The organism is Kitasatospora sp. NPDC023176, from assembly GCF_055560495.1.
The window spans coordinates 1-57,671 of the sequence record NZ_JBVHIP010000029.1 but is presented as its reverse complement, the minus strand read 5'-3'; the positions used below and the strand labels follow the sequence as shown (position 1 = coordinate 57,671).

The window sequence follows — 57,671 nt, the reverse complement described above, 5'->3', positions numbered from 1 at the left end:
GCCGGGCGACGCGGCGCCGGACCGGGCTTGGGGATCAGGCGCGGCGAGCCCGGGCGGTCGGCACGCGGCGGTGCCGGTCGCGGCGGCGCCGAACGCGGGCCGGGCACCGGGAGCGGCGCGACGGCGGTCGTGGTGGGGGCGGTGGCGGGCGCGCCGCCGTTGGCAGGCGCGTGGAGGGCTTGTGCGTCCGACTCGCGGGGGAAGGGAACGCCGGGGCCCGGGAGGCTCTCGTGAATCTCCGGCTCCTCGGGGAAGACAGGCATACCCGGATATCTATCAAATGCCGGTCGAACGCGCACGGGCGGCCCACCCATTGACCCCTCGACACCCCTCACCCCACCCGGGGCAATTCAAGACGGACCGTCAGAAACCGAGCGTCAACTGTTCGTCGGCGGATCCCTGGCCGGCGCCCGCGACGTCCCGACCGCGCTTCAGATGACGCCACTCGGGCAGTGCGTCCAAGTACGCCCAGGAGAGCCGGTGGTGCTCGGTGGGACCGAACTCCTCCAGCGCGGCGCGGTGCACCGGGGACGGATAGCCGGCATTGTCCGCGAAGCCGTATTCCGGGCGCGCCTCGCCGAGTTCGGCCATCAGCCCGTCACGGTGGACCTTGGCGAGCACCGAGGCGGCGGAGACGCAGATGCAGGACTGGTCGCCCTTGATCACCGTGCGAACCCGCCAGGGGCCACCAAGGTAGTCGTGCTTGCCGTCCAGGATCACCGCGTCGGGCTCGACCGGCAGTGCCTCCAGCGCACGGACGGCCGCCAGCCGCAGGGCCGCCGTCATGCCGAGTTCGTCGCACTCCTGCGGCGAGGCGTGACCGAGCGCGTACGCGGTGACCCAGCCGGCGAGCACCGGCGCGAGGGCCTCGCGGCGCAGCACGGTGAGCAGCTTGGAGTCGGTGAGCCCCTCCGGCGGCTTGCGCAGGCCGGTGACGGCCGCGCCGACGGTGACCGGTCCGGCCCAGGCGCCGCGACCCACCTCGTCCAGCCCGACCACGACCTTGGCACCGGCCCGGCGGAGCGAGCGTTCGACGGAGTGCGTCGGCGGGACGATGGGCATGACGGACTCCGTTCGGCAAAGCAGCCCCGTCGGGCGGAACAGCCCGGTCGGGCGAGGCGGCCCACTCCGATGGGGGCAGCCTCCAGCCTAAGCCAGCTCACGGGCACGCCGGTCCCGCCCGGCGCGGGCCACCTCGGGACCGCCCGACGGCCGCCTGGAAGCGCCACGAGGCCGACCGATCGCCGCCCCGCGGCGCCCCGGCGTCCACCCGCAACCGCCTACGGCTGCCGGACCATCGGCACCAACACGTCGTCCACCAGCCGGGCCGCGAAGTCGGGGGCGAGTCCGCGGTCGAAGACCTTCACCTGGAACATCAGCATCGCCGGGACGACGTCGGCGACCAGCGGGGTGACCGCGTCGGGGCGGACGTCGCCGCGCTCGACGCCGCGACGGAGGATGTCCAGGACGGTGTCCTTGGTCGGCCCGATCACCCGCTGCACGATGAAGTCCTTGAACACCTCGGCCTGCTGTTGGGAGAGTTCGGCCATCAGCGCGTGCAGGGCGGCGCCCGCGCGGGAGCAGATCGCATCCGCGAACACCTCGATGAGCTGCAGCAACTCGGCCCGGGCGGACCCGAGATCGGGAATGCCGTAAGGGCGTGGGAGAGTGGAGTCCAGGGCGTCGATGACGAGTTCGACCTTGGACGCCCAGCGCCGGTAGAGCGCGGCCTTACCGGTCCGCGCCGCAGCGGCGACGCCCTCCATCGTCAGTCGCGCGTAACCGCCGGAGGTGAGCTGGTCGAGCGCGGCCTCGAAGATCGCGTTCTCCAACTCCTTCCCCCGACGCCGTACCGGCCTCGCCAGTGCCTCCCGGGCGACCCGCATCGGGCAGCAGGGTTCGGGCCCGGCCTCCGGTGCCGCCGGGAGCGCGCCGGGCTCCACCATGCCGACGGAGCCCCCAGGGCCCCCCGCCCCGCCAGGGCCCCCGGCCACCCCGGGTTCCACCGGCGCCGACGGCGGCGGACTCCCGTCCTCCGCCGCCCGGGCTGCCGTCCGGCCGGGCTTCCGGTCCGACGACAGGCGCCGTATCAACCGATCCATCGCCACCATCCTTAAGGAACGCTTGCGTTCACTATTGACCCAGGATATCGTCCAGCTTAGTGAACGGCACCGTTCCTTCCCAGTCTGCGCCCTCGCGCAGCAGCACGTTCGGGCCGGCGGATCCGCGACATCCCCGGACGCCCGAGACTCCAAGCTCCAGACACCCAAGCACCCAAGCTCCGGACACCCAAGCACCGAGCACGTAGCCAGCAGGGGGCACATTCGTGGCTATTTCCGACACGCTCAGCAAGAACTCACCACCGACAGGCGACCAGAGCCGCGGGAAGGGCATCACCCTGGCCGTCATCGCGGCCACCCAGCTCATGGTGGTGCTCGACGCGACCATCGTGAACATCGCGCTGCCGGGCATCAAGGACGCGCTGAACTTCTCCACCACCGACCTGTCCTGGGTCATCAACGCCTACACCCTGACCTTCGGCGGGCTGCTGCTGCTCGGCGGTCGCGCGGGTGACATCCTCGGCCGCCGCCGGGTGTTCATCTTCGGCACCCTGCTGTTCGGCCTGGCCTCGCTGCTGGGCGGCTTCGCCCAGGACAGCGGCCTGTTGCTGGCCGCCCGCGCGCTCCAGGGCATCGGTGGCGCGATCTGTTCACCGACCGCCTTCGCCCTGATCGCGACCAACTTCGAGGAGGGGCCGGAACGCAACAAGGCGTTCGGCGTCTTCTCGGCGGTGGCCGGCTCGGGCGCCGCGATCGGCCTGCTGGCGGGCGGCCTGCTCACCGAGTACCTGAACTGGCGCTGGGTGTTCTTCGTCAACGTGCCGATCGCCATCCTGATCGCGATCGCCGCGCCGCGCTACATCACCGAGTCCGAGCGCCACCCGGGCCGTTTCGACATACCCGGCGCGCTCGCCTCGACCCTCGGTCTGGTCAGCCTGGTGTACGGGTTCATCCGGGCCGCCTCGGACGGCTGGTCGGACGGTCTGACGCTCGGTTCCTTCGCGGCCGGCGTGATCCTGCTGGCCGCGTTCGTCGTGATCGAGCGGCGCACCGACCAGCCGATCACCCCGCTGCACCTGTTCGCCGAGCGCAACCGCACCGGCGGCCTGGTGATGATGCTCTGCCTGGCCGCGGCCATGTTCGGCATCTTCTTCTACGTGGTCCTGTTCGTGCAGGGACCGCTCGGTTACAGCCCGCTCAAGGCAGGCGTGTCCTTCCTGCCGATCAGTGTGTCGATCATCATCGCCGCGCAGATCGCCTCGGCCTTCCAGGCCAAGTACGGCCCGAAGCCGTTCATGGCGGGCGGCGCGCTGCTGGTCACCATCGGCCTCACCTGGCTGACCCAGATCCACAAGGACAGCGGTTACCTGGACGGCGTGCTCGCCCCCACGGTGATCTTCGGCTTCGGCATGGGTCTGATCTTCGTCCCGGTGATGCTGCTCTCCGTCGCCGGTGTCCCCGGCGAGGAGACCGGCGCCGCGTCCGGCCTGCTCAACTCGATGCAGCAGATCGGTGGTTCGCTGGGCCTGTCGATCCTGACCACGGTCTTCGCGCACTACGCCGTGCCCGAGTTCAAGGCGCAGCTGCCCGGCTTCTTGAAGGCCGCCTCGCCGGACCAGCTCGCCTACTTCCAGGAGAAGCACGACTTCCCACCGAGTTCCGACGCCGCCAACTCGGTGCTCGCCCAGGGCATCTCGCACGGCTTCATCGTGGGCGCGGCGCTCGCCGGGGTCGCGCTGCTGGTCGCGCTGTTCGTGATCAAGGCGAAGGCCAGCGACCTGCCGAGCGGCGACAACGCCGGCATCGCGATGCACTGACCCGCACCACAGTCGCCACGGGCCGGCCGGGAGCAGCACGCTCCCGGCCGGCCCGACCGCTTTCCCGGCCCGCCCCCGCCTCCGGCCCCGCGCCCGCCCCGCCCCGCGCCCGGATCCGCCCGCTACCAGCTCCCCGCCGAGACCAGGCCGGCCCATTCGCAGGGCCCCCGCCCCGACTGCGACCCCTCCATCAACGGCCGCTCCCGCAGGGCCTGCCGAGCCCCGGCGACCGAGCCGCCAGCCGCGTACCAGGGGCGGGTGTCCTGGTCCAGATCGCGCCGGATCAGCTGCAGCGCACAGGACCGCTGTGGCTCCGGCAGCCGGTCCAGGGCGGGTACCGCGTCCGCCGAGAGGTCGCGGACGTTGCGCAGGTCGATCTGGAGCGACCGCTCGTACCGGGCCACGTTCTGCTCCGCGACCATCGCGTCCGGTCCCATCAGTCCGTACACCGCGACGGTGAGCATGCCGCTGAGGACGACGGCGCGCGGCAGCCAGCCGGCGCCGCGGGTGAGCCCCGCGGTGATCAGCAGCAGGAAGACGACGCCCAGCCAGATCTCGACCACCAGCACCCACAGCCGCAGCCGGGTGAGGCCGGAGGCGTCCACGTAGAACCACATCCGGCCGAGCGCCGAGGCGACCACGACCAGCGCGAGCAGGCAGAGCAGCCCGAGCAGGATCCGGACCAGCCGGCGGTCGGCCGGTGTGGTGCGCGGGGCCCAGCGCCTGGCGACGGCCACCACGACCAGGGTCAGCACGGTGATCACGCTCAGCTGCCAGAAGCCCTGACGGGCGTACGCGGAGCGGCTCATCCCGGTGTTGCTCAGCACGGCGTCCGCGCCCCCGAGCACCACCACCGCCTGGATCACCGCGAAGGCGCCGAACATCAGGTTGAGCGCGACGAGGGGCAGCGCCCACTCCAGCCGTCGCCGTTCCCGCCCCGGGCGGATCACCAGGCGGTCCCAGCGGCGCGGACCGGCCGCGATGTGCGCGAAGCCCAGCGCGGCGAGCGTCCCGAGTCCGCACAGCAGCCCGCGCAGCGGCAACTGGTGGACGTCGAGGCTGGGGGTGAGCCCGGCCAGCAGGTCCGCCATGGCGGCGTCGGCACTGGCGAACAGCAGGCCGAAGACGGTCAGCAGGACGGCGGCGACCGCGAGCGCCTTGAGCACCGGGACGATCCGGCCGCGGCCGGGCAGTGGCCGGCCCTCCAGGCCTTGCCAGAGCCAGGCCACGCCCGGCATCAGCTGCCAGAGAAGGGCGGGCAGCGCGAACAGCACCCCCGGCCAGCGGCGACCGCCGTGCAGGGCCAGCGAGGCCAGGCCCAGTGCGCAGCCGGCGGCCAGCAGCGCGGGCCAGCCCGCGTCCCACCGGGCCGGGACGGCGAGCAGGGCGAGGGCCAGCAGGCTCCAGACGGCCGTCCAGGGCCGGATCCGGCGGCCGGCCGCCCGGGCGACGAGCCCGGCGGCGACGGCCGTGGCGGCGCCGCAGATCAGCAGGTTGGCACCTATCCCGTCGTACAGCAGCCAGGCCGTCAGCAGACCGGTGAGCAGGGCGAACAGCAGGACCCTGGGGGTGGCCGCCGCCTGCCGCTCGGGGTCGGTGGCGCGCAGCCGGCTCCCGACTGAGGGCACGGGGACGCCGGGCGAGCGGTACGGGCCACCGGGCCGGTACGGGTCGAACGACTCGGGATCGAACGACTCGGGGCCGGACGGCGCCCCCGGATCGAACGACGGTCCCGAACCCGGCGACGGCCCTGGGCCGGGCGCGGGTTGTGGATCGGTCGGGGCAGGCGTGGACGGGCCTGGCATGGCTCCCCCTCGGTGGTCGGCGGGCAGGCGGAAGCCGTCCTCCGGACGGTCCGCGGGCGGGCGGGCTCGACGCCTCTGCCGCTGCCGACTGTAGACCATTCTGAACAAGTTCAAAAGCTACTTCTGAACACGTTCAGAAGCCTCTGGCCACCACCCCCCTCCACGCCGGAGCCGTCCGGACTACCCCTTGACCGACCCGGCCAGCAGCCCCCGCACGAAGTACCGCTGCAGGCTGAAGAAGACGATCAGCGGCACGATGATCGACAGGAACGCCCCGGCCGTGAGCAGCTCCCAGCGACCGCCGAGCGAGCCGGACAACTGCGCCAGCCGGACCGTCATCGGCGCCACCTCCGGCGTGCCGCCGGCGAAGGTGAGCGCGACCAGCAGGTCGTTCCAGACCCACAGGAACTGGAAGATCGCGAACGAGGCCAGCGCCGGGGCGCACAGCGGCAGCACGATCGACCGGAAGATCTTGAAGTGGGAGGCGCCGTCCACCACCGCCGCCTCCATCAGGTCGCGCGGCAGCTGGGCGATGAAGTTGTGCAGCAGGAACACCGCCAGCGGCATCGCGAACATGGTGTGCGCCAGCCAGACCGGTGCATAGCTCCCCTTCAGGTCCACCGCCGGGATCAGCGTCAGCGAGCCCAGGTGCGCACCGCTGGAGAACAGCCGCAGCAACGGGATCAGCGCCATCTGGAGCGGCACCACCTGGAGCGCGAACACCGTGAAGAACACCGTGTCGCTCCCCCGGAACCGCACCCAGGCCAGCGCGTACGCCGCCATCGCCGCGAGCACCAGCGGGAAGAGGGTGGCCGGGATGCTGATCGCCAGCGAGTTCACCAGGAAGGGCATCAGGCCGGTGGAGCCGCCGGAGCCGCCCTCGAACAGCACCGCGTGGTAGTTGCCGAGGCCGAAGTCCGGGTGGAGCAGGGCGTTCCACCAGCCGTCGGCGGTCACGTCCTGCTTGGGACGCAGCGAGGTCACCAGCAGGCCGAGGGTCGGGATCGTCCAGAGCACCGTCATCGCGATCACGAACACCGAGGCCAGCGGGCTGCTGAAGGCCTTCCGCACCGGGCTCCCCTCACCAGGACGGCCACCGACGGCTTTCGCCTCAGGAGTGCTCATCGCACCTCACGCTCCCTGCGCAGCTGAACGATGTTGTAGGCCACCAGTGGCAGCACCGCGAGGAACAGCAGGACCGCCAGGGCGCCGCCGCGCCCGTCGTTGTACTGCCCGAAGGTCTGCGAGTACATCTCGTTGGCCAGTACCTGGGTGCCGAAGTTGCCGCCGGTCATGGTGCGGACGATGTCGAAGGCCTTCAGCGTGATGATCATGACGGTGGTCAGGACGACCATCACGGTGGTGCGGATCATCGGCACGGTGACGTGCCAGAACAGCCGTACCCCGGTCGCGCCGTCCAGCCGGGCCGCCTCCACCACCTCGTCCGGGATCGCCTTGATCGCCGCCGACAGCACCACCATCGCGAAGCCGGTCTGCACCCAGACCATCACGGCCATCAGCAGGAAGGTGTTCAGCGGCTGGCTGAGCAGCCAGTTCGGCGGGTCGGACCAGCCCACCGCGTGGGCGAGCTGGCTGAGCAGGCCGATCTGCGGCTGGTCCTTGCCGCGCGCCTCGTAGACGAACTTGAAGATGATCGAGGCGCCGACCAGCGAGATGGCCATCGGCATGAAGATCAGCGACTTGTACACCGCCTGGCCGCGCATCCGGTCCACCAGCAGCGCCAGCACCAGGCCGAGGCCGGTCGCCACCAGCGGCGCGACCACCAGCCACAGCAGGGTGTTGAGCAGCACCTGCCGCACCGAGTCGGTGGTGAACGCCCAGCCGAAGTTCTCGCCGCCGACGAAGGTGCCGCCGTCCGCGCTGTGCAGGCTGAGGTAGACCGTGCGGATCAGCGGCGCCACCAGGCCGACCGCCAGCAGCAGGACGGCCGGGCCGAGGAACACCAGGACGGCCAGCGGGCGGGCGAGGCGGCCCCGGGCCCGCCCGGCCACCAGGAAGACCACCAGCAGGATGCCGAGGAAGCCCGCGATCGCGCCGAAGCTGTTGCCGAACTTGACCGCCGCGTCGCCCCAGGCGCCGACGGCCAGGGAGTCGGCGGCCGGCGGGGAGCCGGATACGGGCATGGCTGCACGTCCCTTCGGTTCGTCCGGTGCGAAGCGGGAGCGGGGAAGCGGGAGCGGGAGCAGGGAAGCAGGAGCAGGGAAGCGGGAGCCCGGAAGGGGGCGGGCGGTGCGGGTGGGTGGCCCCGCACCGCCCTCGGCGGATGGTCCCCTGGTCCGCCGGGCGGCGGACTACTTCGGCCAGGCGGCGTCGATGTCGCCGGCGACCTTCTGGATCGACTGCCCCTCGGCGAACCAGGCGGTGAGCGACTTCCACTCCTGCCCGGAGCCGACGGCCGCCGGCATCATGTCGGAGGCGTCGAAGCGGAAGGTCGCGCTCGGGTCGGTGAGCGCCTCCGCCGAGAGCTTGTCGATCGGGTCGGTGTACAGGCTCTTGTCCACGCCCTGGTTGGCCGAGACCCAGCCGCTCGCGGTCTTCACCCGGCTGCTCGCCCAGTCCGAGCTGGACAGGTAGTTCTGCACCGCCTGCACCTCGGGCCGGCTGGAGAAGGCCGTCAGGAACTCGCCGCCGCCCTCGACCGGGTTGGCGATCGCCGGGTTGACGGCGGGCAGCCGGAAGGCGAAGACGTCGCCGTCCGGGGCGACCTTGGTGCCCTTGGGCCACTGGGCCTCGTAGAAGGAGGCCTGCTGGAGCATCGCGCACTTGCCGGTGAGGATCGGCGCGCCCGCGTCCTGGAAGGTGGTGGTGGCGATCGACTTGACGTCGCCGTAACCGCCGTTCACCCAGGCCGGGTTGAGCATCCAGTCGGCGACGGTCCGCATCGCCGTGGTGATCTTCTCGTCGGAGAACTTCACCTGGTGGCCGACCCACTGGTCGTAGACCTCGCCGCCGTAGGTGCCCAGCACCGCCTCCTCCAGCCAGTCGGTGGCCGGCCAGCCGGTGGCCGTGCCGGAGGCGATGCCGCCGCACCAGGGCTTGGGGCCGCCCGCCTTGGCGATCTTGTCGCTGAGTGCCATGAGGTCGGCCCAGGTCTTCGGCACCTGGTAGCCGGCCGCTGTGAAGGCCTTCGGCGAGTACCAGACCAGCGACTTCATGTTGGCGCTCATCGGGGCCGCGTAGAAGGTGCCGTCGACCGAGCCGTAGGTCTTCCAGACCGGGCTCCACTTGTCCTGGTTGGCGACGGTCTGGGCCGGCGGCTTGACCACCTTGCCGCTCTTGACCATCTGCGCCAGCAGGCCCGGCTGCGGGATGATCGCGAAGTCCGGGGCGTTGCCGCCGGCCACCCGGACCGGCAGCTGGGACTCGAAGTCGTTGGAGCCCTCGTAGCTGATCTTGATCCCGGTGCACTTGCCGAACTCGGCCCAGGACTTCTCCAGGTTGTCCGACTCCGGGCTGAGGATCGAGGCGAACATCGTCACGGTGGTGCCCGAATGCCCCGCGTACGGCTGGTACTTGGCGCAGTCGCCGGTCAGCGTCTGGGCCGCTCCACCGCCGTCACCCGAACCGCTGGAGCTGTTCGAGCAGGCCGCGGTCAGGGCCAGCGCCGCCAGCAGGGCAGGCGCGGCCACCAGCCTGCGGCGGGAACGCGCGGACGGCGTGGTCGGATTGAGGGTCAATGCGGTCCTCCTCGCCAGGGCGTGCTGCCTGGGGTGGGCTGAACGACATTGCGCTGTACCGGAGATGGGCGTACGGAGATCGCTGGACGAGCGGACGGCCGAACCGATTCGACGACGTTAACGCAGCCGTTCGCCGCCGCCAAGGTCCATGGTCGACCTTCCCGTAGCGGTGCCCCGACCGTGACCTCCGAAACGCCGACCGCGACCGCCGCACAGCACGGCCCCGCCCGGAAACCGGACGGGGCCCCGCGCCCGACGAACCGTCGGAACGACGAACCGTAAAACCGTCGGGACGTCGGGACGTCGGGACGACGAACCGTCGGGACGACGAACCGTCGCAACGTCGGAACGAGCGTCACCAGAGCCGGACGGGCAGCTCCAGCAGACTGTTCACCACCAGCGACGGGCTCGGCCGCAGCTCGCCGTCCGGCACCGTCAACGACAGCCCGGGGAAGCGCTCGAACAGCGCCGGCAGCGCGATCCCCGCCTCCAGCCGGGCCAGCGGCGACCCCGGGCAGACGTGCGGGCCGTGCCCGAAGGACAGGTGCCGGGTCGGGTCCCGGGTGACGTCGAACAGCTCGGCCGTCACCCCGTGCTGCAGCGGGTCCCGGCCGATCGCGTTGTACGAGACCAGCACCGGGTCGCCCGCCGGGATCACCAGCTCGCCGACCTCGATGGACTCGGCGGCGAAGCGGAACAGGAAGTTGCTGGTCGGCGGCGTCCAGCGGAGCGACTCCTCGACCACCGCGTCCCAGGACACCTCGCCCGCCCGCACCAGCTCCAGCTGGTCCGGGTGCGCCAGCAGGGCCCGCACCGCGTTGCCGATCAGGTTGACCGTGGTCTCATGGCCGGCCGCGATGATCACCCGCAGGGTGGCCGCCGCCTCCGCGTCGGTGAGCGCCCCGCCCTCGGTGTCCGCCGCCAGCAGCACGCTCGCCAGGTCGTCGCCCGGCGCCGAACGGCGCTGCGCCACCAGGCCGTTGACGAAGGCGTTCAGCCCGGCGACGGTCGCCTGGATGCCCTCCGGGTCGGGCTTGATGCCGAAGAACCGCTCGTACAGGTCGCGCAGCAGCCCGTGGTCCGACTCCGGGACGCCCAGCAGGGAGCAGATCACCGTCATCGGCAGCGGGAAGGCGAAGGCCGACTTGAGGTCGATCACCGGCTCCCCGGCCGCCAGGGCGTCCAGCAGCGCGTGGGTGATCTCCTCGACCCGCGGGCGCATCAGCTCGACCCGGCGCGGGGTGAAGGCCTGGGCGACCAGCGCCCGCAGCCGGCGGTGCTCGGCGCCGTCCGTGGTCACCATGCTCGGGCCGGGCACCGCCAGGCCGATCAGCGGCCAGGTCTTCGGCACCTCGCCGCGCTGGTAGGCGGCCCAGTGCCGGGCGTCCTTCACCAGCCGGGCGTCGGTGAGCAGGTCACGCGCGGCCGCGTGCCGGCTCACCGCCCAGGCGGCCACCCCGCCGGGCAGCACGACCGGCACCGCCGGACCGGCGGCCCGCAGCAGGGCGCCCTCGGCGGCGTTGTCGCGGGCCAGCGGGTCGAGGGCGATCGGGGCCGGGGCAGCGGTCATCGGCGGCAGCACTCCTTGACGTGGCGAAACTTCGAACGGTTGTGCACGTCCAGTGGATCTTGGCTGGCCCGGCGAAGATCCGCAAGACGCGTTTCAGTGACCGGGGGTGAACGACACCGGCAGCGCCACCAGCCCGCGCACCCAGGCCGAGGGCCGCCACACCAGCGCGTGCTCGGCCACCGCCAGCCGCAGGTCCGGCAGCCGGTCCAACAGCACCTCGATCGCCGTGGTGGCGATCACCTCGGCCGCCTCCTGCGCCGGGAACGGGCAGCCGTGCTCGCCGTACGAGTAGCTCATGTGCGCCCGGTTCCCCTCGGCCGGGCGACCGTCGGGCTGACGCACCGACGGGTCCGCGTTGGCCCCGGCGAAACCGAGCAGCAGCATGTCCCCCTCGGCGATCCGCTGGCCGCCGAGCTGGGTGTCCCGCACCGCCCAGCGGCCGGCGAAGATCTGGGTCGGGGTGTCCTCCCAGAGCGCGTCGTTGAGCGCCTGGCTGATGCTGCGCCGGCCACCGGCCAGCGAGGCCGCGAAGCGCTCGTCGGTGAGCATCAGCCGCAGCGCGTTGGAGATCCAGTACGAACTGGGCTGGTGACCGGCGATCAGCAGCACCCGCAGGTCGCGCATCACCTCGTCATGGGTCAGCCCGGCCGGGTGCTCCAGCATCCGCGAGGCCACGTCGGCCCCCGGGTACTCGGCCTTCTCCTCCACCAGCGCGAGCATCAGCTCCAGCAGCCGCTGGGCGCCGGCCGGGGCGTCCGCGCCGCCGTCCAGCATGGCCAGCAGCGCCGCGATCAGCTGCGGCGCCTGCTCCTCGTCCAGACCGAGCACCCGGCACAGCACCAGCAGCGGCATCCGGTGCGCGTACTCGGCGACCAGGTCGGCCTCTCCGCGCCCGGCGAACTCGTCGATCAGCCCGTCGGCGATCTCCTCGGCGTGCTTGCGCAGCTCGTACGGGTCGATCCCGGCCAGCGCGTCGGTGACCGCCCGGGACCGGCGGATGTGCTCCTCGCCCTCGGCGTACAGGATCGATGGCACCGGAGCCATCATCGGCTTCAGCGGCCAGTCGGCGGGCAGGGTCTCCCACGCGTGCCAACGGCTGGAGTCCCGGCCGAACAGCTGCGGCTGGCCGGTGACCTGCTGCAGCTCCCGGTAGCCGATGACCAGCCAGGCGGGCACCCCGCCGGCCAGCTCGACCGGGGCGACCGGGCCGTGCGCGGCACGCAGTTCGCGGTAGAGCTGGGCCGGGTCGGTCTGGAAGCGCGGCCCGTACAGCGGCGTGGCGCCGGCGTGCGCCGGGCAGCCCGGGGGCGGGGTGACGGCGGGCTCGGTCACGGGGTGCTCTCCTCGTAGATCGCGTCGGGTGCTCCGGCGGGGGCGGTCACGGCGGAGGCGGTCGGCTCGGCGGCAGCGGCCCCGGCCCCGGCCCCGGCCCCGGCCCCGGCAGGGACGGTCGCGGCATCGGCCCCGGCGGGGGCTTCGGACTCCGCCAGCGCGGCCGGGTCGGCCCCGGCCAGCGCGGCCAGGTGGTGGACCAGCGCGATCAGCACCCGCTTGCCGGAGTCGCGGTCGCGGGCGTCGCAGTCCACCAGCGGTACCTCCGGCGGCAGGTCCAGGGCCTCACGGACCTGCTCCAGGGTGTGGCCGGGCTCGCCGAAGTTGTTGCGGGCGACGACGAACGGCGTGCCGTGGTGCTCCAGCCGGTCGATCGCGTACCAGGAGTCCTCCAACCGCCGGGTGTCCACCAGCACCACCGCGCCCAGGGCGCCGCTGAACAGCCGGTCCCAGAGGAACCAGAAGCGCTCCTGGCCGGGCGCCCCGAACAGGTAGAGCACCTGCCGCTCGGACAGGGTGATCCGGCCGAAGTCGAAGGCGACCGTGGTGGAGCGCTTGCCCCAGCTGCCGGCCGGGTCGATGCCCTCCCCCGCCCGGGTCATCACCTCCTCGGTGTTCAGCGGGCGGATCTCGCTGACCGAGCCGACCAGGGTGGTCTTGCCCACCCCGAACCCGCCGACCACGACGATCTTCAGCGCGTTGTCGGCGGTCGCCCGCAGCGGGGTGCGTGCCGCGGACCGGCCGTCCTGGAGGTCAGAGCCGTTGGAGGCCATGCAGCACCTGCTTCAGCGTGTCGAGATCGGGCAGCCGGGCCTTGTTCGGCGCGAACCTGGGGTGGCGGGCGGTGATCGCCCCGGACTCCAGCAGGTCCCCGAGCAGGATCTTCACCACCGAGATCGGCAGCGACAGCTCCGCCGCCACCTCCACGACGGCGGTCGGCGCCTCGCACATCCCGAGGATCCGGACGTGCTCCGACTGCATCCCCGGCGCCGGCTGCCGCTCCGCGACGATCAGGGTGACCAGGTCGAAGGCGTTCTCCGGGGCACGGCTGCGGCCCCCGGTGATGGTGTAGAGGCGGTCCGGGTCGTCGTCCCGGCCCGGCAGCACCGGCCCGGCGTTCATATCCCGGCGCTCTCTTGCCCGGCGGCCCCGTCGGCTTCCGCTTCCGCGTCCCGGGCGGGTGCGCTGAGGTGGATGCCGATCTGCTCGATCAGGCCGTGCATGTTGTGGCCGACCACGCCCACGTCCGCGTCGTCGTCGGTGACCACCGCGAGGTGCGCGCCCTCGCCGGCCGCCACGATGCACAGGATGCCGCCGTGGAACTCGGTCATCGACTGGCGCACGCCGCCGCTGCCGTCGCCGAACTCGATCGAGGCGCCGTGCGCCAGGCTCTGCAGTCCGGAGGCGATCGCGGACAGCTGGTCCGCCTGGTCGGCACTCAGCCCGGCGGTGTGGCAGAGCTTCAGACCGTCGGCGGAGAGCACCAGGGCGTGCCGGGTGCCGGGGGTCGCCGCCAGCAGGTTTTCCAACAGCCAGTCGAGGTCGCGGTCGGTGGCGCTGCTCATCAGGAGTCCTTCTCGGTGACGGGGGAAGCGTCGGGCGTGGTCTCGGTCGCCGCGGCCGGCGTCGGCCCGGGGGCGGGCAGCGCCGGCTGGGCGGCCCGGCGGAAGGCGCCGAACCGGGCGGCGGCGCGCGCCGCGTCGGTCCGTACGGCCTTGGCGGCGGGGGCCGCCGCCGGGGTGGTGGTGGCCAGCGTCTGCCCGCGGCGACGCTGCGGCAGGCCGCTGTCGGTGACCGGGGCGGGCGTGGCCGGGCGCGGGGCGGGGAGGGCGGGTGCCGGAGCCGCCGTGGCGGCGGGGGCGGGGGGCGCGCTCGGCACGGCGGTGGTCACGGAGGCGCCGGGCGCGGAGACGGTGGCCACGGAGGCGCTGGTCACGGAGGTGCTGGGCGCGGGTGGCAGCGAGGTGGGCGCCGGGCGCGCGGGGGTGAGCGCGGGGCGCACGGACTCCACGACGGGCGTGGGCGCCTGGGCGGGCGCCGGAGCCACGTGGGTGACCAACTGCTGCGGGATCAGCATCACCACACCGGTGCCGCCGCGTGCGGACGGCCGGAAGGAGATCTGCAGCCCGTGCTTGCGCGCCAGCACGCCGACCACCGCGAGACCCAGCCGGGTACCGGCGGACAACGTGGCGAGGTCCAGCGGCTCGGCGGAGACGGCGCGTTCGGCCCGGCGCAGCCAACTGTCGCCCAGGCCCAGGCCGCTGTCCTCGACGGTGACCGCCAGACCGGCCGACACCTCCTCGACGTAGACGTGCACCTCGGCCGGCGGGGCGGAGAAGTTGGTGGCGTTGTCCAGCAGTTCGGCCAGCGCGTGCATCACGCCCTCGGCCGCGAAGCCGACCACCGCCGCCGTGCTGGCGTTGTGCAGCCGCACCCGCTGGTAGGCGCCGATCCGGCCGAGCGCGCCGCGCAGCACCGACTCCACCGCGATCGGCTTGGCCCAGCGACGGCCGGAGCGGGCGCCGGTGAGCACCGCGATGCCGTCCGCCATCCGGCCCGCCTGGGCGGTCGAGTGGTCCAGTCGCAGCAGGTCGCCGAGGACCTCCTCGTCGTGCCGGTGCTGCATCTCGCGCAGTTCGGCGTGCATGCTCGTGGCCAGTGCCTGGACCCGGCCGGCGGCGGTCGCGCAGACCGCGAGCGCGGCGGCCCGCAGTCGCTCGCCGCGGCCGATCTCCTCACCGACGGCACGCAGCAGCGCGTACTGGGGGTGCTTGCGGTGCGTGGACAGCGCGCTGTCCACGGACGCGCCCCCACGCAGCTTCTTCACCACCTCGGGCAGCACGCCCTCGGGGATCCGCTCCAGTTCGGCCCGCTCGGCGGCGACCCGCTCCCGCTCCGCCACGGCCTCGGCCCGTTCGGCGTCCAGCTCGGTCCGCAGCCGGGCCAGCTCGGCGCGCACGGCGGTGACGTCGGCCTCCATCCGGACCTGCTCGGCGCGGGCGGCGTCCCGTTCGGTGAGCGCGGCGGCGGCCCGGTCCTGGGCCGCCGTCTCGGCCTGCCGGGCGGTGCCGGCGGCGACCAGCGCGGCCCGGGTCTCCTGGTGCTGGGCGGCCAGGTCCTCGGTCAGCCGGTGGGCGCGCTCGGCGCCGCTCGCGGCCAGGCCGACCACGATCAGCCAGAGCACCGCCACGGCACCCACCGCGACGGCGGTGAGCGGTTGGTGCGCGCCCAGGGCCCGGCCGATGCCGACCGGCGCGGCGACCAGCGCCAGCAGGACGGCGGCCCCGGTCAGGGCGACGGTGCGCGGCGCGGGGCGGCGGCGCGGCCGACCGTCGGGGCTGGTGGCTTCTCTCATCGGTACGGTCCTCGGCAACGTCGGCGGGCGGCGGCGCGGGCGGCTGGTCGGCGACGGTTTGCGGCCGCCGACAGCTGGTCGGGCGCATACCAGACCGCCCGGTGGCGTCGCGAAACGTCCCCGGGCGGCTGATCGGTTCACGCTTTCGGCCGATCATATCGATTCAGACATTGGCCTCAACCCGCTAGTTGACGGTCAATCTCCTTCATTCACGTCGACTACACCGCACGGCGACACCTTCCACCCCAGTGGTCACCCCAGTTCCGCCTCCACCGCCTGTCGCACGGCCCGCACGTCCAGTCCGTGGTCGGCGACCACCCGTACGCCCAGACCCTCCCCCTCGCGCAGCACCCCGAGCAGCAGGTGCCCCACCGCGATCTCCCTCGACTTCAGCCGCAGCGACTCGCGCAGCGACAGCTCCAGCGCCTTCTTCGCCCCGGGACTGAACGGGCTGCGGCCCGGCTTCGACTCCCCCGACCGGAACCAGCCCCGCCGCTCGGGCGCCTCCTCCGCCGGCACGTCCAGGGCGCCCTCGCCGAAGGCCGACTCCACCGCGCCCCGGACGGCCTCCAGGTCGACGCCGATCGAGGCCAGTGCCTCGGCGTCGTCCCCCGGCCCGAGCAGCCGGACCACCTCGCGGTGCGCTGCCTCGGGGTCCAGGCCCATCCCGATCAGGACACCGGCCGCCGGGTCGTCCGGCCCGGCCAGGATCGCCAGCAGCAGGTGCTCCGTGCCGACGTGGCCGTGCCGCAGCCCCTCGCCTCCTGCCGCGCGGCGACCACCACCTGCCGCGCCGCGTCGGCGAACCGCTCGAACATCGTTCAGCCTCCGCCCTCGCCCTTGCCGGGCCCCCGCCGTGCGTGCTTCTTGTGCACCGCCTGCCTGGTCACCCCGAGGCAGACCGCGATGTCCTGCCAGGACCACCCCTGCGACCGGGCGTTGCCCACCTGCAGGGACTCCAGACGGTCCGCCAGATCACGCAGGGCGCGGACCGCCCGGAGCCCCACCGCGGGGTCACGACTGCTCGCGGCGGCCGCGAGCTCTCCGCTCTCGCTCATGCCGTCAACCCTGGTTGACACCTACGGGAATGTCAACCTTGATTGACAGCTTCGGCCGCCCCGGCGCTCACCCGAACCTCCGCGCCAAGGCCTCCTCGAACGTCCCCCGCCCCACCGCCCGCTCCGGTGTCGTCAGCCCGCCCGCCCGCAGGGCCCGGCCGGCCGCCCCGGGGATCCCCAGCGGCAGCAGCACCCGCCGCCGGCCCGCCGCCCGCAGGTACGCCTCGGCCAGCTCCCGGTACGACCGCACCTGCGGCCCGCCCACCTCCGGCGCGAACCCGGCCGGCTCCCGCCCCACCAGCTGCACGACCTGCGCCGCCACCTCCCGGACCTCCACAGGCTGGATCCGGGCACCCTGAACCACCGGGAACACCGGCAGCCTCGCGCTCAGGTCGAACGCCTTGAACAGCAGGTCGTGGAACTGCGTCGCCCGCAGCACCGTCCACCCCAGCCCCGACTCCCGCACCACCCCCTCACAGCCGAGCTTCGCCCGGTAGTACGCGATCGGCACCCGGTCGATCCCCACGATCGACACGTACACCAGGTGCCGCACCCCGGCCTGCCGGGCCTCCGCCACCAGCCGCCCGACCGCCGCCACGTCCTTCTTCCCCTGCGTGGTCGCACAGTCCACCACGGTCTCCACTCCGGCGACCGCCGCCGCGATCCCCGCCCCGGTCACCAGGTCCCCGACCACCCACTCGACCCCGTCACCCGCCACCCGCGCCCGCCGGCTCAACCCCCGCACCGCCACCCCGCGCGCCGCCAACAGCCGCACCACCTCTCGCCCCAGCGTCCCCGTCGCTCCGGTCACCAGCACCGTCCCCATCACCACACCACTCCTCTCCCGAACCACCGACACCCCTTCGGACCGGATAGCGCCCGCATCCGTGACATCGGCTTCTCCCGGAACGCGGAAAAGCGGGGCGAGGACCGTGAAGTCCTCGCCCCGCTTCAGGGATTCACCTCAGGAGGTGAACACCGGGGTCGTCAGCTGCAGCCGCTGGTGGAGCCGCAGCCCTCGCAGAGGTAGCAGCTGCCGGCGCGGCGCATCTTGGTGCCGCAGGAGAAGCAGAGCGGCGCGTCGGCGTTGAGGCCGAGCTGGATCTCCATCAGCTCCGTGGAGTTGTGGGCCTGCTTCGGGGCCGCCTTGGGCGCCTCGACGGCCGGGGCCGGGGCGGGGGCCGGCTTGGCGGCGGCGACCGGGGCAGACTGGGCGAGCGACTCGGTGTCGATCTCCTCGGCCTCCAGCGGCTCGTAGGAGCCCGTCTCCAGGTGGCGGGTGCGCTCCTCGACGGAGTGGATGCCGAGCGCCGAGCGGGTCTCGAACGGCAGGAAGTCCAGCGCCAGGCGGCGGAAGATGTAGTCAACGATCGACTGGGCCATCCGCACGTCCGGGTCGTCGGTCAGGCCGGCCGGCTCGAAGCGCATGTTGGTGAACTTGGAGACGTAGGTCTCCAGCGGCACGCCGTACTGGAGGCCGACCGAGACGGCGATGGAGAAGGCGTCCATCATGCCCGCGAGGGTCGAGCCCTGCTTGGACATCTTCAGGAAGACCTCGCCGAGGCCGTCGTCCGGGTAGGAGTTGGCCGTCATGTAGCCCTCGGCGCCACCGACCGTGAAGGAGGTGGTGATGCCCGGGCGGCCCTTGGGCAGGCGCTTGCGGACGGGGCGGTACTCGACGACCTTCTCGACCACGGCGGCCGGGGTCTCCTCGACCTTGGCCTCGGATTCCTTCTTCTTCGCGGAAAGCGGCTGGCCGACCTTGCAGTTGTCGCGGTAGATGGCCAGTGCCTTCACCCCGAGCTTCCAGGCCTGGAAGTAGATCTCCTCGATCTCCTCCACGGTGGCGCTCTCGGGCATGTTCACGGTCTTGGAGATGGCGCCCGAGATCCACGGCTGGATCGCCGCCATCATCCGCACGTGGCCCATCGCCGAGATGACCCGCTCGCCCATGGCGCAGTCGAACACCTCGTAGTGCTCGGCCTTCAGGCCGGGCGCGTCCACCACGTTGCCGTGCTCGGCGATGTGGGCGACGATCGCCTCGGTCTGCTCGTCCTGGTAGCCGAGGCGCTTGAGGGCGCGCGGGACGGTGCCGTTGACGATCTGCATGGAGCCGCCGCCGACGAGCTTCTTGAACTTGACCAGGGCGAGGTCGGGCTCGACGCCGGTGGTGTCGCAGTCCATCATCAGGCCGATGGTGCCGGTCGGGGCGAGGACCGAGGCCTGGGCGTTGCGGAAGCCGTTCTGCTCACCGAGGCGCAGCACGTCCTGCCAGGACTTGTTGGCCGCGAGCCAGACCGGGGCGTCGAGGTCCTCGAAGGAGACGGCGTCCAGCGAGGCGTCGGCGTGCTGCTTCATGACCTGCTGGTGGGCGGCGGCGTTGCGGGCGTAGCCGTCGTACGGGCCGACGACACCGGCGAGTTCGGCGCCGCGGCGGTAGGCGGTGCCGGTCATCAGCGAGGTGATGGCGCCGGCCAGGGCACGGCCGCCCTCGCTGTCGTAGGCGTGGCCGGTGGCCATCAGCAGGGCGCCGAGGTTGGCGTAGCCGATGCCGAGCTGGCGGAAGGCGCGGGTGGTCTCGCCGATCTTCTCGGTCGGGAAGTCGGCGAAGCAGATGGAGATGTCCATCGCGGTGATGACCAGCTCGACGACCTTGGCGAAGGCGGTGGCGTCGAAGGTGTCGTCGTCGCGCAGGAACTTCATCAGGTTCAGCGAGGCGAGGTTGCAGCTGGAGTTGTCCAGGTGCATGTACTCCGAGCACGGGTTGGACGCGTTGATGCGGCCGGACTCGGGGCAGGTGTGCCAGTGGTTGATGGTGGTGTCGTACTGGATTCCGGGGTCGGCGCAGGCCCAGGCGGCCTCGGCCATCTTGCGGAACAGCTTCTTGGCGTCGACGGTCTCGATGACCTCGCCGGTCATCCGGGCGCGCAGGCCGAATTCGGTGCCGTTCTCGACGGCGGTCATGAATTCGTCGTTGACGCGGACCGAGTTGTTGGCGTTCTGGTACTGGACGGACGTGATGTCGTCGCCGCCGAGGTCCATGTCGAAGCCCGCGTCGCGCAGGGCGCGGATCTTCTCCTCCTCCTTCACCTTGGTCTCGATGAAGGCCTCGACGTCCGGGTGGTCGACGTCGAGCACGACCATCTTGGCCGCGCGGCGGGTGGCGCCACCGGACTTGATGGTGCCGGCCGAGGCGTCGGCGCCGCGCATGAAGGAGACCGGGCCGGAGGCGTTGCCGCCGGAGGACAGCAGTTCCTTGGAGGAGCGGATGCGGGAGAGGTTGAGGCCGGCGCCGGAGCCGCCCTTGAAGATCATGCCCTCTTCCTTGTACCAGTCGAGGATCGAGTCCATGGAGTCGTCGACGGACAGGATGAAGCAGGCGCTGACCTGCTGGGGCTGCTTGGTGCCGACGTTGAACCAGACCGGCGAGTTGAAGCTGAACACCTGGTGGAGGAGGGCGTGGGTCAGCTCGTGCTCGAAGATCTCGGCGTCGTCCTTGGTGGCGAAGTAGCCGTGCTTCTCGCCGGCCGCGCGGTAGGTGAGCACCACGCGGTCGATGATCTGCTTGAGGCTCCACTCGCGCTGGGGGCTGCCGACGGCGCCGCGGAAGTACTTGGACGTGACGATGTTGACGGCGTTGACCGACCAGAAGTCGGGGAACTCGACGCCGCGCTGCTCGAAGTTGATCGAGCCGTCGCGCCAGTTGGTCATGACGACGTCGCGCCGCTCCCAGCGGACCGCGTCGTACGGGTGCACGCCAGGGGTGGTGTAGATGCGCTCCATCCGGAGACCGCCCTTCGGGGCCTTGGCACCCTTGGTCGCGGCCTTGTCGGACTTCGACCCGCGTGCGGAACCGCTCGTGGTGTCTGTCACTTCTCGCTCCTCCTCCTGGGCAAACGCCCGAGGTGCCCTGAAAAGTCCGGGCACCGCTGGTTCGTTCTTCCGGTGTGCGGGCAGGCGGGGACCCCGTCCGCTTACGCACGGTTTGTAGTGTTCCGTGCCCCGTTTTCGGGCACGCGTGGGCCCGCTCGGGGCCGGTGTGGTGCTGACGGCCCACGGGGGGCCTGCGTTGTGGTTCTGGGGGCCGCGGGGGCCCGGCGCGCCTCCTAGGGCGCGGCGGCGGAAACGGGCACGCAGGTGCCGTCCGCCTCGGGGGCGGGCCGCTCGGCGCGGAGTTCCGCGATGGCGGCCTCGAAGTCTTCGAGTCCGTCGTACGCCTGGTACACGCTGGCGAAGCGCAGGAAGGCGACCACGTCGAGTTCCTTGAGCGGGCCGAGTATGGCCAGCCCGACCTCGTGGGTGGTCAGCTCGGCGTTGCCGCTGGCGCGCACGCACTCCTCGACCCGCTGGCCGAGCTGGGCGAGGGCGTCCTCGGTGACCGGGCGGCCCTGGCAGGCCTTCCGGACGCCGGTGATGACCTTCTGCCGGGAGAAGGGCTCGGTGACGCCGCTGCGCTTGATGACCATGAGCGCGGCCGTCTCCACGGTGGTGAAACGGCGACCGCAGTCCGGGCACTGTCGACGACGGCGGATGCAGCTGCCGTCCTCGGTGGTCCGGCTGTCGACAACGCGGCTGTCGGAGTGCCGGCAGAAGGGGCAGTGCACCTGGGGATCCCTCCCTGGCAGAACGTGCGGACCTGTTGAGTCTATGCGATGTGCCCCCGGCCTCGGCAAGCTGATCATGCGGCGCGACCACTAGTACTGGGCACGGAGAGGACTCTAGCCACTACATCTAGGTCTCGGGGGGAGCGACACCCCCGGCGTGTCGGCGCCGATTAGACTTCTGGAGGCGGCATCCGGTCGAACATTTGCTCGATGTACAACAAAGCCTTGATCGAGTCAGCCAACTCCCGAATAATTCACTCGAACGTGTGTTTGGCGCAACCTTTCGATAGGAGGTGCGTTGGGCTGGAAAAGGGGAGAGGAAAGCCGTCGAGAGGGGCCGCCGTGAACACCGTCGAAACCAACACCATCCCGGTGCAGGAACACTCCCAGTTCAAGGTGGGGCAGCGCACCACGAATCAGCAGAGCGTGGACATCAGCATGGACCGTAGCGAAGACCACCGCCTCTCCGGCCCGGCCGTTTCCACCGCGGGCCGCGTCCCCGACCAGCCGATCGAACACGCCCCCGCCATGGAAGAGACCCACACCACCCCCGCCCGCTCGATGCCCGGCCGCCCCCCCGGCATCCGGACCGACGAGGCCGGGCTCACCGAGCGCCAGCGCCGGGTGATCGAGGTCATCCGCGACTCCGTCCAGCGCCGCGGCTACCCGCCGTCCATGCGCGAGATCGGCCAGGCCGTCGGCCTGTCCAGCACCTCCTCGGTCGCCCACCAGCTGATGGCCCTGGAGCGCAAGGGCTTCCTCCGCCGGGACCCGCACCGCCCGCGCGCCTACGAGGTCCGCGGCGTCGAGGTGGCCCGCCCCAACACCGCCGAGACGGCCGGGCGCCCCTCCACCTCCTACGTGCCGCTGGTCGGCCGGATCGCCGCCGGCGGTCCGATCCTGGCCGAGCAGACCGTCGAGGACGTCTTCCCGCTGCCCCGCCAGCTGGTCGGCGAGGGCGAGCTGTTCGCCCTGACCGTGCGCGGCGACTCGATGATCGAGGCGGCCATCTGCGACGGCGACTGGGTCACCGTGCGCCGCCAGCCGGTCGCCGAGAACGGCGACATCGTGGCCGCGATGATCGACGGCGAGGCGACCGTCAAGCGGCTCAAGCGCGAGGACGGCCGGATCTGGCTGATGCCGCACAACCCGGCGTACGAGCCCATCAACGGCGACAACGCCACCATCCTGGGCAAGGTCGTCGCGGTCCTGCGCCGCCTCTGACACCAGCGCGCGGCCGCGCAAACCGCAGCACCCGGCCGCGCAACCGCAACACCCGGCCGCACCACGGGAACACCGACGGGAAGGGGCTCCGCCGCGTCAGCGGGGAGCCCCTCCGTCGTTCACCGGGCCGGCCCTTCAGCCCCGCTTCACCACCGGTCGCACCGGCGCCGCCGAGGCGTCGATCGCCGCCAGCGAGCGGCGCACCTGGTTGCGGTCCGTGGTGTACCAGAACTCCGGCATCGAGGACCGGAAGAAGCCCCCGTACCGCTTGGTCTCCACCCGCGGGTCGAGCACCGCCACCACGCCCCGGTCGTCCGCCGCGCGCACCAGCCGGCCCGCGCCCTGCGCCATCAGCAGCGCCGCGTGCGTCGCCGCGACAGCCATGAAGCCGTTCCCGCCGTGCTGTTCGACGTCCTTCTGACGGGCGCTCATCAGCGGGTCGTCCGGCCGCGGGAAGGGGATCCGGTCCATCACCACCAGCTGGCAGGCCGAACCGGGCACGTCCACGCCCTGCCAGAGCGAGAGCGTGCCGAACAGACAGGTGGTCGCGTCGGAGGCGAACTCCCGGATCAACTCGCCCAGGGTGTCCTCCCCCTGGAGCAGAATCCGGTGGTCCAGTCGCTGCCGCATCGCCTCGGCGGCCGCCTGGGCGCCCCGCATGGAGGAGAACAGCCCCAGTGTGCGCCCGCCGGCCGCCTCGACCAGCTCGGCCAACTCGTCGAGCATGTCGGGCCGTTCCGGGTCGCGCCCGGGGTCGGCAAGGTGCTTGGCGACGTACAGGATGCCCTGCTTGGGGTACTTGAACGGCGAGCCGACGTCGATCCCCCGCCAGTGCGGGACGGCCTCCTCCCCGAACCCGGAGCCGGACTCGGGGTTGTCGCCGGGCGTGCGCTCGTCCGGCAGCCTGGTCTCCTTGGGCAGGCCGAGCGAGCCGGCCACGCCGTTGAAGTCGCCGCCGAGCTTGAGGGTGGCCGAGGTGAGCACCACCGAGCGCTCCTTGTACAGGCCCTCGCGCAGCAGTCCGGACACGCTCAGCGGCGCGACCCGCAGCGAGGCGGTGCCCAGCCCGTAGCGGTCGCTGCGCTCGATCCAGATCACGTCGTACTCAGAGTCCTCCAGCAGCCGCTCGGCGGTCTCGTGCACCGTCTCGGCGGAGGCCATCGCCTGCTTGCGCACGGCGTCCTCGTCGCTGAGGCCCTTGTCGCGGGTCTCGCCGAGCGAGGTGATCACCTGCCGGGCGGCGTCCCGGATGGCGGTGACGGCGTAGGCCAGGTACTCGGGGAGCTCCTCGACCCGGCCGGGCTGGGCCGTCTCCATCAGGCCGTGGTAGTTCTCGGCGGCGGCCTGCAGCAGGTCGACGGCCTTCTCGTTGGCGAGCCGGGCGGCCCGCTTCACGGCCCGGTTGACGGCGCCGACGGTCAGTTCGGCGGTGGCCGCGCCGGTGACCCGGTTGACCAGCTCGTGCGCCTCGTCCACGATCAGCAGCCCGTGCTCGGGCAGCACCGGCGCGCCCTCGATGGCGTCGATCGCCAGCATCGCGTGGTTGGTGACGACGACGTCGGCGAGCTTGGCCCGCTCCCGGGCCTTCTCCGCGAAGCACTCCTGCCCGTAGGCGCAGCGGGTCGCGCCCAGGCACTCCTTGGAGGTGACCGACAGCTGGGCCCAGGCCTTGTCGGAGACGCCGGGGCTCATGTCGTCGCGGTCGCCGGTCTCGGTCTCGTCGGCCCAGTCGCGCAGCCGGAGCACCTCCTGCCCGAGCTTGCCGGCGGGGCCGCCGAGCGCGTCCACCGGGTCGAACAGGCCCTCGCCCTCGTCGCTCGGGGTGCCCTCGTTGGCCCGGTGCAGGCACAGGTAGTTGGAGCGGCCCTTGAGCATCGCGTACAGCGGCCGGCGGCGCAGCACCGGGTGCAGCGCGTCGACGGTGCGCGGCAAGTCCCGTTCCACCAGCTGGCGTTGCAGTGCCAGGGTGGCGGTGGCGACCACCACCCGGTCGCCGTGGGCGAGGGCCGGCACCAGGTAGGCGAGGGACTTGCCGGTGCCGGTGCCGGCCTGGACGAGCAGGTGCTCGGCGTGGTCGACGGCGTCGGCGACGGCCTCGGCCATCCGCATCTGGCCGGGGCGCTCGACACCGCCGACGGCCTCGACCGCGGCGTGCAGCAGTTCGGGGATCCGCGAGCGCGGGACGGCGACGGCTTCCTCGGCCTCGTCGTCGAGGTCCGTCGCGGGCTGGGATTCGGAGTCGTTCGTCATGACCCCTCCACCCTACGGGGCGGGGGTGACAATCCGGTCCCGATGCCCGGGGAGACGCACGTCCACGCCGACCAGGGCGTTGGGCACGGTGCCGTGCCGGACGGCGTGAGGGCGGTGCGGGCGGTCCTGGTAGCCGTCCATGATCAGCCGGTTGCGGTTGAGGCAGAGCCGGTCGATCCGGGGCCGGAACAGGTCGAACAGCTCGAAGCGCTCGCGCAGCTCGGGGAAGCGGGCCTGGTAGCGGTGGATCTCCGCGCGCAGCAGGGCCCAGAACTCGGTCTCGGCGAGCCCGCCCTGCGCCTCCAGCAGCGGGGCGAGGTAGCGGAAGACGCCGATGAACAGCCCGGAGTGGATGAACTGGCAGAGCCCCTGGGGGTCGTCCCGCAGCAGCACGCCGGCCACCTCGGCGGGCAGCTCGCGCAGTTCGGGGAGGTCCTGGTCGCTGAGGTTGACGTCGTCGACGAAGTCCTTGACCGCGAGCCGGGCCGGGGTGCCGCGGTCGTCGAAGACCACGATGGCGTTCTCGCCGTGCGGGGAGAAGACCAGTCCGTAGCGGTAGAGGAAGTGCAGCAGCGGCGGCAGCATCGCGGCGAACAGCCGGCCGGTCCAGTCGGCGGGGGTGAGGCCGGAGCGGGCGATCAGCTCGACGGCGAGCGCCCGCCCGTCGGAGCCGGTCTGGAGCAGGGCGGCGAGGGTGCGGGCGCGTTCGTCCCCGGCCAGGAAGGGACCGAGCGGTTCGCGCCAGATCGCGCCGAGCAGTTCCTTGTACTGGTACGGCGAGTCCGGCATCTCCCGGTAGAGCGGGTGGTCGACGGTGACGGAGGCGATCTCGCCGAGCAGGATCACCCGGCACTCGTCCCGCAGGTAGGGGTCGGCGTCGCGCAGCCCGTGCAGCCAGGCGGTGACGGCGGGCGCGGCGAGGGTCCGCTCGACCGGCAGTCCGCGCCAGACCAAAGTGTTGAGGATGGACAGCGGCAGCTTGACGGTGCAGCGCTCGGGGTGGGCGGTGTTGAAGAAGGAGCGGATGGACTGCTGGGGCAGGCGTGGGTCGCCGTCCGAGGACAGCGGGACGATCTCGCCGGAGGCGATCCAGGGCGCGAACAGCGTCAGGACCGTCTCGTCCCACTGCCAGGGGTGGACGGGCAGCAGCAGGTAGTCGTCGGCGTCCGCGCCGAGCGGGGCGCGCAGCGCGTCGACGTCGTCCAGCTCGCGGGAGTACAGCTGCTCGGGGTGCTCCAGGCCGGGCACGCCGCGGTACTGGGCGAGCCGGCGGTGGACGGCGATCCAGGGCAGCGGGCGCGGGCTGCGGGACTCCGGGGTCCAGCGGGCGGCGTCGGTGCTGGAGAAGCCGATCCGGCCCTTGCTGGGGACGATCCACGGGTGGCCGCCCTGCCGGCCCTCCAGCGCGGGGTGGTCGAGGTCGGCGAGTTCGGCGGCGGTGAGCGCGGTGGCGAGCTGGCGGGCGTCGGCGGTGAGGGTGGCGGAGAGTTCGCGGACCAGGTGGGCGGTGGTCTCGCCGCGCATCCCGAGGGTCTCCCGGGCGTACGGGAGGAAGCGCAGCGGGTCCAGGCCGTCCGGGCGGGAGCACCGGATCGACTCCGGGTCGACCTGCCAGCCGTCGTAGGCGCCGCGCCGGGCGGCGAAGCGGTACTCGGCCTCGGGGAGCTTCAGCAGGTACTCGCCGTCGAGGGCGCCGGGGGCCGGCCGGAGCAGGTCCTCGTAGGCGAACTCGCCGAGCATCTTGGCCAGCAGGGCGCGGCCGGCCCGCTGCCAGTGCCCGGCGGTGAGGTGCGGGGGCAGGTAGAGCGGCGGTTCAGCGGGTTCAGCGGCCGACGGTTGCGGCACGGGTCAGCTCCTGGGGGCGGGGGACGACGGGGGTCTGCTCGGGGGTGGCGCCGTGCTGGCTGTGCTGGCTGTGCTGGCTGTGCTGGCTGTGCGCACTATCCAGACCATCCGGAACATTCGGAGTATTCGCGGTTTTCGAAATATTCGGAACATCCGGCATAGAAGGAACAGAAGGAACAGAAGGAACGGCAGACCCACCCGGCACACCCGCCACCGGCGGCGCGAAGCCCGTCCACGCGGTGCGGCCGGGCAGCCGGTGGACGGTGCGGCCGGTGACGGCGTTGAGGATGACGGCGGCCCGGTGGGCACCGAGGCCCAGGTCGGGGGCGCCGACGCCGTGGGTGTGGAGTTCGGCGTTCTGGACGTAGAGGCCGCCGGTGAGTCCGGGCCGGGTGGCGACCCGGTGGTCGAGGTCGACCCGGTAGCGCCCGGACTCGTCCCAGTCGATCAGGTCGGCGAGCGGTGCGAGGGCCGCCGGGCGGGCGGCCCGGTAGCCGGTGGCGAGCACCACGGCGTCGGTGCGCAGCACGTGCTCGGCGCCGGAGTCGGTGTGCCGGCAGCGCAGTTCGAGGCCACCGCAGGGGCCGGGCCGGGCCTCGGTGACGGCGGTGCCGGGGGTGATCTCGACCGGGGCGCTGTCGATCGGGCGGCCGATGGTGCGTTCGTAGAGGTGGTCGTGGATCTCGGCGAGGGTTTCGGCACTGGCGGCCTTGTGCAGCTGCCACTGGGCGCTGACCATGGCGTCCCGGACGGGCCCGGGCAGTCCGTGGAAGTAGCGGGTGTAGTCGGGGGTGAAGTGTTCCAGGCCGAGCTTGGAGTACTCCATGGGGGCGAGGGCCCTGGTGCGGGTGAGCCAGCGCAGCCGGATGCCGTCGCCCTCATGGCGGCGGAGCAGGTCGAGGAAGACCTCGGCACCGGACTGCCCGCTGCCGATCACCGTGATGTCCCGGGCGCCGGCCAGGTCGGCGCGGCGGTCCAGGTACTCGGCGGAGTGGAAGGCCCGCGGGTGGTCGGCGAGCGCGGCGAAGGCCTCGGGCAGCACGGGCCGGGTGCCGACGCCGAGCGCGAGGTTGCGGGCCCGTACGGTGGTGCGCCGCCCGGTCGCGGTGTCGGTCAGTTCGGCCCGGTACAGCGGGCCGTCCCGGTGCAGGGCGGTGACCTCGGTGCCGAAGCGGCAGTTGGGCAGCCGGTCGGCGGCCCAGCGGCAGTAGTGGTCGTACTCCCGGCGGGGCAGTTGGAAGCGTTCGGCGAAGTAGAACGGGAACAGCCGGTCCTGGGCGCGCAGGTAGTTGAGGAAGGACCACGGGTTGGTCGGGTCCACCAGCGAGACCAGGTCGGCGAGGAAGGGCACCTGCATCCGGGCGCCGTCGACCAGCATGCCGTGGTGCCAGCGGAATTCGGGGCGCTGGTCGCAGAAGAGCGTGCGCAGGCCGGGTACGGGCTCGGCGAGGGCGGCGAGCGAGAGGTTGAACGGGCCGATGCCGACGCCGAGCAGGTCGTAAGGGGAGTCCGGGGAGTCCGGGGAGTCGTGCGGCGGGTCGTGCGGCGGGTTGTTCGGCACGGGGTGCGCAGGGGGTGTCGAGGTGTCCACAGAGCGTCCTAGGCGGGGAGTAAGTCGCGGTCGCGGACCATCAGGGCGGCGCGCTTGTCGGGCAGGTCGAGTTCGGCGGCGGCCCGGAATCCGGCCCGTTCGAAGGCCCGGACGGAGCGCCGGTTGCGGACGTCCGGTTCGGCCACCACCCGCCCGCAGCCCGGCCTCCGGCGGAGGATCAGTTCCGCCAGGGCGTCCAGCAACTGGGCCCCGAGGCCGCGCCCGCGACTGGCGGCCGGGCCGAGCAGCAGGTGGACGCCGGTGTCGTGCGGCCGTGCCGGGTAGTGGGCGGCGAGCGGGTCGAGGTCGGCGCGGTAGACCTCCCAGTAGCTCATCGGCTCGCCGTCGAGCAGGCCGAGGCAGGGCACGCTGCGTCCGTCGCCGTCGAGTTGGGCCCGCAGGTGCCGTTCGGTGACGGCGGGTGGCCCGGCGAGCGCCCAGAACGCGTCGACCTCGGGGTCGTTCATCCACCCGGTGAGCAGCTCCAGGTGTTCGGGCAGCCGGACCGGGTCGAGCCGGAACCGGCCGGCCGGGGTGGGGATTTCGCCCCACTCGGCCAGATCCTCCGTCATCGGGCCCCCGCCACCGGGTTGGGGATGTCCACGTACACGGACTGGGTGGCGACCGGGCCGACCAGCTCGTCCAGGCCGTTGATCCGGGTGAGCAGGTTGGCCTTGCAGGGCAGGGTGGGCGCGTCCAGCAGCAGGGCGGGCAGCGCCGAGCCGGTGGCGGCCGCCTTCGGGCCGGCCAGGAACCGGCGCAGCCCGGCCAGCAGCACCGTTTCGTCGGCGAGCCCCTGGGAGCCGAAGGCGCCGATCAGCCCGAGCACGTGGTTGATGCCGAGGTAGTAGGCGAAGTGGTGGTCGATGACGGCGTCCGGCAGGAAGGTGTCGCTCTCCGCGCCGAGTCCGGGCAGTCGGGCGGTGAGCCGCTCGGCGGCGCTCTCCCGGTAGTAGTAGCCCTGGTTGTCGCGGTAGCGGCCGCCGCTGGGCCAGCCCTCGGCGTCCAGCAGGACGATGCTGTTCTGCTGGTGCGCCTCCAGGGCGATGCCACCGCGGCCGTCCAGCCAGAGGACGGGCAGGACGACGGCCTCCAGGTAGCGCAGGAACCATTCGGCGGCCACGGTGCGCGCCGGGCGGCCGGTGCGGGCGGCGAGCGCGCGCAGGGTGTCGCCGAGCGCCGACGGCACGGTGGCGCCGGTGCCGCGCGGCTGTTCGGCGACCAGTCCGGCCACGCACAGCGCCCGGTCGGTGGGCGCGAAGGGCTGGGCGCGCAGCACGGTGTCCAGTCCGCCGGGGTCGCCGAGTTCGGGGTGGTCGACGCCGATCCAGGCCGGGTCGCGGACGATGTCGAAGCCGGGGTGGGCGGCCCGCCACTCGGCGGCGAGGCCGTTCTCCAGCAGCCGGTGCACCTCCAGGCCCCGGTGGAGCTCCTTGCGCAGGTTCTCCCGGCGGGAGTTGGTGATCCGCAGGCCGAGCGAGAGTTTGAGCATCCACGGGGTGCCGGGCCGGTAGACGGTGCGCACCGAGGAGGTGGGGTGCCAGGGTTCGCCGGCCGGGCCGAGGTCGTGCAGCAGTCCGTCGGCGAGCAGGGCGGCGACGGCCGGGCGGTGGGCGAGTTCGCGGGCCTGCCAGGGGTGCAGCGGCAGGGCGGCGGTGCCGGGGGGCAGGGTGGCGTGGCTGCCGAGCAGGGCGGCGGTGATCCGGTCGGCGCTCTGGGCGACGGCCGAGCCGGCCGCGAGCAGGGTGCGGTCCACGGCGTACCAGTGGACCTGGAAGCTGCCGTGCAGTTCGGGCGAGTAGGCGGCGCTCTGGGCCGGGCCGAGGCCGTCGCGGCTCTTCGGGGTGGGGTGCAGCGGGTGGCCGAGCAGCAGGGCCTGTTCGGCGGCGAGGAAGTGCGAGCGTTCCGGTCCGCCGGGTTCGGCGGCGGTGCGGCGGTGGGCGAGGATCTCGCCGGTGCGCATGACCGAGTCGGCGACCCGGGCGGCAAGGTCGGCGACCTGTCCGGGGTCGGGCCGTTCGGCGGCCGCGGCGGCGAGCAGGGCCGCGGTGGTGACGGCGTCCACCGGGGCCGCGCAGGCGTCTCCCGCCGCGGCGCTCTCCCCCACCGAGAGGGTGGCCGGGCCGAAGCGGTGCCAGCCGCCGGGGGACCAGTAGCGGACCGGGGCGGTGAGCCGGGCGGCGCCGCCGAGGACGTCGATCCGCAGTCGGCCGTCCGGTCCGGGGCGGGCTCCGGTCTCCCGCGCCCAGCAGCGCAACAGGGCCTCCAGGGCGGCCTGTTCGGCGGCGACGGCGGGGTCGGGGTGCAGCAGCGGGTCGGGGTGCAGCAGCGGGTCGGGCCCGGGCCGGTACTCCTCGCCCGCCTCCGGGCGCGCCCGGTCCGGCGCCGACACTCCTCGCTCCTGCACGCGCTGCGCTCCCTCGTCGCTCGTCGCTTTCGATGCCGACCCGTCCTCCGGCTCGCAGGGGGGGTCCGCGGTCAGCGGCGGTACGGGCGGGGCTCCGGTGAGGGCGGTGCTCAAGGCTGCTCCTTGGTGCGCGTGGGGGTGCGGACGCGCGCTGGTGGCGGAGGGGATCGGCGGGCGCTCGCACCGTCGCGTCAGGTAAGGGTTACCTATCCCTGACGGGTGATCACAAGGACCGCTCACTCGTCCGGGTGAAGATCGGGGATAGTGCGCCACCGCCCGGGGCAGCCCTGCTGCGCCCAGGAGGAGCCCGGTTCCGCGTCACGGATCGGTGACCTCCGGTCAGCTCCGGAACCCGGGGGGCGACTGCCGCCGTCCTGGACTGCGATGGAAGACTCCAGGACGGCGAGCCGCCGCACCGAAGCCCGACCCGACACCATCCCATCGCGTACAGGGGGAAGCGCACCGATGCCATCGATCCACCGGTCAGCTCTGGCCGCCGCCCTGGTCACCGGAACGCTGCTGGCCGTCAGCGCCTGCGGCCCGGACGGCCCGGCGGGAGGCGACAAGACCGTGGCGGCGCCGCCGCCCACCGCGGACGTGAGCGCCTCGGCCGCCCCCGGCGGCGTCATCGGCGGGATCACCCTGCCGTCCGGTCTGCCGACCAGCCTGCTGGAGGGCCTGCCGAAGAGCTGGGACGACCTGAAGAAGTGGAAGTACGACGACTGGGACACGTGGGCGTCCAAGCACGTCTTCAACAACCCGGTGGTGAAGGACTTCTGGAACCCGGACAAGATGGGCGACGCCAAGCCCGCCGACCCGGCCCCGCCCACCGCCAAGCCGGCCGCCGACAACGGGGTGACCGACCCAGAGCCGCCGGTGGTCAAGGCCGTCCAGGTGCCCCGCCCGTACCTCAAGCAGCCCTCCGGGAAGGTGTTCTTCTCCGCCCAGGGCGGCCGGGGCAACTGCTCGGCGACGGTGATCGCCGACCCCCAGCACCCGGGCAAGAGCAACCTGGTCTGGACGGCGGCGCACTGCGTGCACGAGGGCAAGGGCGGCAACTTCTACAAGGACCTGGTCTTCGTCCCCGCCTACAACAACTCCGGTGCCTCCAGCGGCGGCAAGAAGGCCCCGCTGTCCGAGCTGGCCCCGCTCGGCACCTGGTGGGCCGACCAGGTCGTCACCTCCCCGCAGTGGATGGTCGAGGGCGGTCCGACCGGCGACTCCGCCAACCAGTACGACTTCGCCGTGATGCGCGTGCACAACCAGGCCGACACCGGCAAGTCCCTGGAGGAGACGGTCGGTTCGGCCGTCCCGGTGTGGTTCGACGCGCCCCGCGACCAGCTCAAGGTCTCGGCCACCGGCTACCCGCTGGTCAAGCCGTTCGACGGCCAGGAGCTGTACAAGTGCGACGGCGGCAAGCCCACCCGGCTGTCCTTCGACGCCAAGCGCCCGTCCATGCTGACCATCGGCTGCGACATGACCCAGGGCGCCAGCGGCGGCGGCTGGTTCGCCACCATGCCGGACGGGAGGACCGCGCTGGTCAGCAACACCTCGATCGGCACCCAGGAGCACACCTCGCTGAGCGGCCCGTACCTGGAGACGGTCGCCAAGCAGGCCCTGGACTGGATCTCCAGGAAGCAGTGACCGGCACCACCACGGGGGCACCTCAGCTTGCGCGCCATCAGCACCACCGGCAGCACCGGCAGCAGCAGTACCGACGCCACGAGCACCACCAGTACCAGGGGACGGCGGGCCGCCACGGCCGGCGCCGCGCTGCTCGCCGCCCTGACGCTCACCGCGGCCGCCTGCGGGCCGGACGGCCCCGGCGCCCCGGCCACCCCGCCCGCGGCGCTGCCCAAGGCCGCGCCGACCAGCCTGGGTGACCTGAGCGGATGGAAGCTGGAGGACTGGGCCCGGTACGTCGCCGACAGCGGCTTCACCAACCAGCCGGCTCCGGGCTACTGGACGACCGCCCGGATGGAGGCCGCCAAGGCCCGCCCCACCCCCGAGTACTCACTGACCGCCACCGCACCGCCCGCCGTCCAGCGGGACGCCCCGCCCGCCGCCGTCCCGGCCCGGCCGCAGCCGCACCCGTACGGCCCGGACTCCGCCCTGGTCGGCAAGCTGCTGATGACCACGCCCCAGGGCGACGCGGTCTGCTCCGGCACGGTGGTCGCCGACCCGCTCAACCCGGGCCGGAGCAACCTGGTCTACACCGCCGCGCACTGCCTGCACGACGGCAGGGGCGGCGCCTGGGTGAAGAACCTGGTCTTCGTGCCCGCCTTCAACCGGGACGGCCGGGCGGCCCGCGGCAAGCCGTACGGCGACCAGCAGGCCGCCCCGTACGGCCGCTGGACGGCGGTGCGCGCGCTGGTGTCGCCGACCTGGCTCCAGGAGGGCGGCGTCGGCGCGCACGACCAGTACGACTACGGGATCGTCCGGGTGCGCGGCGAGTCCGACTCCGGGCCGTCCCTGGAGGAGGCGGTCGGCGGTTCGGTGCCGGTCTGGTTCAACGCCCCGCGCGAGCAGATCTCCTCGGTTGCCGCCTTCGGCTACCCGGTCGAGCGGCCCTTCGACGGCATGGAGCTGCAGCGCTGCGACTCCCCCGCGGCGCCGGGCCGGCTGCCCTTCGACCGGGCCCGGCCGCCGATGTACGTGATCGGCTGCACCATGACCGGTGGCGCGGGCGGCGGCGGCTGGTTCATCACCAAGGACGGCAAGCCCAACCTGGTCAGCGTCAGCTCGGTCGGCAACCGCGGTCCGGCCGGCTACCTGGCCGGGCCGTCCCTCCAGGACCAGGCGAAGCAGGCCTTCGACTACTTCGCCAAGACCGTGAGGTAACCCGCCAAGAACGTGAGGCAACCCGCCAGGACGTGCGGCAGCCCCCGGACGCGATCGTCCGGGGGCTGCTCGGCGGTGGTGGCTCAGCCCTGCAGGGCCACCGCGAAGTTCTCCAGCTCGGCGGCCAGCTCGGCCGGCACCTTGGCGTGCAGCAGCGTGCCGTCGGCGGTGTGCTCGGTGGCGAGCAGCTCGCCCTCCTTGTGCACCCGGGAGACCAGGGCGCCCTGGGTGTAGGGCACCAGGGCCCGCACCTCGACGGCGGGGCGCGGCAGCTCGTCGTCGATGAGCTTCAGCAGCTCCTCGATGCCGGCGCCGCTGCGGGCCGACACCACGATGGCGTGCGGCTCGCGCCGCAGCAGGCGCTGCAGCACGTGCGGGTCGGCGGCGTCCGCCTTGTTGATCACCACGATCTCCGGCACGTTCTGCGCGTCGACCGAGACGATGACCTCGCGGACGGCGGCCAGCTGGGTCTCCGGCTCGGGGTGCGAGCCGTCCACCACGTGCAGGATGAGGTCCGCGTCGGCGACCTCCTCCATGGTCGACCGGAAGGCCTCGACCAGGTGGTGCGGCAGGTGCCGGACGAAGCCGACGGTGTCGGCCAGGGTGTAGAGCCGCCCGCTCGGGGTCTGGGCCCGGCGCACGGTCGGGTCCAGGGTGGCGAACAGCGAGTTCTCCACCAGCACGCCCGCGCCGGTCAGCCGGTTGAGCAGGGAGGACTTGCCGGCGTTGGTGTACCCGGCGATGGCCACGGACGGCACCTGGTGGCGCTTGCGCTCCTGGCGCTTGGTGTCGCGGCCCTTCTTCATGTCGGCGATCTCCCTGCGGAGCTTCGCCATCTTCTCGCGGATCCGGCGCCGGTCGGTCTCGATCTTGGTCTCACCGGGACCACGGGTGGCCATGCCGCCGCCCGAGGAGCCGGAGCCACCGCCACCCATCTGCCGGGACAGCGACTGACCCCAGCCGCGCAGCCGCGGCAGCATGTACTGCATCTGCGCGAGCGAGACCTGCGCCTTGCCCTCCCGGGACTTGGCGTGCTGGGCGAAGATGTCCAGGATCAGGGCCGTCCGGTCGACGACCTTGACCTTGACCACGTCCTCCAGGTGGATCAGCTGGCCGGGGGTGAGCTCACCGTCGCAGACCACGGTGTCGGCGCCGGTGGAGGCGACGATGTCGCGCAGCTCCTGCGCCTTGCCGGAGCCGATGTAGGTGGCCGCGTCGGGCTTGTCCCGGCGCTGGATGACGCCGTCCAGGACCTCGGAGCCGGCCGTCTCGGCGAGCGCGGCGAGCTCGGCCATCGAGTTCTCCGCCTCCTCCAGGGTGCCGTCGGTCCAGACGCCGACGAGCACCACGCGCTCCAGACGGAGCTGGCGGTACTCGACCTCGGTGACGTCTTCGAGTTCGGTGGAGAGGCCGGCGACCCGGCGCAGGGCGGCGCGCTCGCTACGGTCGTACTGGTCGCCGTCGTAGTTGTGGCCGGGGTCCTCGTCGATGGCCGCGAGGTCCTCGTCCATGAGGGCTTCCGCTCGCAGACCGTCGAGGCGGCGCGGGGCGTCGGCGTGGTCGCGGGTGTCGAACGTGGAGGTCATTCTGTCCTTTGGTCGCTGGATGGCTTCGGCGAGGACCCCTGGATCTCACCCGGGCTCCTCTGCCCTGAGAACGCCGTGGACCGGCCGTGAATTCCCCATGATGGTCGCACGCCCGGCACGGGCCGGTCATCCCCATTTTCCCCGGAGTGCCGGGCCTCCTCACGGGGCCGGGCCCCTTCCCCGGACCGGGTCACCCCCTCGCCGGACCGGGTCGCCCCCTCTCGGGTCCGGCCCCCCTCCGGGGCGTGCGGCCGGCTCACGTCGTACACCCCGGAGACCCTGAGCATCGCCCGCATCAGGGCGGGCAGCGCCCCCGGCTCGGGCAGCTCCACGGTGTAGGTGTGCCGGACCCGCAGCTCCTGCGGCGGCTCGACCTCGGCGGACACGATGCCGACGCCCTGGGCGGAGATCGCCGCGGTGAGGTCGGCGAGCAGCCGGGGCCGGTTCAGCGCCTCGGCTCGCAGGGTCACCCGGTGCCCGGCCGCCGGGGCAGCCTCCGGCTGCCAGCGGACCTCCAGCTCGGCCCGGCCGTCCGCGCGCAGCCGCTGCCCGGCCGGGCAGGCGGTGCGGTGCACGGCCACCGCGCCGCCGCGGATCGGGTAGCCGGCCACCTCGTCCGGGGGGACGGGCGTGCAGCAGCGGGCCAGCCGCACCGGCGCCCCGGGCCGGCCGATCACCGCGACCGGGGCGGCCCGGCGCTCGCCCGCCCGGTGCGCGGGCGGGGCGGGCTGGCCGGCGGCCGGGCCGGTGCGCACCACCGGCAGCCGGGCCGGGTGGTCGGCCAGCCAGCGCTCGATGGCCAGCCGGGCGGCCGGGGTGCGGGCGTGCGCCAGCCACTCCGGCGAGGGGCCGGACGGCTGCGCCCCACCGCCGGCCGGGAGGCTCTCGGTGAGCACCGCGAGCACGTCCCCGTCCCGGAGCACGGTGGACAGCGCGGTGAGCCGGCCGTTGACCCGGGCGCCGATACATCGGTGGCCGGTCTCCTCGCCGAGCAGGTAGGCGGCGTCCACACAGCTGGCCCCGGCCCTCAGCTGAAGCGTTTCGCCGCTCTCCGTCACCACGGTGATCTCGCGGTCGCCGGCCAGGTCGGCGGTGAGCGCGGACCAGAAGGCGTCCGGGTCGGGGGTCTCCTGCTGCCACTCCAGCAGCCGGCTGAGCCACCCGGGCCGGGCCGGGTCGGTGCGGTCCAGTTCGTCGGTGTCCTGGGCCGGGCCGGCCGGGGACGGGTCGCCGAGCGCGACCACCCCGGTCTGGGCCACCTCGTGCATCCGCCGGGTCCGCACCAGCACCTCGACCACCGTGCCGCCGGCCAGCGCGACGGCGGTGTGCAGCGACTGGTAGAGGTTGAACTTGGGGGCGGCGACGAAGTCCTTGAACTCGCCGGGCAGCGGCGTCCAGCAGGTGTGCAGCTCGCCGAGCACCGCGTAGCAGTCGGCGTTCTCCTCGACCACCACCAGCAGCCGCCCGAAGTCGGCGGGCTGGGGCTCCTGCGGCCGGCCGTCCCGGCCCGGCGCCGCGGCCCGCTTGAGCAGCACCCGGTGCAGCGAGACGCAGTGCCGGGGCCGTACCGTCACCTCGGCGGCGACCCCGGCCTCGGCCAGCTGACGGGCCAGCTGCCGGGCGAAGGGCTCCAGCAGGGTGTCCGGCTCGGCCTCGTGACCTGCCATCAGGCCGCGGGTCCGGGCGTGCTCCTCGGGGTGCAGGGTGGCGAAGACGATGTCCTCCAGCTCCGCCTTGAGCACCTGGATGCCGAGCCGCTCGGCCAGCGGGATCAGCACGTCCCGGGTGACCTTGGCGATCCGCACCTGGCTGGCCGGCTTCATGTGCCGGATGGTGCGCATGTTGTGCAGCCGGTCGGCGAGCTTGATCACCATCACCCGGACGTCGTCCCCGGTGGCGACCAGCATCTTGCGGAAGGTCTCGGCCTCGGCGGCGGCGCCGAAGTCGACCTTCTCCAGCTTGGTCACCCCGTCGACCAGGTAGGCGACTTCGGGACCGAATCCGGCGCTCACCTGGTCCAGCGTCAACTCGGTGTCCTCGACGGTGTCGTGGAGCAGCGAGGCGACCAAGGTGGTCGTCCCGGCGCCGAGTTGGGCCAGGATCATGGTGACGGCCAGCGGGTGGGTGATGTACGGCTCACCGCTCTTGCGCTTCTGGCCGCGGTGGCTGGCCTCGGCCAGCCGGTACGCCCGGGCCAGCAGGGCGAGGTCCGCCTGCGGGTGGTGCTGCCGGTGCACCCGGACCAGCGGTTCCAGGGCGTCCGGCACCGGCGGCCGGCCGGTGGCCAGCAGGGCGGCCCGCCCGGCCCGGCCGAGGGCGGCCAGGCCGAACTCCCCGAGGGGCCTCCTGGCCCCGGCCTGCCGTGCGCTCGTCGGCTGCCCCGCGAGGGGGGACTGCCCGGCTTCGATGGTCATCGGCACCTCCGGCAACGTCGCCGGGTGCGGCCCCTCCCCGTGGGGTGACCCGGTGGTCCATGCTACCGAGCAGAGCACGTTCCGCGACGCCGTGATTCCCGTCCGCGACCGGTATCACCCGATCGGGGGGATTCGTCACCGTACGAAGTGGGCAAACCGGGCCGTCACTACCGGCCCAGCGACTCCCACCAGCGCGCGTCCAGCCGCCCCTCGGCCACGATCACCGCCGGCCCGGTCATCTCCACCCGGCCGTCCGGGTGCTCGGTGATCACCAGCCGGCCGCCCAGCACGTCCACGGTGTACGAGACCGCCGTACCGGTGACCGCCGGGTCCAGGCCGTCCCGGCGGATCGCCGCCACCGCGACGGCGCAGGCGCCGGTGCCGCAGGAGCGGGTCTCGCCCGAACCGCGCTCGTGCACCCGCATCGCGACGTGCCGCGGGCCGCGGTCCACCACGAACTCGACGTTGACGCCCTCCGGGTAGACGCCCTCGGGGCTGGTGAGCGGTGCACTGAAGAGGTCCCCGGCCTGGTCCAGGCTCGCCACGAACGCCACCGCGTGCGGGTTGCCCATGTTGACGTTCAGGGCCGGCCAGCGCCGCTCGCCGACGGCCACCTCGATGCCGTCCGGTCCGGGCAGCCGGGCCCGGCCCATGTCGATGGTGACGTCGCCGGAGGTCCCGTCCGCGGCGTCCTCGGCGACCTTCGCGGTGAGCACCCCGGAGCGGGTGGCGATCGCCAGCTCGCCGGGCTTCGCCAGGCCGGCCTCGACCAGGAAGCGGGCGAACACCCGCAGGCCGTTGCCGCACATCTCGGCGACGCTGCCGTCGGAGTTGCGGTAGTCCATGAACCACTCGGCCCGGTCGGCCTGGCTCGCGGCGGCCGGGTCGGCGGCCGCGCGCACCACGCGCAGCAGCCCGTCGCCGCCGATGCCGGCCCGCCGGTCGCACAGCGCGGCGACGGCCTCCGGGCCGATCTCCAGCACACCGTCCGGGTCGGGCACGATCACGAAGTCGTTCTGGGTGCCGTGCCCCTTGAAGAAGGGGAGACCGGCCCGCTGCTGAGGAGAGGATGCGCTCACCCCACCGATGGTACTGAGAGCCCCGCGGCCGGCTCGGCGCAGGCGGCGTCCTCAGCGCAGGTAGGCGACCCGCCACACCGCGAGCGCGCAGGCGACCAGCGCGATCAGGGTGTAGACCACGATGGCCTGCCAGCCGGCCCGCTGCCCGGAGCCCCGGCGCGGCAGCCCGGGCCACTTGTAGCCGGCGTGCCGGGCGGCCATCGCGCCCCAGCCGACCGAGGCGGCGGTGAACAGCAGCCCGAGCATCCCGACCATGGTGGCGCGCGCCCCGGCCGACCCGAAGGCGAGCGGGAAGGCGAACATCAGCGAACCGAGGGTGCCGAGCAGGGCGATCGGCAGGGTCTGCCACCAGCGGAGCCGGCGCCGCGGCCGGATCTCCCGCTCGTGCACCGCGGCGTCCGGCGGGGTGCGGGTGTCCAGCGCGGGCACCGCGGCCGCGTACGAGGTCGGTGCCTCCAGGCCGGTCAGCACGGGGAGGTCCCCCCGCGTGGACTCGTCGAACTCCTCGGCCGGCGCGGTGACGCTTCCGCCCTGGCCGGTTTCGGGGCCGGTACCCGTCGACACACGGCCTCCCCTGACAGTTCGACACGAGCGGACTCGCGGCCGGGCACGGCCGACCCGCACGGGCCGACCCTTATGGCATCGATGATGGCATGTCCAGAGGGGACGTTCGGGGCCTGACCGGGGTCCTCGGGTGATCCGTGGCCATCACGTGATCGGGCCGTGACCCCCGGTTCGTCCTGCACGGTCACCTGCGCGCGCAGGTGCACCGCCGAATTGGCCGGAACAGCACCTATGCGGCCGGAACTCCCTGACGGCCGATCAGTTCGAGGGAGCGTTCCAGCAGCTCGACGGGGTCGGTGCCGGCCGGCCGGGAGAGCCAGTGGATGCGGTCGTCCCGGCGGAACCAGGACTCCTGGCGGCGGGCGAAGCGCCTGGTGGCCCGGACGGTCTCCGCCCGCGCCTCGTCCTCGGTGCACTCGCCGGCGAAGTGGTCGAGCACCTGCTGGTAGCCGAGCGCCCGGGAGGCGGTCCGGCCCTCCCGCAGCCCGACCCGCTCCAGCTCCCGCACCTCGTCCAGCAGCCCGGCCTCCCACATCCGGTCGACCCGCAGCGCGATCCGCTCGTCCAGCTCGGGGCGCGGCACGGCGACGCCGATCTGCACCGCCTCGTACACCGCGGTGTTGCTCGGCAGGTTGGCGGTGAACGGCTGCCCGGTGATCTCGATGACCTCCAGGGCGCGAACGATCCGCCGCCCGTTGCCGATCAGGATCGCCTCGGCGGCCGCCGGGTCCAGCTCGGCCAGCCGCCGGTGCAGCGCGTACGGGCCGGCCTGCTCCAGTTCGGCCTCCAGCCGGGCGCGCACCTGCGGGTCGGTGCCGGGGAACTCCATCTCGTCGATCGCGGCCCGGACGTACAGCCCGGAGCCGCCGACCAGGACGGGGGTGCGGCCGGCCACGAGCAGCCGGTCGATCTCGGCCCGGGCCAGCCGCTGGTACTCGGCGACGCTGGCGGTCTCGGTGACGTCCCAGACGTCCATCAGGTGGTGCGGCACTCCCTCGCGCTCGGCCATGGTCAGCTTCGCGGTGCCGATGTCCATGCCCCGGTACAGCTGCATCGAGTCGGTGTTGATCACCTCGCCGCCGAGGCTGCGGGCGATGGCGACGGCCAGGTCGGACTTTCCGGCGGCGGTCGCGCCGACGATGCTGATCACACGGGAGCTGCTCACCGCTCCAGTCTCCCAAACCGCCGCCGCGACCGGGGCCGGGCTGCCGCCCGCCGTCGGCTGCGCGAGGATGTGACTGTTTCCCGGGCCGTCTCCGGCCGTTTCCACCCCCGGCCGGCTTTGCGAACTCTTTACCGGTCGGATGCGTTGTGCAGGAGACAGGGAACGAAGGAGATCGCCATGGGTCTGATGGACAACCTCAAGGGCAAGGCCGAGGAGCTCAAGGAGAAGGCCAGCGAGCTCGCCGGCAAGCACAGCGACCAGATCGAGCACATCGTCGACAAGGCCGGCGGCGCGATCGACAAGGCGACCAAGGGCAAGTACAGCGACAAGATCGAGCACGGCGCCGACAAGGCCAAGGACGCGGTGGGCGACTTCGCCCACAAGCCCAAGCCGGAGGGCGAGGGCGGCGACGGCCGGCCCCCGCAGTCCTGAGGCTCAGCGCCGTCCTGAGGCTCAGCGCAGTCCTGGAGCTCGGCCCCGGTCCAGAGGCTCAGCTCCGGTCCTGAGGCTCAGCTCCAGGACGCCACGAAGTACCCGACCCCGTACGGCGCGTCCTGGTAGCCCAGCCGCGCGGTGAGGCCGGCGCCCTCGGCGGCGCCGGCCAGCACCTGCCAGGGCGCCCGGCCCTCGGCCTTCAGCTCGGCGGCCAGGGCCGGGTCCAGGGCGGCCAGCGCGGGCAGGTCGGCCGAGCCGAGGGCGGCGGCCAGCGCGGCGTCGAAGCCCTCGGCCCGCTCGTCCAGGTAGCCGGGCGCCTTCAGCGTGCGGCAGGCGCTGCCGTCGCCGAGCACCAGCAGGGCGACCCGGTCGGCGAGGCCGGCCAGGCCCTGGCCGAGGCCGAGCATCCGGTCGGCGGGGGCGTCGGCGGGCACCGCGCAGGCGTGCGTCGGCAGGGTCACCCCGGCGCGTTCCAGCAGCCAGGCGCCGATGGTCAGCGAGGGCGCCAGTTCCGGGCCCTCGACCCGCCCGCCGGGCAGCTTGGCGACCAGCGGCACCCCGTAGCGGTGGAAGGAGCCGGCCCCGCCCTCGGTCCACACCTCGGCCTCCGGCCCGGCGCCGACCACCACGACCAGCTGCGGCCCGGCCGCGACCAACGCCGCCAGCGCCTCGTCGCACGCGGCGCGCAGCCCGTCCAGCTCGGGCGCGGCCCCGGCGGCGACCTCGGGGACGAGCAGCGGCGGACAGGGGCACACGGCGGCGGCTACCAGCATGCGGATCACTCTAGCCGGGAAGCCGAACGGCCCGGCCGGAGCTCGGGAGCTCCTGTTCGCGCGCTCGCCGCCGTCGGGGCACGCGGGTCAGTCGCCGCAGCAGGCACCGCCCGCCGGGGCGGCCAGCGGCAGCTGGGCCGGGGCGCCGATGCCCGGCAGGCCGAGCAGCACGCCGGCCGGCTTGTCGGCGGGCTTGGCCTGGCGCTTCTCCCAGGCGTCGCCGGCCCGGGTGCGGCGCACCGCGAGGGTGGGGCCCTCGGCCAGCAGGTGGTGCGGGGCGGCGTAGGTGATCTCGACGGTCACCACGTCGCCGGGGCGCACCGGCTCGTCGGGCTTGGTGAAGTGCACGAGCCGGTTGTCGGGGGCGCGGCCGGAGAGGCGCTGGGTCCTGTCGTCCTTCTTGCCCTCGCCCTCGGCGACCAGGATCTCCAGGGTGCGGCCGACCTGCTTCTTGTTCTCGTCCCAGGAGATCTCCTCCTGGAGGGCGATCAGCCGGTCGTAGCGGGCCTGGACGACCTCCTTGGGCACCTGGTCGGCCATCTCGGCGGCGGGGGTGCCGGGGCGCTTGGAGTACTGGAAGGTGAAGGCGTTGGTGAAGCGGGCCTCGCGGACGACGTGCATCGTCTCCTCGAAGTCCTCCTCGGTCTCGCCGGGGAAGCCCACGATGATGTCGGTGGAGATGGCCGCGTCCGGCATCGCCTCGCGGACCTTGCGGATGATCCCGAGGAACCGGTCCTGCCGGTAGGAGCGGCGCATCGCCTTGAGGACGCGGTCCGAGCCGGACTGCAGCGGCATGTGCAGCTGGTGCATCACGCTCGGGGTCTCGGCCATCGCGGCGATCACGTCGTCGGTGAAGTCGCGCGGGTGCGGCGAGGTGAAGCGGATCCGCTCCAGGCCCTCGATCAGGCCGGCCGCGCGCAGCAGCTTGGAGAAGGCCTCGCGGTCGCCCAGGTCCGAGCCGTAGGCGTTGACGTTCTGGCCGAGCAGGGTCACCTCGATGACGCCCTCGTCCACCAGCGCCTCGATCTCGGCGAGGACGTCGCCGGGGCGGCGGTCCTCCTCCTTGCCGCGCAGCGCGGGGACGATGCAGAAGGTGCAGGTGTTGTTGCAGCCGACCGAGATGGCGACCCAGGCCGCGTACGCGGACTCGCGGCGGGTGGGCAGCGTGGAGGGGAAGGTCTCCAGCGACTCCAGGATCTCGACCTGGGCCTTGCGCTCGACCGCGGCCCGCTCCAGCAGCGCCGGCAGGTGCCCGATGTTGTGGGTGCCGAACACCACGTCGACCCAGGGGGCGCGCTTGACGATCGACTCGCGGTCCTTCTGGGCCAGGCAGCCGCCGACGGCGATCTGCATGCCCTGGTGTCGGCCCTTGACCGGCGCGAGCTGCCCGAGGTTGCCGTACAGCTTGTTGTCGGCGTTCTCGCGCACCGCACAGGTGTTGAACACGACCAGGTCCGGGTCGCCGTCCGGCCCGGCCTTGACGTAACCCGCGTCCTCCAGCAGGCCGGACAGCCGCTCGGAGTCGTGGACGTTCATCTGACAGCCGTGCGTGACGACCTTGTAGCTCTTCAATCCGCTCTCACCGCTCACCAGACCAGGGTACGGGCAGCCGCGAGCCGCCCATTCCCGGATCTTCGTCAAGGCGGCCCCGGAGCCTTCCGCGCGCAGATGCTCGGCGCGACCCCTCCCGTTCGGGGGGAGCGCCTGGCAGTATCCCTGCATGACCCCCACCGATCCGTCACGTCTCGGCGCCGCCGTCCGCCGCGCGGCCCGCAGCCCGCTGTGGCGGACGGTGCTGGTGCTGGTGCTGCTGGTCGCCGGGCTGGGCGGCTGGTGGCTGTCGGCGGCCCGCTCGCCCGGGTACCCGCGCGGGGAGACCCGCTTCGCGACCGGCGTCCCGCGCGGGGTCTACGACCGGTACGGGCAGCTGCTGCAGAGCCACGTCTCGCAGACCATGCCGGGGGTGCGGCTGGCCCTGGACAGCTCCGAGGGCTCGGTGGACAACCTCACCCGGGTGATCAGCGGCCAGGACACCTTCGCCATCGCCACCGCCGACGCGGTCGCCGACTACCAGGGGCCGGGGAAGGGCAAGCTGCGGGCGATCGCCCGGCTGTACGACGACTACCTGCAGCTGGTCGTCCCGGCCGACTCCACGGTGCGCCGCGCCGCCGACCTCAAGGGCCTGCGGGTCGGCGTCGGCCTGCCGCAGTCCGGGGTGAACCTGGTGACCAGGCGGCTGCTGACCGCGGCCGGCCTGGACCCGGACCACGACATAACGCCGGTGCCGGGGGGCGTCAGCGACGGCTCCGACGAGCTGCGCGAGGGCAGGATCGACGCCTTCTTCTGGTCCGGCGGCCTGCCGACCAGCGCGCTCACCGACCTCTCCGACCACATGCGGATCCGGATCGTCCCGCTGGCCGACCTCTCCGAGGCGCTGCACAAGTCCGAGGGCGACGGCGTCGACGCCTACCGGGCGGCCACCATGCCCAAGGGCACCTACCCGAACGCCGAGCCCAAGGACGCCGTCGCCACCATGGCCGTGCCCAACCTGCTGGTCACCCGGGACGACGTGGACCCGGGGCTGATCGAGGGCATGACCCGAGCGGTGATCGACAGCCGGGACCAGATCGGCGCCCAGGTGCACGCCGCCCAGCTGGTCGACCTGCGCACCGCCGTCTACACCGACCCGCTCCCGCTGCACGAGGGCGCGGCGCGCTACTACCGCTCGGTGAAGCCCTAGCCGGCCGGACCGACTACGGCCGTTCCGGCCGCGGCACCGCCAGGGTCACCGCCAGCCCGGTCGGCTCGACCGGAGCGAAGCCGAGCGAGCCGCCGCCGGCCGTCAGCAGGGTGCGGGCGATGGACAGGCCCAGCCCGGAGCCGTCCACGTTCTGGTGCCGCGCGCTGCGCCAGAACCGGTCCCCGGCCCGGGACACCTCGTCCTCGGTGAGCCCGGGCCCGGCGTCGGTGACGGTCACCGCGACCTCGTCCCGGCGCACCGCGACCCGCAGCCGCACCTGGCTGCCGGCCGGGCCGAACTTGAGCGCGTTGTCCAGGACGGCGTCCAGCGCGGAGCCGAAGCCGATCGGGTCCGCCATGCCGATGGCCAGCGCCGGACCGTCCCAGCGCAGTTCGATGCCGCGCTGCTCGGCCACCGGCCGCCAGCCGTCCACCCGGGCGAGGGTCAGCTGGGCGAGGTCGGTCCGCTCGGGTTCGGGACGGGCGTGCTCGGCGGTGGCCAGGCCGAGCAGGTCGTCCAGCACCCGGGCCAGCCGGGTGCCCTCCTCCCGGACGCCGCTGACCTCCTCCTCGTGGCCCTCGGGCAGCTCCAGCCCGAGCACCTCGACCCGCAGCAGCAGCGCCGAGAGCGGGTTGCGCAGTTGGTGCGAGGCGTCCGCGACGAAGGCCTTCTGCTGGTCCATGGCGTGCACCACGTGGTCCGCCATCTCGTTGAACGACCTTGCCAGCCGCTGGAGTTCGGGCGGCCCGCCGCCGGGGGCGACCCGCGCGGCCATCTGCCCGGTGGCGATGTCGTGGGTGGCCCGGTCCAGGGTGCGCACCGGGCGCAGCACCCACTCGGTGAGCCGGACGGCCAGCAGCACGGCGACGGCCATCGCGGCCGCCTCGCCGCCGGCCAGCACCAGCCACTTGTGCAGCACCCGGGCCCGCAGCGCCCCGGTCGGGGACTCGCTGAGCACCACCGCGACCACGTCGCCGTCGCGCACCACCGGGGCGGCGACGGTGATCGTCCGGTCCTCGGTCCACGGCCAGACCTGCGGGGGGTTGTGGCTGCGCCGCCCGTCGAGCGCCTCCTGGAAGGCCTGGGCGCCCCAGCCGACGGCGGGCACCCGCCAGTCGTGCGGCGCGACCGCGATTGGCATGCCGTCGCGCTGGAAGATGCCCAGCCGCACGCCGTACAGGTCGTAGTAGCGCTGGACCTCGGCGTCGATCGCGTGCCGTCGGCTGAGGTCGCCGGGGGCGGGCTCCGGGTCGGCCTTGCGGGCGGAGTCCAGGGCGGCGGCGCCCGAGGTGGGCAGGTCCTGGGCGAAGCGGGCGGCATCGTCGAGCCGGTCGACCACCACCCGGCTCTGCTCGGCCGCCGCGAACGCCGCCGCGAGCGGCAGCCCCAGGGCGGCCAGGACACAGAGCATGAGGGCGATCAGGATGCCGAGCAGGCGGGTGCGCACGTGCGGTCAGTGCTCCGCGGGGGCGGACGGGGCCTGGTCGGCCGCGGTGGTGGACGGGGAGTCGGGTATCAGGCGGTAGCCGACGCCGCGCACGGCCTCGACCAGGCCCGGCAGCGCGAGCTTGTTGCGCAGCGAGCCGATGTGCACCTCCAGGGTGCGGCCGTTGCCCTCCCAGCCGCTGCGCCAGACCTCGCTGAAGATCTGCTCGCGGCGGTAGACCACGCCGGGGCTCTGGGCGAGCAGCGCCAGCAGGTCGAACTCCTTGCGGGTGAGCGGCACGTCACGGCCGTCCACGCTGACCCGGCGGCGCTCCCGGTCGATCCGGATGCCGCGGGACTCCAGCGGGCCGCGCTGCTGCGGTACGGAGTCGGGCGCGGGCGCCGCCGCCGAGGACGGCTGGGCGCCGCGGCGGGCGACCGCGTGGATGCGGGCGAGCAGCTCGCCCATGTCGTACGGCTTGGTGACGTAGTCGTCGGCGCCGAGGTTGAGGCCGTGGATCCGGGAGCGGATGTCGGCGCGGGCGGTCACCATGATGACCGGCACCCCGCTGCCGGCCCGGATCCGGCTGCAGACCTCGAAGCCGTCACGGTCGGGCAGCCCGAGGTCGAGCAGCACGACGCGGTACGGCTCGTTGCCGTCCGGCACCAGGGCGTCCAGCGCCTCGTGCCCGCTGCGGGCGTGCCGCACCTGGAAGCCGTGCCGGCCGAGCACCGCGACCAGCGCCGCGGCCACGCGTTCGTCGTCCTCGACGAGCAGCAGTCGCATCCTGTTCTCCTCCTTCCCCCACGTGATCACCGGGCCGTTCACGCGGGGCCCGGTCCTGCGCAGTATGGGCCAGCAGGCGTCCGGGCGCCAGGTTCGACCGCGTACCGGGCTTGTGGGGGACGGCCGGCGGCGGTGCGGATTCCCGCTGTGACATGCCCCGTCGACACACTCGCGAACAGTACGTACGGATCGCGTGGCCGTTTCGTGATCCTCAAGTTCCGCTCAGATCGGCTGACGGGGCACCGTCAGCGCTCCTATGGTCACCCCACCGGGGGCTGCGGCTCCGCCGGTCGTGGCTCCCGGATTCGTACCACCTTTGCCGCTCAAGGGAGTTGGAACTCCAGGGCAGGCAGGAACCAACTCAGTTCGACACAAAGGGAGCAAGGCGCGATGACCGAGAAGCCGGTCGAGGACTCCACCCCCGCAGCCGCCCCGCTGGTCGTGCTGAGCAAGGTCAACAAGCACTACGGCGCGCTGCACGTGCTGCAGGACATCGACCTGGAGATCAGCCAGGGCGAGGTGGTGGTGCTGATCGGCCCGTCCGGGTCGGGCAAGTCCACGCTCTGCCGCACGATCAACCGGCTGGAGACCGTCGACTCCGGAACGATCACCCTGTCCGGCCGCCCGCTGCCCGCCGAGGGCCGGGAGCTGGCACGGCTGCGCGCCGAGGTCGGCATGGTGTTCCAGTCCTTCAACCTGTTCGCGCACAAGACCGTGCTGGAGAACGTGGTCCTCGCCCAGGTCAAGGTGCGCAAGGTGGTCCGTTCGCACGCCGTGAAGACCGCCCGCGAACTGCTGGAGCGGGTCGGCGTCGGGGCGCAGGCGGACAAGTACCCGGCCCAGCTCTCCGGCGGCCAGCAGCAGCGCGTGGCGATCGCCCGGGCGCTGGCGATGAAGCCGAAGGTGATGCTCTTCGACGAGCCGACCTCGGCCCTCGACCCGGAGATGGTCAACGAGGTGCTGGAGGTCATGCGCCAACTGGCCGCCGACGGCATGACGATGGTCGTGGTCACCCACGAGATGGGCTTCGCCCGCTCCGCCGCCAACCGGGTGCTGTTCATGGCCGACGGGAAGATCGTCGAGCAGAACACCCCGGACGCCTTCTTCACCGCGCCGCGCTCCGACCGCGCCAAGGACTTCCTCTCGAAGATCCTGCACCACTGACCCTTCGAGACCACGCGGGGCCGCAGCCGGCGACGACGCCGGCCGGCCCTGCCCGTGCACGACTTCCAGACGCCAGAGCCCGGTTGACGCCGCGGCCCAGCCCCAGGAGAACACCCTCATGAGGACTTCCCGCACCCTCGCCGTGGCGCTCTGTGCCGTCGCGCTCACCGCCACCGCCGCCTGCGGCAAGGACGGCACGCCCGCCTCCTCCGCGAACTCGGCGAGCGCCGGCGGCGCCCCGGCGCTGCCGGCCTACACGGTCAAGACCGACGTCAAGGTCGACTCCCCGATCATCGCCGAGGCCAAGAAGCGCGGCCAGCTGATCATCGGCGCCAAGGCCGACCAGCCGAACCTCGGCTGGGAGGACGTCGCCAGCGGCGACCGCAGCGGCTTCGACATCGAGATCGCCAAGATGGTCGCCGCCGACCTCGGCTTCACCCCGCAGCAGATCAAGTGGCAGACCCTGGTCTCCTCGCAGCGCGAGCCGGCCATCGCCAAGGGCCAGATCGACTTCTACGTCGGCACCTACAGCATCAACGACGAGCGCAAGAAGACGGTCTCCTTCGCCGGCCCGTACTACATCGCCGGCCAGGACTTCCTGGTGAAGAGCGACAACACCTCGATCACCGGCCCGGAGAGCATCGGCGGCAAGAACGTCTGCACCGCCACCGGCTCGACCTCGATCCAGAACATCAAGCAGTACAACCCGAAGATCACCCAGTTCGACACCTACTCGGCCTGCGTCGAGAAGCTGATGTCGGGCGAGGTCGACGCGGTCACCACCGACGACGCGATCCTCAAGGGCTACGCCTCCAAGTACTCGCCCAAGCTCCGGGTGGTCGGCAAGCCGTTCACCAAGGAGAACTACGGCGTCGGCCTCAACAAGGACGACAAGGCGCTGCGCGACGCGATCAGCGACTCCCTCAAGGCCCACGAGGACAACGGCGACTGGAAGAAGGCCTACGACGCGACCCTGGGCGCGTCCGGCTCGGCCGCCCCGGCGATCCCGACCCTCGACCGCTACTGATCCGGCCGCCGTACCCGATCACCTACGCCGACCATCTGTTCTGACCATCTGTTCTGACCATCTGTGAGAGGAGGGCCGCCGGATGGGGTTCCTGTTCGAGCAGGACAACTTCGCGTTGTTCCGCGACGGCTTCCTGCAGACGATCGAGCTGAGCGCGCTCAGCGCCCTGCTCGCCCTGCTGCTGGGCACCCTGCTGGCGGCCTTCCGGGTCTCCCCGGTGCCGGTCCTGCGCGCCTTCGGCACCACCTGGGTGACGCTGTTCCGCAACACCCCGCTGACCCTGCTGTTCTTCGCCGTCACCTTCGGCCTGCCGCCGCTCGGCGTGCACTTCAGCCACCTCGGCTTCGCGGTGCTGGCGCTCGGCGGGTACACCGCCTCGTTCGTCTGCGAGGTGATCCGCTCCGGCATCAACACCGTGCCGCTCGGCCAGGTGGAGGCGGCCCGCAGCCTCGGCATGAACTTCTTCCAGACCCTCACCCTGGTCGTCCTGCCGCAGGCCACCCGCACCGTGCTGGCCCCGATGAGCAGCGTGTTCATCGCACTGCCGAGGAACTCGGCGATCGCCGGCGCGTTCAGCGTCGGCGAGCTGTACAGCGCCCAGCAGACCTTCTCCGAGCGCGGCTACTCGATCTTCTCGATCTTCTTCTGGGTGGCCTGCGCCTACCTGCTGATCAGCGCGACGGTCGCCTCGTTCTTCCGCGTCCTGGAATCCCGACTGGCGGTGGCCCGATGAGCGAGCGAAGCGAGCACATCATCAAGAGGTGCGTACGGGCGAATGCCCCCGCGGAGCGCGGCGAGGTGGACGCATGAGTCTGTTCCAGCGCCAGGCCTCGGCCAGTGTCCTCTACGACACCCCCGGCCCCCGGGCCCGCACCCGCTACCGCGTCTTCGGCGTCCTCTCGCTGATCGGCATCGCGGGCCTGCTCTGGTACGTCGTCTCCGCGCTCGCCGACAACGGCCAGTTCGACGCCGACCTGTGGGACCCGTTCCAGTACACCTTCGTCCAACAGATGATCGTGGACGGCCTGCTGGCCACCCTGAAGGCCTTCGGCCTGGCGGCGGCCTTCTCGCTCACCCTGGGCGCACTGCTGGCCGCCGGACAGCTGTCCGACCACCGGCCGGTCCGCTGGGTCTGCACCTCGGTCGTCCAGTTCTTCCGGGCGATGCCGCTGCTGATCCTGATCGTCGGGCTCTACTACGCGTTCTTCGCCAAGAACCCGATGTGGGCGCTGGTGCTCGGCCTCACCCTCTACAACGGCGCCGTCCAGGCCGAGATCATCCGCAGCGGCGTCAACGCGGTGCCGCGCGGCCAGGGTGAGGCGGCGTACGCCCTCGGGATGCGCAAGACCCAGGTGATGTCCGGCATCCTGGTCCCGCAGGCCGTCCGCTCGATGCTGCCGTCGATGATCGGCCAGCTGGTCGTCACCCTCAAGGACACCTCGCTGGGCTTCATCATCACCTACAACGAGCTGCTGTTCATGGGCAAGAAGATCGCCAGCCAGCCGATGAACGCCGCGGGCTTCCCCTACATCCCCGTGGTCCTGGTGATCGCGCCGATCTACATCGCCCTGTGCCTCCTGCTGACCGCGCTCGCGCGGTGGATCGAGGCACGCGGCCGTCGCGGCGCGAACCGGCGCACTTCACCTGCTGCTTGACGGACACCCAGGCGAACTGTTGCATTGCTCTTCGTGACACCTCCCGGGAGCATCCACGCGGCATATGCGGCAGCGGTAACCGACGCCGGCCCATGGGCCGGTTCGGGCCCGGAGGTTCCCGCATGGATCCGGTGATCGTGGTCGGGGCCGGACCGGTCGGTCTGGCCCTGGCCCTCGCGCTGGCCCGGCACGAGGTGCCGACCGTCGTCCTGGACGAGGGCTCCGGGCTCTGCCCGGAGGGCCCCCGCAGCGTCGTCCTCGGCCCCGACTCCACCGCCTTCCTGACCCGGATCGGCTACTCCCGCGCCGTCTCCGACTCGGCGCTGTGGGACTCCTTCGCCGTCTGGCGGCGCCGCCAGGAGGTGCTGCGGATCGACCTCACCGACTCCCCCGCCTTCCACCTCCCCCAGCACCGCCTCCAGCGCGGCCTGCGGGACGCCCTGACCGGCACCCCGCTGGTCCGGCTGGTCCCGCTGAACCGGGTCGTCGAGCTCGAACAGGACCGCGACGGGGTCAGCGTCCGCACCCACGGCACCCAGGACGGCTCCGCCACCTGGTGGCGCGGCAGCCACCTGGTCGGCTGCGACGGCGCCCGGTCCACCGTCCGCAAACTGCTGAAGATCCGCTTCCCCGGCCGCCCCGCCGTCGACCGAAACGCCATCGCCACCGTCCGGGTGGACCTGCCCTTCGACGGCGCCCGGCTGCACCGCGAACCCCCCTGGCGCGGCGACCGCGAAGCCTCCGCCCGTCCGCTGCCGGACGGCGTCTGGCGGCTCGACTGGCGCCTGCCCCCCGGCCGGCCCACCCCCACCGAACAGGTCGACCCGCACGCCACCTGGCCCGGCATCGTCACCGGCGACACCCTGCTCACCCGGGTCACCGCCACGCTCACCGGCTGGTGCGGCGAACTCCCCCGCTACGAACTGCTCGCCGCCGCCGACCACACCGCCCAGCAGCGCCTCGCCGCCCGCTTCCGCAGCGGCCGCTGCTTCCTGGCCGGCGATGCCGCCCACCTGCACGGCGCACTCGGCATGCAGAACCTCGCCGACGGCCTGCGCGACGCCGACAACCTCGCCTGGCGGCTCTCCCTCGCCTGGCACCTCCACTCCGGCGGCCCCCAGCCCGGCGGCTCGCTGCTGGACGGCTACGAGGCCGAGCGGCGCGGCGCGGTCGGCGCCCGGCTGCGCGCCGTCGACCAGTCCATGCCGCTGCTGCGCCCGCTGCGCGGCTGGCAGCAGACCCGCCGCTCGCTGCTGGTCGGCGGCTTCCGCAAGCACGCCCCGCTGCTCGCCGACGGCCAGCTGGGCACCGGCCGCTTCGGCGGCGCGCCCGCCTACCCGGCGGCACCCTCCGGCGTCCCCGGCCGGGTGCCGGTCCAGCGCGGCGCCCGCGGCGCCACCTCGCTCAGCGAACTGCTGCCCGCCACCGCCCCCGGCGTGCTCGTCCCGGACCTGCCGGTGCTCACCGCCGACGGCACCCCGGACCACCTGCACGCCCGGCTCGGCGCCACCTTCCTGCTGCTGCTGGTCGCCCCCGGCACCGCCGTGTGGTCCGCCGAGCACTGGCTGAGCGCCGGACTCATGCCCCGGCTCGGCGAGGTCGCCGCCGCCCTGCCGGTACCGGCCGAGGTGCTGGTCACCGAGGAGTACCCGGGTGCCGGACCGCACACCGTGCTGCTGATCCGGCCGGACGGGCACCTGGTCGGCGTCACCCAGGGCGCCGCCGCCGAGGACCTCCTGGTCCTCGCCGACCGCGCCCGCGGCGGCCCCACCCCGATCACCGGCCCGCCCGAGCCCGAACCCGAGGCGGCCCCGGAACCCGAACCCCAGCAGGTGGACTCGGCCAGCCAGGCCTAGCCCGCCACCGCGGTGGCCCGGCTCTCCCGGACCACCGTCACCCGGATCTGGCCCGGGTAGGTCAGCTCCGCCGAGACCTGCCGGGCCACCTCGCGGGCGATCAGCTCCGCCCCGAGGTCGTCCACCGTGTCCGGCCGCACCATCACCCGCACCTCGCGCCCGGCCTGCATCGCGTACACCTCGGCGACCCCGGTGTGCGCGCGGGCGATCTCCTCCAGCCGCGCCAGCCGCCGCACGTACAGCTCCAGCGACTCCTTGCGCGCGCCCGGCCGCCCGCCCGAGCAGGCGTCCGCGGCCTGGGTCAGCACGGCCGTCACCGTACGGGGCTCCACCTCGCCGTGGTGCGCGGCGATCGCGTGCACCACCTCGGGGGACTCCCCGTGCCGTCGGGCGAAGTCCGCGCCGACCGCCGCGTGGCTGCCCTCGGCCTCGTGGGTGAGCGCCTTGCCGATGTCGTGAAGCAGCGCCGCCCGGCGCACCGGCTCCGGGTCCACCCCGAGCTCGGCGGCCATCATCCCGGCCAGGTGCGCGGACTCCAGCAGGTGCCCGAGCACGTTCTGCCCGTACGAGGCGCGGTAGCGCAAGGAGCCCAGGGTGCGGACCAGTTCGGGGTGCATCCCGCCGATCCGGGCGTCCAGCAGGGCGTCCTCGCCGGCCCGTACGCAGCGCTGCTCGACCTCCACCCGGCTGCGCCCGTGGACGTGCTCGATCCGGCTCGGCTGGATCCGGCCGTCCTCGACCAGCTGCTCCAGGGTGAGCCGGGCGGCCTCCCGGCGGACCGGGTCGAAGCAGGAGAGCTGCACCGAGGCGGGGGTGTCGTCGACGATCAGGTTGACGCCGGTGACGGCCTCGAAGGCGCGGATGTTGCGACCCTCCCGACCGATGATCCGGCCCTTCATCTCCTCGCCCGGCAGCCGGAAGACGGTGACGGCGGTCTCCGCGGTCTGCTCCGAGGCCAGCCGCTGGATCGCCCCGGCCAGGATCTCCCGGGCCCGGCGCTCGCCCTCCTCCTTGGCCCCGCGCTCGATCTCCCGGACCGTGACGGCCGCCTCCCGACGGGCCGACTCCTCGGCCTCGCTCAGGAGTTGGGCGTGCGCCTGCTCGGCGGAGAGCCCGGCGGCGCGCTCCAGCGCCGCCGCCCGACGGACCGCCAACGCCTCGACCTCGCCCCGGGAGCGCGCCAACTCGGCCGATCGTTCTGCCAGTTCGTCCTCCTGTCGGCGCAGCCTGCGCAGCTCCTCGGCCAGGATCTCCTCGCGCCGGGCGAGTTCGGCCCGCTGCCGATCGGCCTGCTCCTCGGCCCATCGGCGGGCCTGCTCGGCCTCGGCCAGGGCCTGCCGCTGCGCGGTCCGCAGCCGCCGGACCGCCAGGACGGCGAGCACCGCGAGCACCGACAGGACGGCGACGGCCGACCCGAGGATCGGCAGCAGGGCGCCACCCGGACCGGTACCCGCCGAGATCCCCATGCGCCCCACTCCCAGTCCTTGCGCTGGGCGCCGTCCGGAAGCGGCCCCGCACTGAGTGCGAGGCTAGGTGGGGGTCACGAAAGGGTCAAGACTCGGCCTGGTTCAGACCAAGAAACACGCCGTACCGCCCCTCCCTCCCCTACTCCCACGCGGTTCCCGACGGTTCTCCGGTCGCCTCCTCATCCAGCGCGCCGCGCACCACCCGGAAGGCGAGACCCTCGGAGTAGCCGCGCCGGGCCAGCATGCCGACCAGCCGCCGGGTCCGGACCTGCGGATCCAGCCCCCGGGTGGACCGCAGCTTGCGCTCGACCAGCGCCCGGGCCGCATCCGTCTCATCGTCGTGATCGACCTGCATCAGGGCCTGCTCGACCAGCTCGGCGGCCACGCCCTTGGTCCGCAGCTCCTGCGCCAGCGCCCGCCGGGACAAGCCCCGAACAGCGTGCCGGGACTCCACCCAGGCCGCGGCGAAGGCCGCGTCGTCGATCAGCCCGACCTCTTCCAGTCGGCTGAGCACCCCCTCGGCGATGTCCTCCGGGATCTCCCGCTTGCGCAGGGCGTCGCCGAGCTGCTGACGGCTCTTGGCGGCGCCGGTGAGCAGCCGCAGGCAGATGTCCCGGGCACGGCTCTCCGGATCCACGTCCTCCTCGGCCCGCTTCCGCGTTCCGGCGGCCGCCTCACCCGGCAGTCCCTCGCCGGAACGCCCACCCCGACGGCTGCGGCGCGGACGGTCGGGCTGGGCGGCCGCACCCCCGTGCCCGGCCGCCCCGGACCCACCCGGATCCCAGCCCTCGGCCTCCGGCTCCCCGCCCACCAACGCCGAACGGCGCCGACGGCGCCCGGTGGGCAGCTCGGAGGCCGGGACCAGCCCCAGCGCCTCGATCGAGGCCCCCGCCACCTGCTCCCCCGCAGGCCCCGGCCCCGCCTCGGGCTCCTCCGCTACCGCGGCGAACCAGTCCGGCGGCCCGTAGTCGTCGTCCTCTGGGCCCGCCGGGCCGCCACCCACCATCTCGTACCGCATCAGCGACTCAGGCCTTGGCGGCCGCCGCCGTCTTCTTCGCCGCGGCCGTCTTGGCGGCGGTCGCGGCGATCGGCTTGGCGGCGCCGTCGGCACCAGCGGCCTCCGGCTCGCCCTCGGCCGGCTCCTCGACCTTGGGGCCGATGCCGAGCTTGCCCTTGATCTTCCGCTCGATCTCGTCGGCGAGCTGCGGGTTGTCCCGCAGGAAGTTACGGGCGTTCTCCTTGCCCTGGCCGAGCTGATCGCCCTCGTAGGTGTACCAGGCGCCGGACTTGCGGATGAAGCCGTGCTCGACGCCCATGTCGATCAGGCCGCCCTCGCGGCTGATGCCGATGCCGTAGAGGATGTCGAACTCGGCCTGCTTGAACGGCGCGGCGACCTTGTTCTTGACGACCTTGACGCGGGTGCGGTTGCCGACCGCCTCGGTGCCGTCCTTCAGGGTCTCGATCCGGCGGATGTCCAGGCGCACCGAGGCGTAGAACTTCAGCGCCCGGCCACCGGTCGTGGTCTCCGGCGAACCGAACATCACACCGATCTTCTCGCGCAGCTGGTTGATGAAGACCGCGGTGGTGTTCGACTGGTTCAGCGCACCGGCGATCTTGCGCAGCGCCTGGCTCATCAGACGGGCCTGCAGACCGACGTGCGAGTCGCCCATCTCACCCTCGATCTCGGCGCGCGGGACGAGGGCCGCGACCGAGTCGATGATCACCAGGTCGACCGCGCCGGAGCGGATCAGCATGTCGGTGATCTCCAGGGCCTGCTCACCGGTGTCCGGCTGGCTGACTAGCAGGGCGTCGGTGTCCACGCCGAGCTTCTTGGCGTACTCGGGGTCGAGCGCGTGCTCCGCGTCGACGAAGGCGACCGTGCCGCCGGCCCGCTGGGCGTTGGCGGCCAAGTGCAGGGTCAGGGTGGTCTTACCCGAGGACTCGGGACCGTAGATCTCGACCACTCGGCCACGCGGGATGCCGCCTACCCCGAGGGCGACGTCCAGGGCCGTCGACCCGGTGGAGATCACCTCGATCGGCTCGTTCGCCTTCTCGCCGAGGCGCATCACCGAGCCCTTGCCGAACTGTCGCTCGATCTGGGCGAGCGCGGCCTCGAGGGCCTTCTCCTTGTCCGTACCTGCCATGGCTTTTTCCCTCGGGTTCTGTGCTGTGCGCTTCATCGTCCTCGACGCTAGCGCGTCCCACTGACAAACGAGCCCCACCCGGCTCGCCCTGTGGAAAACTCCACGCCGGAGAGTACAAAAGAACATCTGTTCGATTCAAGCCTCGCAGGTCCCGAACACGCCGCGGGGCGGGTGGCGGGGGTCACTCCCCCACCACCCGCCCCGCCGACCGTCACTCCCCGTCGCCGCCGACCATCCGGCGCAGCCGCCGCGCCGCCTCCCGGCGCAGCTCCCGGCGGGCCCGCCGCTGCTCGCCCCGGTCGATCCGCGGGTCGGTGGCCACCTCGTACCGCCGCACGTACGTCCCGACGAAGCCCTGCAGCGTCGCCGCCGCCGGGATCGCGATCAGCGCGCCCACGGCCCCCAGCAGCGCCGCGCCCGCGATCACCGCGCCGAAGGCCACCGCCGGGTGCACGTCGACCGTCCTGGCGGTGATCCTCGGGTGCAGCACGTAGTTCTCGACCTGCTGGTAGACCACCGTGAAGATCAGCACCCACAACGCGTCCACCGGCTGCACGGTGAGCGCCACCAGCACCGGCAGCGCACCCGCCAGGTACGTCCCGATGGTCGGCACGAACTGCGACATGACGCCGACCCAGATCGCCAGCGCGGCCGAGTACGGCAGGTCGATCAGCGCGAACATCACCCAGTGCCCGGCCGCCGACACCACCGCCAGCACCGCCCGGGAGTACAGGTAACCGCCGGTCTTGGCCAGCGCGATCTCCCAGGCCCGCAGCACCTCGGCCTGCTTGGCGGGCGGCAGCAGCGAACACACCGTCCGGCGCACCCGCGGGCCCTCGGCGGTGAAGTAGAAGGTGAACAGCCCGACCGTGAAGGCCTGGAACAGCCCCCCGATCAGCGTGGACGACACGCCCCACACGTTGTCCGCGGCCTGCTGGGCGTAGCCCTCGAGCGTCCCGGAGTCCTTCAGCAGCCGCTTCTGCAGCTCACCCAGCGAAAGGTCCTGATGGAAGGTCCGGTTGACCCAGCCGATCAGATTGTCGACCAGGTGCGGCAGATCCCCGGCGATCTTCGCCACCTGATCCACCAACAGCGTGCCGAGCGCCGCCAGGAACCCCACCACCGCGACCCCGACCGCGACGAACACCAGGAAGGTGCCCACCCCCCGGCGCACCCCGCGCGCCGCCATCCGGTCCACCGCCGGCTCCAGCGCCAGCGAGAGGAAGAAGGCCACCAGCAGCATCACGAACAGATCGATCAACTGCCGGAAGGCCCAGTCCGCGAGCTGGAACACCCCCACCAACACCAGGAACAGCACCATCGCCCGGGGCAACCAGGGCGGCATCCCGCCCCACAACACCCCGCCACCCGTCCGCTCCCGCCCCACGACCCGCACCGCCTCGTCCGGGCCCTTCCGCTCTCCGCTCGTAGTCACCCGGACAGTCTGTCCCACCACCCCCCGCGGCAGACGCTCAGCGCAACTGCCCGGAGACCCCCTGGGTCTCGCAGACCACCCGCCAGACGTCCTTGGCCTCCCAACCCGCCTCCAACGCCTGGCGCACCGTCCGCCCACCCAGCTCACTCATCACATGGTCGGACGCGAAGGACTCCGCATACACCTCCCCGAAGTGCGCGTACATCCGTCGCCAGAACTCCGTCAGCCTCATACCCCCAGTATCCCGGACCCCCACACCACCACCCCGCTCCCGATCCCCACCCCACACCACCCACCCAGCGGGCGCGCAGGGCGAAAGCCCGCGCGCCCACAACACCCCCAAACCCCCCACCCGCACCCACCCCCCCCGCACCCGCACCCCTCCCCCCACCTCCCCCACCCACCCCCTCCTCACCAGGCGAGAGGGACGCGCTGCGGAAGGGGGCGGCGCAGGGGGTGGCTGCGGAGAGGGGCGTGACGGGTGATTTTCAGACTGCCA

General features: G+C 72.9%; 48 protein-coding genes (1 of these 48 running past the window's edge). 11 read left to right on the top strand and 37 right to left on the bottom strand.

Translation table 11 applies throughout. The features are described from left to right. The 3 genes from ACZ3YL_RS31285 to ACZ3YL_RS31275 form a co-directional block, all read right to left on the bottom strand. A protein-coding gene (locus ACZ3YL_RS31285; protein WP_465660575.1) for a hypothetical protein crosses the window boundary here: on the bottom strand, positions 1-263 show its beginning. It extends 421 nt beyond the left edge of the window; only the first 263 of its 684 coding nucleotides appear in the window; its start codon is at positions 261-263; the stop codon falls past the left edge of the window. Positions 264-363: 100 nt separating this feature from the next. Then, on the bottom strand, positions 364-1,062 hold the full coding sequence (locus ACZ3YL_RS31280; RefSeq protein WP_465660573.1) for a ribonuclease HII: 699 nt from the start codon (positions 1,060-1,062) through the stop codon (positions 364-366). Positions 1,063-1,280: 218 nt separating this feature from the next. Further along, a complete protein-coding gene (locus ACZ3YL_RS31275) occupies positions 1,281-1,832 on the bottom strand; it encodes a TetR-like C-terminal domain-containing protein (RefSeq protein WP_465660571.1) in 552 nt (183 codons plus the stop codon). A 494-nt stretch (positions 1,833-2,326) separates the two neighbouring features. Between ACZ3YL_RS31275 and ACZ3YL_RS31270 the strand changes: the two genes are divergently transcribed. Next, on the top strand, positions 2,327-3,877 hold the full coding sequence (locus tag ACZ3YL_RS31270) for an MFS transporter (protein ID WP_411292966.1): 1,551 nt from the start codon (positions 2,327-2,329) through the stop codon (positions 3,875-3,877). A gap of 122 nt (positions 3,878-3,999) precedes the next feature. Here the strand turns inward: ACZ3YL_RS31270 and ACZ3YL_RS31265 are convergent, their stop codons facing one another. From ACZ3YL_RS31265 to nrdR, 15 genes are all read right to left on the bottom strand, one after another. Next, positions 4,000-5,505, bottom strand: a complete 1,506-nt coding sequence (locus tag ACZ3YL_RS31265; RefSeq protein ID WP_465660570.1) for a DUF4153 domain-containing protein — start codon at positions 5,503-5,505, stop codon at positions 4,000-4,002. A 357-nt stretch (positions 5,506-5,862) separates the two neighbouring features. Continuing rightward, entirely contained in the window at positions 5,863-6,807 is a 945-nt protein-coding gene (locus tag ACZ3YL_RS31260) for a carbohydrate ABC transporter permease (protein WP_188305267.1), read from the bottom strand. Next, a complete protein-coding gene (locus ACZ3YL_RS31255) occupies positions 6,804-7,826 on the bottom strand; it encodes a carbohydrate ABC transporter permease (protein ID WP_188305266.1) in 1,023 nt (340 codons plus the stop codon). Before ACZ3YL_RS31255 ends, ACZ3YL_RS31260 begins: the two co-directional genes overlap by 4 nt. Before the next feature lie 168 nt (positions 7,827-7,994). Continuing rightward, positions 7,995-9,380, bottom strand: coding sequence for an ABC transporter substrate-binding protein (locus ACZ3YL_RS31250; RefSeq protein ID WP_465660569.1), 1,386 nt, complete (start codon positions 9,378-9,380; stop codon positions 7,995-7,997). 355 nt (positions 9,381-9,735) lie between these two features. After that, positions 9,736-10,950, bottom strand: a complete 1,215-nt coding sequence (locus ACZ3YL_RS31245) for a cytochrome P450 family protein (protein ID WP_188305264.1) — start codon at positions 10,948-10,950, stop codon at positions 9,736-9,738. 93 nt (positions 10,951-11,043) lie between these two features. Next, complete coding sequence (locus ACZ3YL_RS31240) at positions 11,044-12,282, bottom strand: cytochrome P450 (RefSeq protein WP_465660568.1); 1,239 nt, start codon at positions 12,280-12,282, stop codon at positions 11,044-11,046. Beyond that, the gene (locus ACZ3YL_RS31235; RefSeq protein ID WP_465660567.1) at positions 12,279-13,055 is read right to left on the bottom strand and encodes a GTP-binding protein; all 777 of its coding nucleotides are present in this window, start codon (positions 13,053-13,055) and stop codon (positions 12,279-12,281) included. Before ACZ3YL_RS31235 ends, ACZ3YL_RS31240 begins: the two co-directional genes overlap by 4 nt. Next, positions 13,036-13,404, bottom strand: a complete 369-nt coding sequence (locus tag ACZ3YL_RS31230; protein WP_188305261.1) for a DUF742 domain-containing protein — start codon at positions 13,402-13,404, stop codon at positions 13,036-13,038. Before ACZ3YL_RS31230 ends, ACZ3YL_RS31235 begins: the two co-directional genes overlap by 20 nt. Next, positions 13,401-13,847: a roadblock/LC7 domain-containing protein gene (locus ACZ3YL_RS31225; protein WP_188305260.1), complete on the bottom strand. Its 447-nt coding sequence runs from the start codon at positions 13,845-13,847 to the stop codon at positions 13,401-13,403. Before ACZ3YL_RS31225 ends, ACZ3YL_RS31230 begins: the two co-directional genes overlap by 4 nt. Continuing rightward, positions 13,847-15,637 carry a sensor histidine kinase gene (locus ACZ3YL_RS31220; protein ID WP_465660566.1) on the bottom strand — a complete coding sequence of 597 codons (1,791 nt, stop codon included), beginning with the start codon at positions 15,635-15,637 and terminating at the stop codon, positions 13,847-13,849. The genes ACZ3YL_RS31225 and ACZ3YL_RS31220 overlap by 1 nt, the downstream gene beginning before the upstream one ends. Before the next feature lie 252 nt (positions 15,638-15,889). After that, positions 15,890-16,303 carry a Clp protease N-terminal domain-containing protein gene (locus ACZ3YL_RS31215; RefSeq protein ID WP_465660565.1) on the bottom strand — a complete coding sequence of 138 codons (414 nt, stop codon included), beginning with the start codon at positions 16,301-16,303 and terminating at the stop codon, positions 15,890-15,892. Between the two features lie 155 nt (positions 16,304-16,458). Further along, a complete protein-coding gene (locus tag ACZ3YL_RS31210; RefSeq protein WP_188304047.1) occupies positions 16,459-16,695 on the bottom strand; it encodes an RNA polymerase subunit sigma-70 in 237 nt (78 codons plus the stop codon). A gap of 67 nt (positions 16,696-16,762) precedes the next feature. Next, entirely contained in the window at positions 16,763-17,521 is a 759-nt protein-coding gene (locus tag ACZ3YL_RS31205; RefSeq protein ID WP_465660564.1) for an SDR family oxidoreductase, read from the bottom strand. A gap of 161 nt (positions 17,522-17,682) precedes the next feature. Then, a complete protein-coding gene (locus ACZ3YL_RS31200; RefSeq protein ID WP_188304049.1) occupies positions 17,683-20,568 on the bottom strand; it encodes a vitamin B12-dependent ribonucleotide reductase in 2,886 nt (961 codons plus the stop codon). Positions 20,569-20,801: 233 nt separating this feature from the next. Continuing rightward, entirely contained in the window at positions 20,802-21,299 is a 498-nt protein-coding gene (nrdR, locus tag ACZ3YL_RS31195) for a transcriptional regulator NrdR (RefSeq protein ID WP_188304050.1), read from the bottom strand. A gap of 528 nt (positions 21,300-21,827) precedes the next feature. On the opposite strand from nrdR, the gene lexA reads away from it, so the two are divergent. After that, the gene (gene lexA / locus ACZ3YL_RS31190) at positions 21,828-22,523 is read left to right on the top strand and encodes a transcriptional repressor LexA (protein WP_188304057.1); all 696 of its coding nucleotides are present in this window, start codon (positions 21,828-21,830) and stop codon (positions 22,521-22,523) included. A gap of 135 nt (positions 22,524-22,658) precedes the next feature. On the opposite strand, the gene ACZ3YL_RS31185 is transcribed toward lexA, so the two are convergent. From ACZ3YL_RS31185 to ACZ3YL_RS31165, 5 genes are read right to left on the bottom strand one after another with little or no spacing between them, the layout of a single operon-like run. Continuing rightward, a complete protein-coding gene (locus tag ACZ3YL_RS31185; protein WP_465660563.1) occupies positions 22,659-24,773 on the bottom strand; it encodes an ATP-dependent DNA helicase in 2,115 nt (704 codons plus the stop codon). Positions 24,774-24,785: 12 nt separating this feature from the next. After that, positions 24,786-26,618: an IucA/IucC family protein gene (locus tag ACZ3YL_RS31180; protein ID WP_465660562.1), complete on the bottom strand. Its 1,833-nt coding sequence runs from the start codon at positions 26,616-26,618 to the stop codon at positions 24,786-24,788. Further along, entirely contained in the window at positions 26,596-28,179 is a 1,584-nt protein-coding gene (locus ACZ3YL_RS31175; protein WP_465660561.1) for a lysine N(6)-hydroxylase/L-ornithine N(5)-oxygenase family protein, read from the bottom strand. Before ACZ3YL_RS31175 ends, ACZ3YL_RS31180 begins: the two co-directional genes overlap by 23 nt. A 38-nt stretch (positions 28,180-28,217) precedes the next feature. Continuing rightward, positions 28,218-28,889, bottom strand: a complete 672-nt coding sequence (locus ACZ3YL_RS31170; protein ID WP_465660615.1) for a GNAT family N-acetyltransferase — start codon at positions 28,887-28,889, stop codon at positions 28,218-28,220. Continuing rightward, entirely contained in the window at positions 28,778-30,730 is a 1,953-nt protein-coding gene (locus ACZ3YL_RS31165) for an IucA/IucC family protein (protein ID WP_465660560.1), read from the bottom strand. Before ACZ3YL_RS31165 ends, ACZ3YL_RS31170 begins: the two co-directional genes overlap by 112 nt. 351 nt (positions 30,731-31,081) lie before the next feature. Between ACZ3YL_RS31165 and ACZ3YL_RS31160 the strand changes: the two genes are divergently transcribed. Together ACZ3YL_RS31160 and ACZ3YL_RS31155 are read left to right on the top strand one after the other, a co-directional pair. After that, positions 31,082-32,260: a trypsin-like serine peptidase gene (locus ACZ3YL_RS31160; protein WP_188304054.1), complete on the top strand. Its 1,179-nt coding sequence runs from the start codon at positions 31,082-31,084 to the stop codon at positions 32,258-32,260. Between the two features lie 27 nt (positions 32,261-32,287). Continuing rightward, on the top strand, positions 32,288-33,457 hold the full coding sequence (locus tag ACZ3YL_RS31155; RefSeq protein WP_465660559.1) for a trypsin-like serine peptidase: 1,170 nt from the start codon (positions 32,288-32,290) through the stop codon (positions 33,455-33,457). An 83-nt stretch (positions 33,458-33,540) separates the two neighbouring features. On the opposite strand, the gene hflX is transcribed toward ACZ3YL_RS31155, so the two are convergent. The 5 genes from hflX to miaA all read right to left on the bottom strand — a co-directional run bounded on the left by hflX (position 33,541) and on the right by miaA (position 40,265). After that, positions 33,541-35,043: a GTPase HflX gene (gene hflX, locus ACZ3YL_RS31150; RefSeq protein WP_188304056.1), complete on the bottom strand. Its 1,503-nt coding sequence runs from the start codon at positions 35,041-35,043 to the stop codon at positions 33,541-33,543. After that, positions 35,040-37,457 (bottom strand): RelA/SpoT family protein, encoded by a 2,418-nt coding sequence (locus ACZ3YL_RS31145; RefSeq protein WP_465660558.1) that lies wholly within the window; start codon positions 37,455-37,457, stop codon positions 35,040-35,042. The genes hflX and ACZ3YL_RS31145 overlap by 4 nt, the downstream gene beginning before the upstream one ends. Positions 37,458-37,624: 167 nt before the next feature. Next, positions 37,625-38,536 (bottom strand): diaminopimelate epimerase, encoded by a 912-nt coding sequence (gene dapF, locus ACZ3YL_RS31140; RefSeq protein ID WP_465660557.1) that lies wholly within the window; start codon positions 38,534-38,536, stop codon positions 37,625-37,627. Positions 38,537-38,587: 51 nt separating this feature from the next. Continuing rightward, the gene (locus ACZ3YL_RS31135) at positions 38,588-39,100 is read right to left on the bottom strand and encodes a hypothetical protein (protein WP_317621283.1); all 513 of its coding nucleotides are present in this window, start codon (positions 39,098-39,100) and stop codon (positions 38,588-38,590) included. A gap of 229 nt (positions 39,101-39,329) precedes the next feature. After that, on the bottom strand, positions 39,330-40,265 hold the full coding sequence (miaA, locus tag ACZ3YL_RS31130; protein ID WP_465660556.1) for a tRNA (adenosine(37)-N6)-dimethylallyltransferase MiaA: 936 nt from the start codon (positions 40,263-40,265) through the stop codon (positions 39,330-39,332). A 177-nt stretch (positions 40,266-40,442) separates the two neighbouring features. On the opposite strand from miaA, the gene ACZ3YL_RS31125 reads away from it, so the two are divergent. Beyond that, entirely contained in the window at positions 40,443-40,697 is a 255-nt protein-coding gene (locus tag ACZ3YL_RS31125; protein WP_465660555.1) for an antitoxin, read from the top strand. A 77-nt stretch (positions 40,698-40,774) separates the two neighbouring features. Here ACZ3YL_RS31125 and ACZ3YL_RS31120 read toward each other — a convergent pair whose 3' ends face one another. Continuing rightward, positions 40,775-41,473 (bottom strand): class III extradiol dioxygenase subunit B-like domain-containing protein, encoded by a 699-nt coding sequence (locus ACZ3YL_RS31120; protein WP_465660554.1) that lies wholly within the window; start codon positions 41,471-41,473, stop codon positions 40,775-40,777. Positions 41,474-41,560: 87 nt separating this feature from the next. Then, the gene (miaB, locus tag ACZ3YL_RS31115) at positions 41,561-43,063 is read right to left on the bottom strand and encodes a tRNA (N6-isopentenyl adenosine(37)-C2)-methylthiotransferase MiaB (protein WP_317621161.1); all 1,503 of its coding nucleotides are present in this window, start codon (positions 43,061-43,063) and stop codon (positions 41,561-41,563) included. A 130-nt stretch (positions 43,064-43,193) separates the two neighbouring features. Between miaB and ACZ3YL_RS31110 the strand changes: the two genes are divergently transcribed. Next, entirely contained in the window at positions 43,194-44,213 is a 1,020-nt protein-coding gene (locus ACZ3YL_RS31110) for a TAXI family TRAP transporter solute-binding subunit (RefSeq protein WP_188305919.1), read from the top strand. Positions 44,214-44,226: 13 nt separating this feature from the next. On the opposite strand, the gene ACZ3YL_RS31105 is transcribed toward ACZ3YL_RS31110, so the two are convergent. Both ACZ3YL_RS31105 and ACZ3YL_RS31100 read right to left on the bottom strand, forming a co-directional pair. After that, a complete protein-coding gene (locus ACZ3YL_RS31105; protein WP_188305920.1) occupies positions 44,227-45,660 on the bottom strand; it encodes a sensor histidine kinase in 1,434 nt (477 codons plus the stop codon). A 6-nt stretch (positions 45,661-45,666) separates the two neighbouring features. After that, on the bottom strand, positions 45,667-46,425 hold the full coding sequence (locus ACZ3YL_RS31100; RefSeq protein ID WP_188305921.1) for a response regulator transcription factor: 759 nt from the start codon (positions 46,423-46,425) through the stop codon (positions 45,667-45,669). Between the two features lie 390 nt (positions 46,426-46,815). Here ACZ3YL_RS31100 and ACZ3YL_RS31095 point away from each other — a divergent pair, with 390 nt between their 5' ends. From ACZ3YL_RS31095 to ACZ3YL_RS31075, 5 genes are all read left to right on the top strand, one after another. Further along, positions 46,816-47,589: an amino acid ABC transporter ATP-binding protein gene (locus ACZ3YL_RS31095; RefSeq protein ID WP_188305922.1), complete on the top strand. Its 774-nt coding sequence runs from the start codon at positions 46,816-46,818 to the stop codon at positions 47,587-47,589. 118 nt (positions 47,590-47,707) lie between these two features. Further along, positions 47,708-48,616, top strand: a complete 909-nt coding sequence (locus ACZ3YL_RS31090) for a glutamate ABC transporter substrate-binding protein (RefSeq protein ID WP_188305923.1) — start codon at positions 47,708-47,710, stop codon at positions 48,614-48,616. An 82-nt stretch (positions 48,617-48,698) separates the two neighbouring features. Then, entirely contained in the window at positions 48,699-49,349 is a 651-nt protein-coding gene (locus ACZ3YL_RS31085; RefSeq protein ID WP_465660553.1) for an amino acid ABC transporter permease, read from the top strand. A gap of 73 nt (positions 49,350-49,422) precedes the next feature. Continuing rightward, on the top strand, positions 49,423-50,271 hold the full coding sequence (locus ACZ3YL_RS31080) for an amino acid ABC transporter permease (RefSeq protein ID WP_188305925.1): 849 nt from the start codon (positions 49,423-49,425) through the stop codon (positions 50,269-50,271). A gap of 122 nt (positions 50,272-50,393) precedes the next feature. Further along, positions 50,394-52,127: an FAD-dependent monooxygenase gene (locus ACZ3YL_RS31075; protein WP_465660552.1), complete on the top strand. Its 1,734-nt coding sequence runs from the start codon at positions 50,394-50,396 to the stop codon at positions 52,125-52,127. On the opposite strand, the gene rny is transcribed toward ACZ3YL_RS31075, so the two are convergent. The 5 genes from rny to ACZ3YL_RS31050 form a co-directional block, all read right to left on the bottom strand. Further along, positions 52,124-53,593 (bottom strand): ribonuclease Y, encoded by a 1,470-nt coding sequence (gene rny, locus ACZ3YL_RS31070; protein ID WP_465660551.1) that lies wholly within the window; start codon positions 53,591-53,593, stop codon positions 52,124-52,126. The genes ACZ3YL_RS31075 and rny overlap by 4 nt on opposite strands. A 139-nt stretch (positions 53,594-53,732) precedes the next feature. After that, entirely contained in the window at positions 53,733-54,611 is an 879-nt protein-coding gene (locus ACZ3YL_RS31065) for a regulatory protein RecX (protein ID WP_465660550.1), read from the bottom strand. A 7-nt stretch (positions 54,612-54,618) separates the two neighbouring features. Then, entirely contained in the window at positions 54,619-55,737 is a 1,119-nt protein-coding gene (recA, locus tag ACZ3YL_RS31060; protein WP_188307098.1) for a recombinase RecA, read from the bottom strand. A gap of 211 nt (positions 55,738-55,948) precedes the next feature. Further along, positions 55,949-57,172: an AI-2E family transporter gene (locus ACZ3YL_RS31055; protein WP_411293034.1), complete on the bottom strand. Its 1,224-nt coding sequence runs from the start codon at positions 57,170-57,172 to the stop codon at positions 55,949-55,951. 37 nt (positions 57,173-57,209) lie between these two features. Continuing rightward, a complete protein-coding gene (locus ACZ3YL_RS31050) occupies positions 57,210-57,404 on the bottom strand; it encodes a DUF3046 domain-containing protein (RefSeq protein WP_188307099.1) in 195 nt (64 codons plus the stop codon). Positions 57,405-57,671: the final 267 nt, after the last annotated feature.

Bases quoted from the DNA above. Each gene is read 5' to 3' on its own strand.
- ACZ3YL_RS31280 (WP_465660573.1), bottom strand. From the start codon at position 1,062: ATGCCCATCGTCCCGCCGACGCACTCCGTCGAACGCTCGCTCCGCCGG.
- ACZ3YL_RS31260 (WP_188305267.1), bottom strand. From the start codon at position 6,807: ATGAGCACTCCTGAGGCGAAAGCCGTCGGTGGCCGTCCTGGTGAGGGG.
- ACZ3YL_RS31255 (WP_188305266.1), bottom strand. From the start codon at position 7,826: ATGCCCGTATCCGGCTCCCCGCCGGCCGCCGACTCCCTGGCCGTCGGC.
- ACZ3YL_RS31245 (WP_188305264.1), bottom strand. From the start codon at position 10,950: ATGACCGCTGCCCCGGCCCCGATCGCCCTCGACCCGCTGGCCCGCGAC.
- ACZ3YL_RS31235 (WP_465660567.1), bottom strand. From the start codon at position 13,055: ATGGCCTCCAACGGCTCTGACCTCCAGGACGGCCGGTCCGCGGCACGC.
- ACZ3YL_RS31230 (WP_188305261.1), bottom strand. From the start codon at position 13,404: ATGAACGCCGGGCCGGTGCTGCCGGGCCGGGACGACGACCCGGACCGC.
- ACZ3YL_RS31225 (WP_188305260.1), bottom strand. From the start codon at position 13,847: ATGAGCAGCGCCACCGACCGCGACCTCGACTGGCTGTTGGAAAACCTG.
- ACZ3YL_RS31220 (WP_465660566.1), bottom strand. From the start codon at position 15,637: ATGAGAGAAGCCACCAGCCCCGACGGTCGGCCGCGCCGCCGCCCCGCG.
- ACZ3YL_RS31215 (WP_465660565.1), bottom strand. From the start codon at position 16,303: ATGGGCCTGGACCCCGAGGCAGCGCACCGCGAGGTGGTCCGGCTGCTC.
- ACZ3YL_RS31210 (WP_188304047.1), bottom strand. From the start codon at position 16,695: ATGAGCGAGAGCGGAGAGCTCGCGGCCGCCGCGAGCAGTCGTGACCCC.
- ACZ3YL_RS31205 (WP_465660564.1), bottom strand. From the start codon at position 17,521: ATGGGGACGGTGCTGGTGACCGGAGCGACGGGGACGCTGGGGCGAGAG.
- lexA (WP_188304057.1), top strand. From the start codon at position 21,828: ATGGAAGAGACCCACACCACCCCCGCCCGCTCGATGCCCGGCCGCCCC.
- ACZ3YL_RS31185 (WP_465660563.1), bottom strand. From the start codon at position 24,773: ATGACGAACGACTCCGAATCCCAGCCCGCGACGGACCTCGACGACGAG.
- ACZ3YL_RS31160 (WP_188304054.1), top strand. From the start codon at position 31,082: ATGCCATCGATCCACCGGTCAGCTCTGGCCGCCGCCCTGGTCACCGGA.
- hflX (WP_188304056.1), bottom strand. From the start codon at position 35,043: ATGACCTCCACGTTCGACACCCGCGACCACGCCGACGCCCCGCGCCGC.
- ACZ3YL_RS31145 (WP_465660558.1), bottom strand. From the start codon at position 37,457: ATGACCATCGAAGCCGGGCAGTCCCCCCTCGCGGGGCAGCCGACGAGC.
- ACZ3YL_RS31125 (WP_465660555.1), top strand. From the start codon at position 40,443: ATGGGTCTGATGGACAACCTCAAGGGCAAGGCCGAGGAGCTCAAGGAG.
- ACZ3YL_RS31120 (WP_465660554.1), bottom strand. From the start codon at position 41,473: ATGCTGGTAGCCGCCGCCGTGTGCCCCTGTCCGCCGCTGCTCGTCCCC.
- ACZ3YL_RS31110 (WP_188305919.1), top strand. From the start codon at position 43,194: ATGACCCCCACCGATCCGTCACGTCTCGGCGCCGCCGTCCGCCGCGCG.
- ACZ3YL_RS31100 (WP_188305921.1), bottom strand. From the start codon at position 46,425: ATGCGACTGCTGCTCGTCGAGGACGACGAACGCGTGGCCGCGGCGCTG.
- ACZ3YL_RS31095 (WP_188305922.1), top strand. From the start codon at position 46,816: ATGACCGAGAAGCCGGTCGAGGACTCCACCCCCGCAGCCGCCCCGCTG.
- ACZ3YL_RS31090 (WP_188305923.1), top strand. From the start codon at position 47,708: ATGAGGACTTCCCGCACCCTCGCCGTGGCGCTCTGTGCCGTCGCGCTC.
- ACZ3YL_RS31085 (WP_465660553.1), top strand. From the start codon at position 48,699: ATGGGGTTCCTGTTCGAGCAGGACAACTTCGCGTTGTTCCGCGACGGC.
- ACZ3YL_RS31080 (WP_188305925.1), top strand. From the start codon at position 49,423: ATGAGTCTGTTCCAGCGCCAGGCCTCGGCCAGTGTCCTCTACGACACC.
- ACZ3YL_RS31075 (WP_465660552.1), top strand. From the start codon at position 50,394: ATGGATCCGGTGATCGTGGTCGGGGCCGGACCGGTCGGTCTGGCCCTG.
- rny (WP_465660551.1), bottom strand. From the start codon at position 53,593: ATGGGGATCTCGGCGGGTACCGGTCCGGGTGGCGCCCTGCTGCCGATC.
- ACZ3YL_RS31065 (WP_465660550.1), bottom strand. From the start codon at position 54,611: ATGCGGTACGAGATGGTGGGTGGCGGCCCGGCGGGCCCAGAGGACGAC.
- recA (WP_188307098.1), bottom strand. From the start codon at position 55,737: ATGGCAGGTACGGACAAGGAGAAGGCCCTCGAGGCCGCGCTCGCCCAG.
- ACZ3YL_RS31050 (WP_188307099.1), bottom strand. From the start codon at position 57,404: ATGAGGCTGACGGAGTTCTGGCGACGGATGTACGCGCACTTCGGGGAG.